The organism is Paenibacillus germinis (assembly GCF_013141785.1).
Lineage (GTDB): Bacteria > Bacillota > Bacilli > Paenibacillales > NBRC-103111 > Paenibacillus_E > Paenibacillus_E phytorum.
In genome coordinates this window covers 1-57,671 of sequence record NZ_WHOC01000121.1, presented here as the reverse complement: position 1 = coordinate 57,671, position 57,671 = coordinate 1, and the positions used below count along the sequence as shown (strand labels likewise).

Below are 57,671 nucleotides of genomic sequence, written 5' to 3'. Positions count from 1 at the left end.
TATGATCATGATCGAACTCATAGCTGTGCCCCCATACATACATCATGTACAGATATTGCTTTTTATTTAAGTTTACAAAAGTTTCCGCCACATTCATTAAGTCCGTATTATGATGGCAAGTAGGCTTCCATTCGAACAAATCGTCAGGCATCGCAAATTGCCCCGTACTCTGCGTAGTTCTTGCATACTCCACTCCCAGATAAGGCAGCATCTCTTTTATTTCCTTGTTGTAAGAACCATTAGGATATGACATGCCTCTTACTGGATAGCCAACCAAACGCTCCAATCTCTTCCTGTCTTCGAAGATTTCTTCTATGATTTGCTCCCTCGGGCACCTTGCAATCGTAGGATGCGTCAACGTATGTGCGGACACCTCATGTCCACGATACAGCGCAGCAACCTCCTCTTCCGCTATACGGCCATCTGTGCCAAGCATCCCCGAGTTCAGATGAAACGTTCCTTTCATGCCATACTTATTGAAAATTTCCACTAACTTGATGTCGGCGGTTTGACCATCATCATAACTCATTGTCAGAACTTTATGCTTTCCCTGAGGAAAAGCCATCATGATTTTAGGCATATCTGCAGCCCTTTCCCTTCATTAATTAATCTCTCCAATAGTTATTGATTTACTGGTCGCAACTGCAATACAACGAAACTCATATTGCCCTTCAAATATTTCCAACTTTGTAAGGTCATCTTGTTTATAATACCTGCAAGCGTAATAAAAATGATATAGAATTCCATTCCAATAGATGACATTAGACTTATGGGCATGGATTTCGTCAAGTTCCCCTTGTTCCCCGTACGGAATTAAAGGATGTCCCCACAGCTCCAAACCGTTAAATCGTCGGATACCGCCAGGTGTACGGGGTTCATCTCGTAACGTTCCCAATGGATCAAATCGCTCGAGAAGGCAAGTCCCGTCTCCGCTCCATCTTTAGGTGTAAAGACAGGCTGATCCAGCCTATGCCATTCCAGTAAGTTCTCATCCTCTGTCCATGCCAATCCCATCACGGCTCCGCCTGCTTCATAGCCCTTATCCGGATAGGAGTGATAGATCATCCAATAGCGATTATCTAACTTTTTGAGTCGTGGCAGGTCGTACAAGTCATTTGATTTCAGCAGCATCCAAGATCCCGCAGCACCCACATGATCCCATCCTTCATCCGTTTTCAATCGCGGGAGGATAATCGCCTTATGCTCCCATTCCATTAAATTGGAGCTTGTTGCTAGTGCTGTCTGATAGCCAATTCCGTCATATCCGACGTACATCATATAGAAACAATCCAGATGGGCAAAAACAAAGGGACAGTCGACGGCCTGCGAATCAAAATTGCCTTCCACTCCCGATCCTTGCAGCACCGGACGGCCGAGTTTATAGGGTGTATGAAGCTGTGAAAACTGCTCAGTTTCGACTTTCGACATCATGAACCACCTGACTTTCTTATTTTGTAAAAACACCTGCTCCCATTGTGGGAGCAAGTGTTCAGGACATCTTGTTATCACTTCAAATCATTGATAAGCTTCAGCAAGTAATTTGCCGCTTCTTCGGAAATTTTCTTGCCTTTCTGTGCATGCACTTCGTTGATGAAGGCGTCAAACTGTTCATGCCGGAGCTTAGTTTCAAGCGAGTTAACAATACCTTGGCTGCCATTGCCGGTAACCCAAGTTTCGATAAGCCGGATCAGGCTATCCGCTGTCACCTTGACGGTAACAGTGGTTGCCGCTGTTCCAGAATTGCCGGCAGCATCGGCAGCATTTGCCGAAACGACATTGTCTCCCACGTTCAACAGATAGGCTGGGCTGCTCAATAAAGGAGCCGAGCATGAGCTGTAGACAACGCCGGATACGGTATCCGTAGCCGTGCAGGTAACCATTACCATTTGATCGACGGTATACGTCCCCCCTCCGCTGATTTGAACGACCGGCGGGGTCTGATCGATTGCGAAGGATACCGTTTGCGACTGTTCCTTATTTCCCATCTGATCGGTCGATCGGAACGAAAGCGTGTGAACGCCATCTTCGTTGAAGACAAGCGCATTCTGATAGGTCAGCCAAGTGGTTCCTCCATCCAGACTGTATACAGTTTCCGTAACACTGGACTTGTCATCCGTAGCGATCAGATTTACATTGACATCGGTGACGTACCAACCGTTCTGCTTCGTCCCTTCCAATTCGACGACGGTAACCGGAGGTGTATCATCCGTTATGATCCACTGCACGGCTCTGAATTTTTTGGGATCTTTGGTTTCCCCAATGCCTGAGCCCCACTCGATATATCCTTTGCGACCGGTACCGTCGTTATCATTGACAAGCAGCGAGAAGCTGAAAGCGCCATTTGTTTCTGGTTTGATCGGCGCAAGCTCGGACCATGGAAGCGCGAGCTCATACACCGTAAGCTTCTGATCTTCATTTCTTGATACCTGCAAGGAACCATTCGTTACAAGCTCCCTAACGCTGGTATTCGGTGATAACCAACGATAGATTTGCGACCCCAAAGGCGTCTGGGAAAGGCCGAACTCATAGGAAGCTAGATTTTCACCAGGAATACCCGCCATGGCAGCAAATTGGAGACTGTCATTTTTCCAAATTTCAGCACCGCTTACAGTCGTGTAATGAACATTGTCTTTGATCGTCGCAGTCAGATTGAAATGATTCTGATCCCAGTTCACCCATACGCTGCCGTCCAAATCCGAAGCACCCGTATAATTTTGCATTTTTACCGTCCCTTGCGACAAAAGCGCAACTGGTGGCGATGCGACGATCGCAGGGTCTGCCACACCATCAATCTGTACCGTTCCAGGAAGGATCGGATTGAAATCCAGCTTCCCTCCATAAACGAAAGATTGTTTTCCGTCAATTTGGACGGTCACTTGCGCTTGATTGCTGACACCGTAATTAAAGCCGCTCAGCGGAATATCAAACGTCTTAGTCGTGTCCGGAGGAATCACAGAGGTCAAATCTTGTGTGCCTGACTGGGTACCGAACTGCCAATCCGCTTTCCTGACGGTTAGACCCAGCTGCTTGGAATAGTTCTGGATTTGTATGTGCAATGCTTCTGCTTTCGTAGCCACGTCGGTAATAACTGGAATGATGCGTGCACGATAAGATGGAAGCGTCTGAACCTCATGCTTAAGTCTTCCAATCAAGTTTCCGTTAACAGTCAAATCTCCTGTGACATAACGAATGCCTTCCTGGTCCAATCCTGGTAGGGCGAACGGCTGAGACGTATTCTGACCGGTTCCCGCGTTCAAAGAATATGTCGATCCTTCCACCGTGAAGGAAGCAGCGAGAGCCGATGCAGATGAATTCTTTGCTTTCACCGATAGCTCAACAGGCTCGCCAGTTACAGCCTCGTCACCAGTCACGGCGAACGTCGAATCAACCGTGATTCCGTTAATTTCGCTTTGGATGTAAATGGGCTCCGCAGTTAGTGTCATATACACCTTGCCATTAAGCGGCGTAAAGGTTTCCGTATTCCCCATGATATCCTTGATTTGAATAGGCGAATTAGTTTGAATCGCTGCCTGCACGGGGGTATTTGCCCAAACGGTTCTTAGCTTCTGGCCGTTTTTATCAAATCTGTAGCTGGTAATGCCCGTGCCGACGGCTTCCTGTTCAACGAATGTTGCGCCAAGCAATTCTCGTGTCATCGCCCCATAAGCCGCGTAAGCGGGTTTCGGCGTGAACTGGCCTTTGGGATCTTCCTGATGCCGGATGAGCCCGAAATTATCTTCGCCATAGTCGGCTTGCATGCCATCATTCATCAAATCATACCAGAATATTTTCTCGACACCGGCGCTCAGCGCTTGCACATAAGCACGCACCAAATAATCCGCTTGCGTTTTTTCGACTACGCCCGTGGCGCCAATATTGGTCTTCCAGCCGACTTCCGTAATCCAAAGCGGTTTGTCCTGACCTTGGTTATAAGTTCGGATCAAGCTTTTCGCAGCGAGGATATCTTGCAGCATGCCATCCGACGTTCGATTGTACGGATGGATGGAAACCGCGTCCATGTATTGAAGCCCGCCAAGCTTAAACACTTCCTCCATCCATTTTATATCTACATTCGATGCCATTCCGACAACCGAGACATCCGGTCTGGCGGCTTTCACCGTCTCATAAGTCTTCTTCAGCAGCTTAAAATAATAGTCCGGACGTGAGTCAGCGGGGCCGTTCCCTCGATCACCGAACCCTCCGTTAAACTCGTTGTAGACTTCCACCCATTCCATCTGGTTGCCGTATAAGTCCAGCAAAGCCTTGCCATAATTGGCAAAACCCTGACGGCCTTCGTCCGAATAGGGCGTACTGTCCTGATCGTAAAACGGATTGGTAAAGTCGAAGGTAATGAATGGCTTTAATCCGTCCTGCTGCGTTTTCCGCATAAAGGCATCGCGGCCTGGCGGCTTCTGGTATTTCCCTTTTTCGTATTCGACATCTACCCAAGTGATTTCGTCACGAAAATTTTTGGATCCGGCGCGTTTCAATAATGCACTCAACTCAGGCGTCCATCCAGTATTTGTTCTTGCTAGGTGAGTGGATACCCCGAATGGAGAGTTGTTCACCAAAGTGGGGTCATCCGAGGCTAAGCGGGCAAACGAAATTTCTGCACGCTTAATCGTTTGACCATCTTTCTCAGCAGCAAGCGAAAGCTTATAATAACCAAGCTGCTGAATAGGAATCGTCAAATCCAATTGCCCATCCTGCACCCCCTCACTGCCTGCCAATACTTGATGATCCAAGTGGTCATATACACTCCAACTTACAGTATCTCCCCTTGTTGCAAGAGGAAAGATTGCAGACTCGTTCGCCAGGAAGACATTTCCCATTCGGGACTGCTCGATGGATAAATCCGGGAAGGCGGATGTGGTCACGATATTGTCCAAGCGAATGTCTCCGCTCGTTTTGCCCGCGATCAAGCCGGTCTTTTCTAGAATAAATCCGATTCTCTGGGCGGGACCATGCCATACCCCATCGTTGGCCCCGTTATAATGTAGATAGCTCGTGCCGCTGTTGAATTTAAATATTTCTATTTTTTGCCAATTTCCAGTTGGCGTCACGGTGATTTTCTGCTGATGCACCTGCCCGGTCGAATCCGTCAACAGAACCAGGATGGCAGCAGCATCCGTTGTTTTCACCCAAAATCCAAGCTTCTTTATCTCCCGAGGAGAAAAATTTCTTCCTATCGAAACACTTTTGCCGGTACCGCTAAAATCCCCGCTCAACTTACCCGAAAAGCTTCCCTCCTTAAACACGGACGAATCCCGGACATATTCGCCTTTGGCTCCGGTTCCCAAGGTTAGTTTCCAAATGTCAAAGGCGTTCTCGAAATTGCCGATCGCGGAATCCCATTGAGGCTCTTGCTGTGGAACCGTCGCAGATACATCATCGATCCACACGTCCCCGCTTGTTTTCCCACCGCTTAAACCAGATTTCTCTAACAAAAGTCCGATTCCCTGGGCAGTTCCATGCCACACCCCATCGTTGGCCCCGCCGAAATGAAGATAGCTTGTGCCCCCGTTAAATTTGGCGATCTCGATCTTCTGCCAATTCGCATTTGACGCCACTGCGAGCTTCTGCTGATGCACCTGTCCGGTCGAATCTGTCACCCGAAGTACGATCGCAGCGGCGTCAACTGTTTTGACCCAAAATTCAAGTTTCTGTATATCCATAGGAATAAAATTTTTACTCACCGAGACATATTTGCCGCCGGTGCTAAAATCCCCGCGCAGCTTACCCGAATAGGTCCCCGACCTAAATACGGACGTATCCCGTACATATTCGCCTTTCGCTCCGGGAAACTCGGTTCCCAAGTAAAAATTCCAAAGTTCTTCATCGCTTTCAAATTCGCCAATCGTTGCATTTTGTAACGTGTCTGCCGCATAAACGGTCGTGTTGTCTAATGATCGTAGTCCAAACAAAGGTGAGGTAAACAATAACGAAATCAGCATAAGGCTTAACATCCATTTTTTCATCACCAAGTAAACTCACTCCCTCTCATTTTTTGAAAGCGTTTTCATTAATAAGCCAACACGGGCAGCCAAACTATGCTTACTCATCTCCATCCCCACGCCTACATGATTCTTGATCATACAGGCTTATCCTTGCGTTATAACGCAATCGCCACTCGCGAATCCTCACCTAGCTACAACCGATCGCTAATGTCCATAATCCCGACATGGAGCCGATCATGCTCATCCGAAAATGTGAAGATGACTTTACGGCTGTCCGGACTAAACGATGGATGCGGATGCCCAGGATGCATCCCACGGCATGGCAGCTCGCACAGCAGCTCGGACTGTTTCGTAGCTGTGTTGATGAGCACGATTTTGGAAATGCCCGGCTCCTGCGTATCCGCCGCTGCATACTTGCCGTCAGGACTGATGCCGACATGCCAGTACCTGTAATCGCCGTTAATGAACTCGTGACCTTCGCCCCGGCGATCCACGAAATAGACGCCTGTCGGTTTATCCGGACTATGCGGATATTTCACGAAATATAGCCCGCTGCCGTCGAACGCCCATATTTCGTGCCCAACATATTCGACTGGCTGTCCGCTCTCTGACCTCTTCTGCGCAAACAGGTTGCGCATGTCCCCGGTTCGCGCATTGACTGTCCAGAGCCGATCCGGAATTTGCTCTGTCGCGCCTTCGTGCGAAAAGAACAATTGATTCGGATCGACCGGATTAATCATGGCATGATTCGCCACCGGAAAAGGTTCCTCGAATTGGGGACGGGCAGCTTCTCGTACCTCTCCGCTTTCTGTATGAACAGTGCCGATCACCCAATCGGCTTCCTGAGATGCAGTATCCTCGGAGCGAACAAGCTGCTCTTTCCAGTAGACACCAAGTACCTTGCCATCATTCGTCACCGATAATGGCCCAAAGAACGTACAGCGCTCTTCCAACATGCAAATCGTACGCCGTTCCCCGCTCCACGCATCAATTGCGTATAACTCATTCTTGCGAAGTAAATATAAAATATCATCGCATGAGACAACCCCACTCCCCCAAGTCAGGCCTTCCTCCAACACTTGCACATTCCCCGTTTCCGTATCGAAACGCACGATGTTACCTTTCCAAGTCTCCCGGTCCATATCTGTGTGTACGATCACATGTCGGCTGTCCGATAACCAAGACATCGCCGTATAATAGTGATGTCCCGTATCGCCTGCTTCGGACCCAATCGCCAGGATCGGCAGCCCCGTGATTGTATCTGTAAACGATGAATGTTTGAGCATCGTTCTTACCTCCCATTTTGCGACGCTTGCTCACGTTCCCGATATTCGCCTGGCGTAACCCCCGTGCTTTTCTTGAAAATTCGCACGAAGCTGTTGACGTTGGTGTAGCCCACCGCTCCGGAAACATCGCGGATCAGCATCTCGGTACAAGCGAGCAGTTCCTTCGCTTTCCTCATACGAATATCCATCAAATAATCAATGAAATTTCTTTCCGTGTGCTCCTTGAATATGCGGCTCACATGCGACACGCTCAGTTTGAACTCGCTTGCCAAATAATTTAATGATAAATCGCTGTGCATATAGTGAGCATCGATAAAAGCGGTGATCCGCTCAACAACGTCGTTTCGCTCTCGATTGCTGCGTCTCTCCTCAATTTGCCCTGCATATCGAGCAAGCTGCTCAATGACGTAATCCGACAACTCATGGATGCTTTCGTATTGGCTCAGCAGATCGAATAGCCGATGTGAAGGCGCCTCTTCGAGCAGTGCCGGATCGATCTCGCCTACAACTTTGGCTGCCTTCATCATGAAATGTACAACCAGTTGCCGAATCATATCAGGCGCAGCGCCGCTGCCAGCCATCTCGCCAAACCAGCGTTCCGTCTGCTTCGCCATCTTCTCGCTATCTGTCAGCCGCAGCGAGTCAACAATCCCATCCGTCATGCCAAGCAGCCGCATAAACTCTCCGCTTGCCGGCTCACGAATATCTTCGCTGGAAATGATCGCATTGCCCCCGAGAATCATCTTGTACGACAGCGCCGACATTGCGTCATGGTAAGATTGCTGGAGCATGCCCAAATCTTGCGTCAATCGGCCCAGCCCAATCGAAATCGTCTGTTTGAACTGTTCTTCCACGTAGCTCTTGATCAACTCAGCCACCGCCAGCGTCCGCAGTAAATTAGCTTCCCCGTCCGCTTCGTCAAAGCTGATTATAATAACTACCATGCCATCCCTTGCTTCAATGGCAACCCCTCGATACTCACTGTTGATCATCTCCTCCGCCACATTGCAGAGCGCATAACTATATAGTTGCAGATCCTGTGGAGTCGCAATCACCGATTTACGATCAAACTCGACAGTCATTACCATATACTGCTGCACATGCAGGGGATATCCGATCGCTTCAAGGCTGGGAAGCAGCTCCGATGGATTTTGGCGTGCGCCGATTAGAGCATCCATCACAAGCCGCCATTTAATAACCGGCTGAGTTTCCCGCATTTGTCTATGCATGCGATTGCTGTCGGCCAAGATGTACGACAAGGATACTTCAATTCCGCTGAACTCATCCTCTGCCGAATACTCATCTTGTTTTTCGAAGCGGCCATACGCCTGCAACTGCTTTGTCACATTCGTCAGAACCCGATTCACCGGCCGAAACATCCAGCTGTTGAGCACCACCGACATACCTCCGGCTAGAAGCAATAAGACAATAGAAATGCCAAACAATGTATTTCGTACCTGTACCAGCGGCTTGCTAAGCTCAGCATCGGATACAACACTAATAATTTCCCAACCCGTATAGGGGCTTTTCATATAGAAGACAGTTCGGTTAATCCCATTAATTTTCGTACGGAACATGCCTTCTTCCCGCTTGTTCATTTCTTGTGACCAGAGGAGTTCGCCTGCCTTCGCGCCGATCAAAGATTTATCAGCATGACTGAGGATCGTTCCCTCCGCATCTGTCAGAAACAAGTAGCCGAATGAAGGATCTATTGCATTTTTAATTAAATTGTAAATGGATCGCTCATCCACATTGAAAGCTACGGCACCTTTGCGGTATCCATCCCCGTGTGTAAGCGGATAGGAGCGAATCAGCGTCATCACATTTTGCCGTATGTTACCTGCCTCATCAAGGGAAAGCTTACGTGTACCGACCCACTGATAAAAGCCTTTATAGCGTTCGAACGCATTAATCCACTGATAATCAATGCCCGGCTCCGCCGTCTGAAATGGATTGGTCTGCGACCAACGCTTTTTGGCGTAGGAGTACAGATCAATTGAAAAGATGGTATCATTGCTCAGCAGCATATCCCCAATTCGCGTATTGATATTAATTGTGTCCTGCTGATCGGCAGCATCATCCTCCATGAACATCCTCATATCACGGCTGCGTAGAAATTGCATCGCTTCAGCGTCGACCGCTTTCAGCACCAGCAGCAGCTTGCTGTTTACCTCGTGGAGCAGCGACATGTTCGTTTGCTCGACTTCTGCCTCAAGATGATTGGTCGTGATGAAATAGGACAGGCCTGCTGTCGAAACAATACATAGGCTCAAAAAAAGCAAAATAATCGACATCGTACGCTTCGAACGGCTTCTCTTTGGTCGCCAAAACATGCCTTTGCCCCCTCGAGTTCTTAATAAATCCACATCAAGTTATTTGAAATTCGCTTTATTTTTATCGTACCATTCTTGAGCAATTTGATCGGCCTTGTCGCCGCCAGCACTCTTGTACTCCTTACGAATCATATCAAGCGCCTGCTCTGGCGTGATATCGCCTTTGACGATCGCTCGCGTACGGATCTCGGCCAGCTTAGGAGCGATGCTCGCAAGCACATTGCTAATTTCCGGCGAGTTCGGCGAAAACGGAATATCTCGACGGAAAGGTACGCTAAGCGCCGTCTTCATCGCTTCAGCGTTCAACTTCGCCCAACGCTGCGAAAGCGGATCCTGTGCGGCTTTGATCATCAAATTCTCCAACTTGAACGTTTTGGCATCGTTTCTTAAGATGGCATACTCACCAGCGTAAGCAACTTCTTTCTTGACTTTGTCAGCATCCAGCACCTGAGGAACGCCATTCACCAATTTGAAATGCGTGTTCTCCGTACCGTTCAACAGCGTGTACCAGCCTTTATCCAGCATCCAGTCGAGATATTGGATCGCTGCCTTCGGATTTTTCATATTTTTATTGAACGCGACATAAATACTGGCTGGCGTTTCCTGATAAGCTCCAAATTTGCCATACTTCGTCGAGAAGGCAGCTAATGGCACCGGATTTGCATCTGGAAAATTCTTCATCAAATCCTTCATATACGTGTCAATGCCATTGCCTACGCTGCCGATCAGGATGCCTGTTTTGCCTTGCGCCCAGTCAGCCATCATCTTTTGACTATTTTTATCCGTCAAATATTCCTTATCGATGTACCCGTTCTCGTATAGCTTACGTTCAAAAGTAAGCGCACCCACATTGCGGTCAACGAGGTTCGCATTCATCATTTTACCCCCATCGAGGTACCATTGCGTGCTATGTGTCGCATAGAGGCCAGCGATCACGTTAGGCCAAACAAACATGGAAACAACAGGTGCGTTCGTGTTCCCGGATAAACCCTTTTCCTTGAATGCTTTCGTCACTGCAAAAAATTCTTCCTCTGTCGTCGGCGCCTTCATGCCAACCTTGTCCAGCCAATCCTGCCGGATCCACATGCCGCCGTTGGCTAGGCCGTTCAATGGCCGTTTTGTTGTGATCCCATATATTTTTCCGTCGAATGTCATCAGCGGCTTTAATTCTGGATTTTCGTTTATATAATTCTTAATGACTGTACTGTATTGATTAATATAATCATCTATCGGTTGAACGACGCCCTGTGAGACGAGCGTACCGATATAATTGCGGTCATAATCCCAGATCAGATCCGGTGCTTCGCCAGAGGCAATCAGCGTATTCAGCTTATCCTGCGCCTGGTTGCGGGGAACCGGCACATACTTGACCTGAACGCCCGATTGTTCCTGAATCCACTTAGTCCAGCGATTCTGTTCGTAAGAGCCTTCTTCTGCGGCGACCGCGCCTCGGTCGTACATAGAAACGCTAACGGCCTTCGGCAGCTTATCGTACTTGTCTTCCGTCTTACTTACTGCTGACGGAGCTGAACTGCCGCTCGCTCCTTGCTCTGTTTTACTGCAGCCAGTTAAGGCCGCTCCCAGCGTCATTGCCAAAATCGTTGAACCTAACACCCATCGTTTTGTTCTCTTCATACTCTTCATACGATGACCTCCCACATGGATTGATTATATCACAAGGCGTTTAGCGCCATTATGAACGGAGCCAATAACTGACGTTAAATAAGCTAGCCTTTGACGGAGCCCATTAAAACGCCTTTCACGAAATATTTTTGCAAAAACGGATAAATAATCAGAATCGGCAGCGAAGCCAGCATAGCGGCTCCCGCACGCACACCTTCCGGCGGCAACGTGTTGTTCGCGTTCGCAGAATCCCCGACCAGCAGTGCGGGATCGAGGTTGTCGATCATCTGGTAGAGCTTAACCATCAGAGACATTTGGGTTGAACTTTTAATAAAAATGAGCACGTTATAATACGCGTTCCACCAACCCACCGCGTAGAAGAGCGTCAATGCTGCGATAACCGGAAGTGCCAGCGGAAGGACGATGCGCACAAGCACGACCCAGTCCTTCGCCCCATCGATGGATGCCGACTCCTCAAGCTCACTCGGCAAACCTTCGAAGAAGGTCTTGAGGACGAAGAAATTGTACGTGCTGAGAAGACCAGACAGCCAAAGCGACCAGTATGTATTCATCAATCCCAAACTTTTGATGAGTAGAAACTGAGGGATAAGCCCTCCAGTGAACAGCATGGTAAAAATAATCATACCTAGAACAGGACCCCGTCCGCGCAAGTCCAGTTTCGATAGTGGATACGCCGCCATGATCGTAACCAGCATGTTCAGCGAGGTACCGACAACGGTCATCACGATTGTGTTTTTCATCGCGATGAACAGCTGCCCGTCATCGATCAAATTGCGATAGGCATCCCATGTAAACTGCCGCGGCCATATCGAAACGCTGCCGGCACGTATGGCCTCGCCTGAGCTGAGTGAAACCGCCAATACATTCAAAAACGGGAACAGCGTCGAGAACGTGCATAACCCCAAGATGAAATAAAGTAGTAAACGGGGCACACGCTCCTTCCAAATGGCCATCCGCAGCCCCTCCTTTCGGTGATTGAATTTGCTGCCTTCTGCACCCTTCGCTACCATAAAGCACGCTCTCCCATTGCCCGGATAATGCGATTTACTGATAATACGAGGATCAAGCCGACGAGGGATTGAACCAATCCAATCGCCGTCGTGTAGCTGTATTGCAGATTGACGAGCCCGAGCCTATATATGTACGTGCTCATCACGTCAGAAACACTTGTTACCATAGGATTGGTAAGCACCCAGACGTGCTCGAAGCCTACGTCGAACATGCGGCCCATTTGCAGAACAAGCATGAGCGCTATCGTACTTCGAATGCCAGGAAGCGTCACATGCCAGATCTGCCGAAACTTGCCGCCGCCGTCTATACGGGCTGCTTCATACAGATGGGGGTCAATACTAGACATTGCCGCCAAATAAAGAATGGTACTGAAGCCTGCATCGCGCCATATGCCGGAAAACACATAGACGAGGGGCCACCAGAAGGTGTTTCCCATAAAATAGATCGGCTCAAGCCCGAATGCCTTCAGGACATAATTGACAAACCCACTGCCTGGGGAAAGTAGCCCAATGACGATCGTGCCGAGAATAATCCACGATAAAAAATGAGGCAAATACAGGAGGTTCTGCACAACTCGCTTATACCATTCCACCCGGACCTCGTTCAGCATGATGGCGAGGACGATCGGCACAGGAAAACCAATGCACAGTCCATATAGATTTAATAGGAGCGTGTTGCGAACAATCTTGAACAGATCGCTGCTGTGGAGCAATCGATTGAAATGCTCCAGTCCCACCCATTTACTCCCCCAAATGCCGTCGCCGAGCCGAAAATCCTTGAAAGCAATGATTTCTCCATATAGCGGGAAATACTTAAATACAAGGAAGTAAGCAATGACTGGAAGCAACAGCATATAGAGAAACGGTCTGCGCCTCAGATCCTTCCATAACGATCTTCGTGAAGCCATCTGTTTGGCGCTTCCGGGACTTCTGGTATCCACAGCTGGTTGTACAAGCATACTTCGTTCACCTACCTTTCTGTTGTCAGCCTTGTTGTCACTCGGCTTGATCCCAACTTAACAAGCATCCTCGTAATTGGAAATCTTCTCTTCTTGCTGCCTTCCCCATCCTTTGCTCCGAGGACTATACCTTTTTTGCGCGGATATTCTTTTCATGATAAAAACCCGGGTGCAGAGCACCCGGGTTGGAAGTAAGACTTTATTTCGCATCGTGAAATATAATACCCAAACTGTATCTTGTACCTGTGGTAACTGTGTTTACACCATGTCGAAGAGTCGTTTTATAATAGCCGCGCGTTCCCAAAACCGGACGATGATTGGTTGGAAAAATCAGACCCTCTCCTTCTTTCAGCGTGATGACATGGCCTCTACTTTGCGCCCTCGGACGCTGCTCCACCAACAGTAACTCCCCGCCTGTGAAATCTTCTTCTCTTTGATTAAGAGCGAATACGACCTGAAAGGGAAAGAATACTTTCCCATACAAATCCTGATGCAGACAATTGTATCCCCCAGCTTCATATTTCAGGATCAATGGGGTTGGACGGTTCTGCCCCTCTTGATGGCATTGATCGAGGAATTCCGTTAATGTTACCGGATAAGAAGCATTGTGGCCCAATTGTTCTAGCCATCGATTAGCTGTTATGGCAAGTTCCGGATACAATCCTTCGCGCAGCTGTTGAAGCAAAAATGGCAAGGGAGCGTTGTAATATTTGTACTCCCCGACCCCGAAGCGATATCTGGCCATGTCTATGGTCGTTCGAAAGTTACCTTCTTCCTCATAAGTGCTTATGATTTCCTTACATTCCGTATTACTTAACAAGCCTGGTAATTTGGCATAACCGTGCTCGTCCAGCGACTGCTGGATGAAATTCCAATCCAGATCAGCTAATCCTTGTGACAGATTCTCAGGCATGCTGTAAGCCTCCCTCTTTGCGCGTATCGTCGCATTCAAGTTCTAATACCTTCTGCGAACAGTATAACCCCGAAAATAAGCTTTTGTACGCATTCTCGAATGTAACAGCAAGATAACGAAATGATTTAATGTCGTTTTATGTTACAACTACAAAAGGGTGGTGAGTTGTCATTTACATGGGTGCAAACAGCATTGAGAAAAACGAGAATCAATCTTCCTACACATTATTAGGGGCTGATCGACGTCCTTATCAAAGCGGAGCTCCGGGTACTTTGGGAGGTTATCGACGCCAAAAAATATATGGCCGCCTAGATTGTCCCTCTGCACTTCGGGCCATAGCTCAAGGCGGATATGTTAACTATCGCGTATTTTTCGAGAATGAAGAAATCGCTATAGCCGCTGGGTACAGACCTTGTGCAGTTTGTTTACCGGAACAATATGCAAGTTGGAAAGCGGAACAATCGAAGGAGAGTTAATGAATCTAGCTGCTTTCCTGCCTATAACTGAAATAATTTATAAATATTCCTTTACAGGAATATTCCTATTGTGGTATATTCAAATCACTAAGAACAAATACAATTTGGAGGATGATAATATGAATAACGCTAAAGAAACGAGCAACACACTCACATCCATTGCAGGTCAAGAGCTCCGTGTCACCCGTGTCTTTCATGCGCCGCGAGAACTGGTTTTCAAGGCTTGGACAGATCCGGAGCATTTGCCGAAATGGTGGGGACCCAAGGGCTTTACGAATACGGTTCAAGAAATCGATGTTAGACCAGGCGGGGTATGGCGTTACATTATGCACGGTCCGGACGGCGTCGATTATGATAATAAAATCACCTACCACAAGATCGTAAGCCCAGAGCAACTTGAATACTCCCATGGCGACGGCGATGAGGACGAACAATTTCATGTGACGGTCACGTTTGCCGAGCAAGCTAATTCGACGACAGAGCTCACCATGACGAGTCGATTCAAATCAGCTGCTTACCTTGAAAAAGTGGTCAAGGAATACGGGGCTATCGAAGGCGCTAAATCGACACTTGATCGTCTCGAGGAACAACTGGCCACTATGTAAGGAGCAAAATCACTATCAAATTATAAATTGAAGGGAGTAATAAATTCATGAAAAAAACGATAGTTATGTATTGGATTTTCACAGCTTTATTGGTAATCTTGATGGGCATTGGTGCTATCCCGGATATCCTCTATGCATCAGATGCGGTTGTCTTATTTGCTCATTTAGGCTATCCCTCTTACCTCCTGCCCTTTCTGGGCGTGGCCAAATTATTAGGTATTTTAGCGATACTGATTCCCGGCTTTCCGAGAATTAAGGAATGGGCTTATGCCGGGCTTACATTTGACCTTGTGGGTGCGATGTATTCAAGTATCGTGGTGGGCGATCCTGTCGGCGGCTTGGTGTTTTTCATCATCGGATTTGTTGTCATCGGAGGGTCCTATATGTGCTATCATAGGAAACAAAGAGCTGCATCATTAAGTCAGCCACCACGCTTAGCGGCATAAACAAACTCCCTTGCCTGGTATATGTTGAAGGAAGGAGTGCATGAACATGGGCTTGATCACAGCAACCTGGAGCGCACTAGCAGAGCCCAACCGATTGCACATCGTCGAACTCCTGCGGGGCGGTCCCCTCACCGTAGGGGAAATCGCCGAGCGCCTCAGCCTCCAGCAGCCACAAGTTTCCAAACATCTCCGCGTCCTAAGCGACGCGGGGTTTGTTGAAGTACAGCCCAGCGCCAATCGGCGCATTTATAAGCTCCGGGCTCAGCCCTTCATAGAAATGAACACCTGGCTGGAATCTTACCGCCGCATGTGGGAGGAGCGCTTCGATCGATTGGACGATTATTTGAACGAATTGCAGGGAAAGGGGAAGCAGTAGGAGTTCTCTCCCCGTTCCCGTATAAAAAGACAAAAACCGCGCAGCATCATGGCTTTGCAGTTCTTGTCTTTTTTATTTTCTATCGATAATATCTTGTGTGTAGAAGTCTACTCCCTTAAATCGAAAAATTTTTCATCAATGGCATGATAAAAGAAATTACTCCCATACCCAACTTAAAAAAGCTGCCTATGTTACCAAAGAAACCTCCACCCCCAGCATTACCTGTTGCAGGACCACCTTTACCAAGACCACCCAGTAATCCGTTAGAGCCTCCTCCAAAAAGTCCCCCAGAACCCCCGCCACCAAGAAGGCTAAGCATGTTTCCTATTCCGCCTCCGCCAAGTAAGCCTCCCAAACCTCCTAAATTGGATATTTGTGCTTTAGCTTTGTCTTTATTTCGGGGGAGCTTCCGATTTCCCTTGAAGCCTTGAAGAATGACTTGATTGCCTTGTAATTCGTTTAGCACTCCGTAATACAGAGAACCATCCTTGAGCACTACACATACCGGTGTCCCTAAGTTCTCTTTAACTTGCGAAGAGATAGAGGGCAATGATGCAGGAATGGCTTTTTGTCCGACTTTCACGCGTCCGTTCTTTTTTTCACGCTGATGTAAAGTTTTCATTCCCTGCTCACTCATCCTTTTATATGAAATAACTTCTTGTCATCTTATGTTGATTCTTCAAGTTTGGACTATACTCTCTTGAATCCCTATCACTCCATTTGTCGTTTAAATCTGTAATTGGTCGGTCATCGTCTCTATGATTGACACCGCCGTATGTATAAAGAAAAGGCATGTGAGTCGTGTGATTTTCCACTACGTTATATGTATACGTTCGGTACATAGTTCTTGCTTGGACGTGTGCCACTGGGAGGCAACTGCCGAGCAAAAGCGCAAACGTATCGTAATCACTTACGCAGAATAAATAGCCAGATTAAGGGTGACTTTTTTATATGATTGGAGCTTACTATCCCATCAAAATAATAACCAGACATAGCTGTACGGAAAGCCCAGATACATTGGTGTTACCATAGGATAGGGTGCATAAGAATAACCTAAAATAGGGCCAAATAATTGCGTTCCTTGATGTGGATTTTGATAATTTATTTTGAGACCAGTTATTCCAGGTGGCCACACCGTTCCAATATTCCCAACTGCCACAGGTCGCCCAAAAATCATTTCATTTGCAATGTTTTCCATTAGCATTCATTAGTTCACCCAACTTTTATTACAATCTTATGCTAGCGTATGCATTGTAGGGTGCTATTGCCATCTTCTTTTGGGTATCAAATACTTTGCGGCACTTGCGTTTTTATTTGCCATACCGTTTTTTGGGTTCCCGTTTTTCTTTTAATTAAGTAAGTAAATTCTATGTAACCAAGAAAGACGGCGGCCATTATTGGCTTCCGTCTTTCTTGTTGGATTAAGGTATATTAAATTACAAAAGCTGATGTGATGATTACCAAAAGAATAAAAAGAACCAGGACAAATGCGCTTGAACGCCCATAACCGTCACCATAACCTACTCCGCTCATGTTTACTCATTCCCTTCCGTGTGATTTTCCACTACGGTATATGTATACGTTCGGTACATATCGCTTGCTTGTATATATGACACGGAGCAACCGCATAAATGCAAAAATCGGAAGTGGACATCATCTCTCTTATTCTTTAACTGAACCAAGCATAATACCATGAATGAAATATTTCTGTAAAAATGGATATAAAATGAGAATCGGCATCATAGAAATGAAAATTTTTGCCGCATTCATCGTTTTAGCAGAAACATTTTGCAATTTTACCAGCTGCTCTACGGTCAGTTTACTTGGGTCAATCTTGACGATCAGCTGTTGAATAGGTCTGTAACGGGTAAAATCGATCTATTGCTTTCACAAATTAATCCGCACTTTATCTATAACACGCTAAATACGGTCATTTACTTAGCAAGAAAACAGCGACACCATGATATTACGGAGATGATGACAGCGTTTATTCATATTCTGCAAGATGCAGTACGAATCGGGAATAACGAAGTGTACTCTTCCGTCGAGAAAGAAGTCGGCATTATTCAGGACTATACAAAAATACAAAAATATCGATATCGTGATCAATTTGAATTGTACTTGGACATCGCTGATAACGTATCTGCCATTGATATGCCAAAAAATATCCTACAGCCTATTATTGAAAATGCCTTATTCCACGGTATACTCCCTAAAGAAACGAAGGGTATGATTACCTTATCTATCCACCTCGAGAATGATCGACTAGTAGTGATTATAAGCGATGATGGTGTAGGAATGACACCGGAAGCTATAGAGTCAATGGCTCGAAATGGCAACGCTTCCTATTCCCGTGAAGGACGCATAAGAAATATTGGGTTAACCAATGTAAAGAAGCGCTTAGAATTACTATTCGGAAGTGGATATTTTCTGACTATTGATAGTATCCCACAAGAAGGTACTTCGTTAACTATCCATACCCAACTCAAAATAGGTCTGGTACCATGCTAATTTAACGAACACAGTCAGGTTACAAATGTAGGATTACAGCAGTACATTATGTGCTTTATTTTAAAAATCTAATTGTTCGGTGACAATTAAGTTTTGAAGTGCAAGAAACCAGCAAACTCAAGGGCAAGGGTTTGCTGGTTTTTCTTTTAAAATCTATTTACAAATTAAGTTATGAAGTGGTGTTTTCCCTTATAAAACCTGAATTAGCTGCAATTGGGATAATTCCGAGAATTTGCAAGTATGGGAAGAAAGGAGCCTTAATAGGCAGTTCCTCACCAGGTTTGTCTTACCATTGTTTTCTGAATCTACCACTAAGAATTCACCGCCTGCATTGATCCATAGAACCACTGCCAACATGATACTAATGGCTAGATCATCCGGTTATCCATAGCTTTATTGATTTTTCATGACTTCTTTAAATGTCCGTATGATAAAATCCAAATCTTCATCAGTCGATGAAAGCGGAGGCGACAATGTGAGAACGTTGTTGTACCCAGGCACCGTATCGCCATTCCGACCGATGATCAATCCTTTGGCCTTGCACTCCGCAATAATCTTGCCGATGGCCGCAGGCGAAAGCGGCTCTTTCGTTTCTTTGTTTTCAACCACTTCGATCCCCATCAGGAAGCCGAAGCTACGTATGTCTCCTACGAGCCTATGCTCCAGAAGTTCAGCCATTTCCGCTTCTAATCGTTGTCCGAGTTGCCTGGAGCGCTCGACCAAGTTTTCTTTTTCCATAATTTCGAGGTTTTTGAGTGCCAAAGCACAGCAAGCAGGGCTTCCTCCGAACGTATTTACATGCCGAAGATGGCTGAATTCGCCTTGTTCTTTGAATACTTCATAAATATCTTTGCGAACGGCTGTCGCAGATAGCGGAAGGTATCCGCTTGTCAAGCCTTTAGCCATCGTCACGATATCCGGCTTCACGTTATAATTCATATGCCCGAATTTCATGCCTGAACGCCCGAATCCGCAAATGACTTCATCGATAATAAGCAGAACGTTATACTTCTTGCAAATTCTTTGCACCTCGTCAAGGTATATGGGTTCCGGTACGATGACTCCGCCGCCGGTAATTGCCGGCTCCATGATGACCGCGGCAATCGTATCCTTGCCTTCCCATATGATTCTCTCTTCGATCTCCCTCGCGCAGAGGAGATTGAAATCTTCAACCGACATTCCTTCTGGACGACGGTAGCTATCCGGCGGACGCACATGGAGGAATCCCCCGCCAAGCGGCTCATACATGAACTTGCGAGAAGCCTGCCCCGTTGCAGCGAGTGCCCCCATCGAGTTTCCATGATAAGCACGATAACGGGAAATAAATTTTTGCCTGCTTGGTGAACCGGTTTGCTGATGGTATTGTCTGGCGATCTTAAAAGCCGTTTCATTTGCATCCGAGCCGCTGTTGGAAAAAAAGATAACGTACTCGCCTTCGAGCCATTCGTTCAGCTTTTCTGCCAATTGAATCGCTGGAAGATGACTTTGCGAAAGCGGGTAATAAGCCATCGTTTTTAACTGCTCATAGGCAGCTTCCGCCAATTCCTGTCTTCCGTAACCGACATTCACACACCAGAGACCGGACATCGCGTCCAGATAGCGATTGCCATTCATATCCTCAATCCAGGAACCGTTTCCTTGCGTGACGACCATCGGCGCTTGATTCGGATTGTATGGCGACATCGCATGCCATAAATACTGACGATCTTTTGCTGAAATTTCCGCACTATTTAAGTTATCAAATAAAGACATGTCCCCTCAACCCTTTCGCATTAATAACGAGCCGTCAACATTTTCTTCCGTGTGTAGAACTCAACGCCGTCGCGCCCGTTAGCATGCAAATCTCCGTAGAAAGACTTCTTGTATCCGGAGAATGGGAAGAAGGCCATCGGCGCTGGTACCCCAATATTCACGCCTAACATCCCCGCATCGATGTCCTCGCGGAACTCGCGAACCGCCTTGGCGCTGTCCGTGTAGATGCAAGCCCCATTCGCAAATTCGGAAGCGTTGGCGATCTCAATCGCTTCCGTCAAATCATTGGCTCGAACGATCGAAAGAACAGGAGCGAAGATTTCATCTTTCCAAATTTGCATATTGACTTTGACATGATCGAAAATGGTCGGTCCAACAAAGTAACCTTCGCCGTTTACCGCTGCGTCTTTACTTCCGTCTCGCACGAGTTCTGCACCTTCCGACTCGCCGATTCCAATATATTTGAGTGTTCTTTGTTTATTATCCTCACGAATGACAGGACCCAGGAAAATACCTTTTTCCTTGCCGTTGCCTATTGTAATCTGATCTGCCGCTTGCTTCAGTCGTTCAACTAGCTTGTCGGCGATATCGCCAACCGCAACGACTACCGCGCAAGCCATGCAGCGTTCACCCGCTGAGCCAAAAGCACCGTTAATGATTTGGATCACCGTATTGTCTAGCTCTGCATCCGGCATAACGATGGAATGATTTTTCGCTCCCGCTAGCGCCTGAACCCTCTTGTTGTTCGCACTAGCGGTTTTGTATACGTATTCGGCAACAGGCTGAGAACCAACAAATGAAATTGCTTTTATATCTTCATTTTCTAGCAGACCATTAACGACATCTCGCGCGCCATGTACGATGTTTAAGACGCCGTCAGGCAAGCCCGCTTCTTGGAACAGTTCAGCCAGTCGGTTCGCGAGCAAAGGAGTACGTTCGGATGGCTTCAACACGAACGTATTTCCGCATGCGATAGCAAGCGGGAACATCCAACATGGAACCATCATAGGGAAATTAAACGGTGTGATTCCCCCTACAACACCGATCGGATATCGATACATCCCCGATTCAAGCCCAGTAGCAATATCTGGAAGCTGCGACCCCATCATCAGCGTCGGAATGCCTGCAGCAAATTCAACGCATTCAATACCTCGTTGTACTTCCCCATAGGCTTCTTGATAACTTTTACCATTCTCCAAGGTTACGATCTTTGCCAACTCTTCCCAGTGCTCCACGAGAAGCTGTTGATAACGGAACAAGAGATGAGCTCTTTTTGGCACGGCGGTTTTCTTCCAGCTAGCAAACGCTTTGTTTGCCACCTCAGCCGCTTTGTCCACATCTTCCTTGGAAGAGAAAGGAACATAGGCAATAATTTCGCCTGTCGCCGGGTTGGGCACTTCTTCATAATGAGAACCGCTGAATTCAACCCATTTACCACCGATAAAATTTTTCAAATATTTCACTTCCGTCTTAACTTGTGCCATAAGGCACCTCCCCGTTAGATCAAAGTCTGCCATTTTAATAAAATGCAGCAATCGTCTTATTTATATCTTTGAAATACAATTTCGCCATCAAGAACGGTAAGATCCACTTTCACATCTTTAATTCGTTCCTGCTGAACATTGAGGATCGGCTCACTCAGGATAACCAGATCCGCCAACTTGCCCGTTTCAATACTGCCTTTGATGTTCTCCTCAAAGCTTGCATAGGCCCCGTTCCATGTGTATAGTTTGATCGCTTCGAGCACCGAAATGCGTTGGTTTTCGCCGACAAGTGTACCGGATGCCGTCTGTCTATTAACCGCCACATGAATCCCAAGCATAGGATTGTAATGGGTGACTGGGCAATCCGAGCCCGCTGCCGCAATGATCCCGTTATCAATGAAATCACGGGCCGAATACATTTGGTTAACGCGGTCACCGTAATTTTTGATGTACCCCTCGCCAAACTCGTAAGGGAACGGCGGATTTGGAACTGGAATGACACTAAGATTCTTCATGCGAGCAAGCAAATCTGGCGGTGTAATCCCGGAATGCTCGATGCGATGACGATGATCGTCGCGCGGATGCTTCTTGAGCGCTTCCTCGATACAGTTCAGCACCATTTCGACGGCACGATCGCCTTGTGCGTGAGCCGTAAGCTGGAACCCCTGCTCATGCGCTGCACCAAGCACCTCGTTAAGCCTCTCTTGCGTAAAATACAGAATGCCGTGATCGTTAGGATTGCTCGTATACCCTTCTCTAGTCGCAATTGTTGGTCCGCTGCTGCTGCCGTCGGTAAAAACTTTGGCCGGACCTACGCGAAAGCGCTCGTCCCCAGTTCCTGTAATGACGCCAGACGCTACCATTTTTTCCACGAAGCCTTCCGAATTGTTGAGCGCACCCACCATTGCGTAGATACGAACCTGCACAGCACCTAATTTAACGGCCTTTTGCATCACGCGGAAATCGTCCGGACCGTTAAAACCCGCATCATGAATACTTGTAATCCCTGCCTCGATAAAATCGTCAGAAGCCAGCCTGATTCCTGTCAGCAGTTCTTGCTCCGTATAGGAAGCAATCATGTCCACCGCCGACTTCGCCGTTTCGACGAGCACACCGTTTGGGACCCCATTCTCGTCGCGACCGATACGTCCACTGTCTGGATCAGGCGTATTTTCATCAATACCGGCCAGTTCCAGCGCTTTGCTGTTCACGATCGATATATGGTGACAAGTTCTCGTAATCATGATCGGTTGATCTTTGGAAATTTCGTCAAGTTCCCATCTTGTCGGATAACGCTGCTCAGCAATTTTCGTATCGTTAAAGCCAAATGCACGTATCCATTGTCCTTTAGGTGTTCGTTCTGCCAACTGCTTCAGCTCGTTCAAAACATCCCCAATTGACTGAATATGAGGCTGCTTACAGCTTACAGCGAGCTTGGCAGTGCCCCAAGAAAGAATATGCAGATGCGCATCAATGATCCCGGGGAGCAAGCTCTTCCCCATCAGATCAATCTGCTTAGTTTCTTCCCCAATCCAAATATTCATTTCATCATTTGATCCAACAGCGACAATCCGATTCCCTTTGACTGCAACAGCTTCTACGATTCGATTGGATCGATCTACCGTGATGACTTGCCCATTATGAAATACCAGATCTGCCCACATAAAATCACCCCTAAAAAATTCCTTCAACTAGTTGTTTGGAAGTTTTGCTATTTCATTATTTCCCAGTGAAGTTGCAGCAGATTTGCCCGTCACTAAACTTACGATTATCGTTACGATGATGTTCAGTAGCAAAGCAATTACACCAATATTCAAGTCCTGAATCCATTGCGGAAGCGAAGGGAATAACTGTGGCATCGTAATATTCGTTGCAGTTACATAAGCCACACTAACTACGCCGACGATCATTCCCGCACCCGCACCATACTTGTTCACAAAATTATTTTTCATTAAGCTGAAATATAAGGCAGGAGCCAGCTGCGTTACAAAGCTATACGCCATTAGAAGCAATGTCACAATTGTAGATCCGCCATTGAAGGTAAAATAGATCGAAATCAATGCGAAGACAGGAACCAAATATTTAGCCAGCGACATAACCTGCTTATCCGTTGCCGTCGGTACAACCGTCTTGTAAACATTTTTTGCAATCAACGTACTTGCTGCCATCAGTAGCATAGAGCCTGGAACTAAAGCTGCAAGCAGCCCGGCCGCGCCGATCAATCCGACAAACCAAGGATCAAATGTCATCGTAGCAATCTTAAGTAAGGCAAGATCAGCCGCTGGACCTTTTAACCCCTGTACTTGTCCAATCGCTGTATAGCCAACGAAGAAAACGAAGAGCAATACCAGACTATATATCGGACTAATGACCGTATTTTTCCGAAGCGCTTTGGCACTTCGAGCTGAGGCTACACCGCCGAAGGCATGCGGCCACATATGGAAACCAAACACAGTCATGAGAACTGTAGAAATCAACCATGACATGCTGAGCCCCTTTTCAGGAATAGCCAAAAATCCTGGTTTAGCGGCATCTACTGCTTTAAACATTTCCCCTAATCCGCCATAGTAATGGTAAGGAATATAGAGTCCGATGAATACAACAATGCCCAGAATTAAGAAATCTTTAATAACCGCTGTCCATGCCGATCCATGAATACCTGAAATCATCACATATACGGTAACCGCAATCGCTCCGATCCAAATCGCTGCACCTGAAGATATTGTTCCATATGAAGCCTCTGAAACGATAATGCCAAGCCCCTTGAGCTGAAGGACAAAGTAAGGAATGATCGAAATAACCCCGACTATAGCTACAAGAACACCCATAAATGAACTTTTATATTTGCTTTCATAAAAATCAGACGACGAAACGAGATTTTTCTCTTTCGCGTATTTCCAGATCATCGGAAGAACGAAATAACCGAGCACATACGCCAATGACATATACATGATGACGTACATGGCCGGTCCGCCTTTTCCGTAAGCCCAAGAGCTTGCCCCAAGGAAAGTAAACGTGGTATAGATTTCACCAGCCATCAGCAAGAAAACAAACAGAGAACCAAAGCCTCGACCGCCAACGGCCCATTGCTCCATACTCATCTTCTTGCCTTTCGTTGAACGAATCCCTAAATAAATCGATAGAAGCAAAAACGCGAAAATGATAAAAAGTGCACTGTTCATTACTCTTCGCCTCCCTCAGTAGCATTAGCTGGATCAAGCTTGTAAATCAGAACTAAGCAAGCTGAAGAAAGAACAGCCCACAACACTACCCAAAACAAAATAAAAGGCATTCCAAGAATGAACGGCTGCACTTTATTGACAAGCGGTAATAAAACCAACATACCAACAAACGGCAACAGCGCTAAGAAATGAATGAGTTTCACGTTGAATCCCCCCAAAAAATCGTTTATATAGTAAGCGCTTTCTTGTCCTGATCTTAATATGGTTCTGTTTTGAATGCAATTTCCTTTAGTGGACCCTTAATGGGCAAGGAAGCTGATAACGGAAACGATTCAGTCTTGTATCGGACACATTTTTTGCATATACTTTCAGTGTGTAAGCCAAAAATAATCTATTTACAACTGACAGGCTTTGCCCTTACGCAGAGTAACCGTTGCAATGGAGGGGTGGGATGAATGAGCATGAAAGTATTGATCGTAGGACCAGAAGACTTAGTTAACATAACCAAAGAGACCGCAAAAAAATATGTAGAGCTTGAATTAATCCCGGTCATCTACGATTCCCCCTCTCAAGTTGTTACCCTCATTGAGCAGCATCATCATCTTTGTGATATTCTTTTGCTTACAGGCTCAGCCCCGTATCTCATTGCCAAAAATAATTGGATCAAACGCAAGACAGAATTCAATAAGCCGATTCTATATATCGCGCTTACAGAAGCATCGATTTATCGCGTCCTATTCAAAATTACGAATGATATGCATATGCAAGCCAAGCCATTTTCGGCCTTTAGTAGTGACTATACGGAATCAGAATTTAGAAAATGTTTGGATGAACTGGGAATTTCTAATATACATATGTTTATAAAAGATAGCACAATCGGCGTAAATACGGACGAGCTCACCTCCTTTCATTACCAATTGTGGAAAGAAAATAAAGTGCAAGCCGTAATTACAGCTTACTACGCCGTATATCAGCAACTCTTGAAACTAGGTGTACCCGTTTACCGGCTGGACCTGTCCAAATCATCGATCGAAAATACGCTGCAGCGGGTTCTACTCGAAGGAAAAAGAATGCATCAGGCTAAAAATCAAATCGCTGTAAGCTACCTTGGCTTCCATGATCCGAATCATGCCGACTATCGAACGGCCGAATTCGAGCAAATGATCGAGTCTTACGGGGAAGAAGTACTGGCTGTCATTGATTGGACGGAAGAAGGCTATTTACGCTTCGTGACAACCCGCGAGGAAATTGAGAAAAACACGAAACAATTCAAAGAAATGGCAATTTTGCAAGATATCGAACATGCTTTTAAAATCGTCACTTATTTAGGAATCGGCTTCGGCCATACGCCCAAGGAAGCGGAATTAAAAGCACACGATGCCATGATGAAGGCTAAGTCGACCCGAGAAGCTAGCTGCTATATCGTGGAAATTGATGGAAAAGTTTATGGACCGATCGGGATGTCAACGAACTTGAACTATTCATCTCGAAGCGGTAATGCTGAGCTCTTGCTTATTGCGAAGAAGGCGGGCATCAGCATTGGCACGCTCAATAAACTAATCTCCTTTTGCGAACAATCGGGAACGACGAAATTGACGACCGTTGACCTTTCAATCGGTTTTGGCATCACACTGCGAAGTGCCCGTCGAATTCTTAGCAACCTGGAGCGGCATAATTTTGCCAAGATCATTGGTGAAGAACAGCCTATTAACAAGGGGCGGCCTCGTCAAATTTATAAATTAACGCTGCAGCTTTAAGAGCGTGTTCGGTGACAATTAAGTTTTGAAGTGCAAGAAACCAGCAAACGCAAGGGTTTGCTGGTTTTTCTTTTAAAATCTATTTACAAATTAAGTTTTGAAGTACTTCTTACAAACCATTGCTCTCAGCTCTCGCTGTAAGGGTCTACCTTATTACGAAATGCAATAACAAAATAATTCAGTTGAACTGCAAAATATTCGTCACCGGCAAATAATCAACGCCACTCTTGCTTAGATTTGAAGGTACCATAAGTTGTTTACCATCAGGACTCCATAGGATATCTCCGTCGAAACGCTCGCATTCGAATATCGATGAAGTGCTTCCGCTTTTCAGATCGAGAACATACACTTGATTTTCGCCGCCCGCCATAGTGGTTCCATATGCAAGTTTTGAACCGTCTGGCGACCAGGACATCTGTTCAATATGGGTGGCTTTAGCCACTACGTTACCTAACTGCTTCCCCTCCGAGTCGATCAGGGTCATCTCGTACTCGGAAGATTCCGAAGAACTCTTTTTGATCAAGGCAATCTTTTGCCCGTCCGGTGACGGTCGAAATCGCAAGACGTCCTTGCTAACCGTAGTAACCTGTGGCTTATGCAAATCACGAAGGGCGATATAATTTAGATTATGTATACCGTTTGGATAATCGCTTTCTTGAAAATACAAGCGATTATCGGCTTTAACGGTATTTTCGGTATATTTCGAATTGTCCTTATTCATTATTCGGCTTAGCTCTGGCATAGGGGTAACGGCGCCATTCAAATCAACCATCACGACTCCCCCATCTCCGATACCGCCTTTATACAGAACGTGTTCATTATCCAGCCAAAGCCCTTCTCCCGATACTGCTTCAAAGGAAACGGGCTTAACATGCGAGGATTCGATATTCTCAATCGTGTGCCTGGCTTCTATATTTTCGCCGGTTTGGGTGCGATTTACGACATAAATGTGCTTTTGATTGGGCGACAACAGGCGAGTCTCTTGAGAATTCCATGATTTTTCGTCTTTCGTTTCGCCCGACAGCAAATCACGTACGCCCTCGCTTTCTCTGTTTTTGATAGATTTGATATATACGATCTCCCGGTTGGAAATCCATTTTACGCCCTTAATGCCTTCAAGCCGATCCATTTTATTAACCGACATTATTATTTGCGGGTTCAAACTTGATGCATTCATCACCGACAACGCCTGACCTGACTCTTCCACTATTGTTCGTTTTTCTCCACCAGTGCTGCATGCTGAAAGGGCTATTGCCAGAACGGGGCACACGATCCAACGTTTTTTCATCGCTGTTCACCTCTACTTCAGTTGGTATAGGGCACTGCATTACCTTTATAGACGTTTCATTGAACATATTTGTTCCGATATCTTCTGAGTTTGATGGTTTTTGTAAAACAAATTCAACAGTCATTAATAATGTCCACTTGCATTAAACTGCCGTCCCTCGGTTGAGAAAAGGCAGCCGATCTCTTGCCGGCTGCCTTCATGCTTTATTGATTGAACTATAGCTCCTCGTTAGCGGAATAACATATACGAAATTCTGATATTTTTGTACAACAGTCTTAATGTTTGATTTTCCTTGGAGTTTTTTTAAATGTCAATATAAGTAAACTCGAGCATTTTTGAGCCTATACCCTGTCCCTGTAACTCAGATTTAAAAAAGATTTCTTCAATTAATTCCTTACCTCTCCACTGTGCCTCGATTGCATGAAACGACGGTTAATCGCAGCAGAAACCGACATCCGCCCTCAAATAAAGGGCGCGATGTCGGCTTTAAACTTAACGGCCAAACTCCTTATCGATTATTTTATTGTGAGCCGGCGCCACTTCCGGTGCTACCGAGTTGATGCACGTTACCAAAATATGCTGCCCGCCTAGAGATCCGACGGCTCTCGATTCAAATCCGAAAGTACCGCCGGCATGCCCCCAGTATGATTGCCCGTCCGCTGTTTTTATTTCATAAATCCCTAGTCCGACTTTACCTATAGGTGAATCTACTGTCGTGAGCAGTTGGAGAAGATCGGCTCAAGTCAGGAAAACTACCCGTACGGGCTTACGAAACGCGAGATGGAGATTCTGGAGCAACTGTCGAGCGGACTGCGCTACAAATCGATCGCCGCCAAGTTATTTTTATCGGAGGGAACGATCCGCAATTACTGCTCGATTCTCTACTCGAAGCTCGACGTCAACAACCGCGAAGAAGCCATAGAAATGGCGCGAACGAAGAATATCGTGTAGGCGCTGGAGAATTTTCCGATGGTACTCACGATATAGATCATTAAGGTTAAGATTGAAGAACTGAACTGGCGTTTGGATTGAGCCAAATTCGCACCGCTAATTAGGTAACCCTGCTGTTTTTGGCAGCGAAGCGGGTATATTCAGCAGCTCCGGCACGGTAACGAAGGTATAGCCCTGTGAGCGCAGTTCCGGTATCATTTGATTAAGCGCTTGTATTGTATTATCCAGATTCCCGTTCTTGCCGCCGGCCGAATGCTGCAAAATGATCCCTCCAGGATAGACCTCTTTACGAATAACCTTCATAATTTCCGTAACCGACAAGCCCGACCAATCCATGGAGTCAACGGACCAATTCACGATCGAGATGCCCATATTGTGAATAGTTAGTACTTTGTCCTTATCTAAGGCGCCATATGGCGGTCGAAAGATGGACGGACGATAACCCACAATGGCATTTAATTGGTTCTGCGTATCGTTGATCTGCTTTATGACCTCTTTCATAGTGATCTTGCCAAAATCCGGATGGGACCATGAATGGTTGCCGATCGCATGGCCTTCCTTACTAATCCTCTTTACCACTTCTGGATAAGACTTTACCCGGTTGCCAATCATGAAAAATGTCGCTTTGATCTCGTTTTTTTTCAATATGTCTAGAATCTTTGGCGTCGTTTTATTATCTGGACCGTCATCGAAGGTTAGAGCCAACTGTTTTTGCTCAGAGGATCCGTTATAAAACACTGCTTTCTGTGGATGCTCCGCAAAATATTTCTTCAAGCCGTCAACGATGGCATGGGCCGCACGGTCTTGACCTTCTTTTCCGAGGATGACAGCTTCTTCTTTGGGGTTCGTCATATAGCCGACTTCTATTAAAATTGCCGGCATGTTACTGAGAGAAAGTACCATTAACTTATCATTTTGCACACCACGGTCCCTGAAGCCCATTGCTTTTACAACATTACTTTGAATGATCTGAGCCAGTTGAATACTTTTGTCATAGCGGTAAAACGTTAAAGTCCCGCCAGCAGACTTATCTTCATACGTGTTCCCATGGATTGATATAAAGGCATCTGCTTTCATATTGTTGGCCATATTGGCCCGGTCTTCCAATGGGATAAATGTATCATCGGTTCGGGTCAAATGCGGGTCAAATATGTCCTCTTGTTTGAGCAGATCGTATACTTTCAAAGAGAGGGCGAGTGTGATTTTTTTTTCATAACTCCCGCTAGCACCTTTAGCACCCGGATCTTTACCTCCGTGACCTGGATCGATGACAATGGAATAAACTCTCTTTGATTTCGTTTCTTTTAATGCTAAACCCGGTGGATTCAGCGATTGCGTTTCTTTAAGTTCTATGCTTGGTGGACTAATCGATGGGGTTGAAGAAGTCGGGTGCTGATTTTGATTGTCAAAGGCGGCAACCAGTAAGGATCCGCCCAGCAATAGTAAACCGAAAAGAAATACAACAAATCTAACACGCCGAATTTTAAGTCTTCTCCTCTTTGGGTGCATGTTGTCCTCCTATTGGTGTTTTTGTAGTACTACTTAATTATAAAGAACTGATGTTTCTATCAATTCTCCAACTTGTAAACAAATTGTATCTATTAAACTAGCAGGCAAAAAAAACGGCCATCACGATTGCAACCGTGATGGCCGTTTGTAAGTTACCTTTTATTTGAACTCAATGATGAATTGAAATCTACTCATCGCACTGTTCTTGGACTGGGCATCGAACGATTTCCAGCCACTCAAATAAATCTTTTTGCCGTCCGGACTCCAGTCGATTTGGTCCGAACTCATTGACCGATTTCGTCCAACTTGTAAACGATTTGTGTAAATGACACACTAAATTCTTTATGAACCTTACTGGAGACTGTTTTCTTTTTTATTTACCTCATCTATCCGTTCACGGCGAAAGAAAGCCTATAAACCAATCATCCTTGAAAAAAAACCTCCTTATCCCTATTCCGGACAGGAGGTATTGCAACAAAAAGATAATCATTTGAATTCAATGACCAGACTTTGGGACTTCGGCGCTGTATACTCCTTTAAATTTCCCTGCTGGTTTAGCTTTGAACTGATGATCAGCAATTTACTGTTATCCGGGCTCCAAACCATTTGATAGGGTATGATTCCCTTATAGATTTGTTTCATATTCAACACATTGTTGCCATATATACTGGCGGCATAAACAGAATCGCCGCCCTGCGTATATACAATAAGTTTGCGGTCACTCGAAAGGCGAAATCGTCCGATATCATTCAGCAAAACCGAAAGTGCATCATTGCGCTGATCGTACGCATACAATGCCCCGTCGGTCCCTACAAAAGCGATTTGATCTTGATGAATCCATTCTATCCAGTCTTCACTGCTTATGGAATGACGGTATTGGCTGATGAATTCTTTCCCCCTCAATTCACCCAATTCCAGCACCGAGTCTTGACCCGATCGCTTGACAATGGCCGCGTCTTCACCATCATCCGAAATATAGATCGAAGAAGTGAATTCGTTCTGTTGCACAAGCGGAAGAGAGTACCGTCTCGCGTTTCCTTCTGTCGTATCGTAGACGCTTAGCTGAGTGGCCTTTTCCACTTCGTTGTCAATTGTATAAAAGAGGAAGCGGCCGTTGCTCGACCACGACATCCGCACATTTAAGATTTGCTTGCTTTTCGTGGTTTCAATAAGTGTATTTCCGCTGTCACCAAGAGAATGCAAGTTCAGTTGCATTACATTGCCGGACACACTTATATAAGCTACATTTCGCCGATCCGGCGACAAGACGAGGCTGTTCTGGGGATAGGTGAATACGCCTACCTCGGACAATTTCTGTCTGGCGGTATACGGCTCATTCACTCGATCCAAACGGGACCGGGACGGATACTCGGGCGTAAACGCGAGCAGTGCATTGGCGTCGATCCATCCAATCGGATATATGCCTTCCCCTTGTCCATCCAGTACGGAATAGATCGTTCGCACCGTAAAAGGCGAAGCTTCTTCGCCGGACGGCTGCTGCTCCGCATCATTCAAAATAATGGTTTCCGTCCGTGGCGCTCCCAGGCAGCCCGTCAGCAAAAAGCAGAGAGTCGCAAGTAATGCATACAGGCAGGTTCGTCTTTTCATCGTCATCCCCTCTTAAGCTTTCGCGAGCGGAAAGTCCATATCCACATTCGTATGCCCGTTATCGCTTGATATCCAGATGCGGCCCCGGTGCTCGTCCACAATTCCTTTGCATATACTGAGACCGAGTCCGACACTTGCCGATTCCGTGTAGGCATGTCCTGCCCTATAATATGGTTCAAAGATTTTTTCCAAATTGTCTGCGCTTATCGTCTCCCCTTGATTAGATACGATCATTCGGACCCGATCGTCCTCCACGCTGGCAATCACGATAATTTCGGTATGCGCGTACGAATATTTGATCGCATTATCCAACAGGTTGATAAATAACTGCCGCAGTCGATCCGACTTGCCGCGAACGAAAAGCCCTTTTTCCGCTTCGCAGCGAATGGTCTTCTTGTACCGTTGCGCTTTGATTGCCATCGTATCGCAAACGTCTAGCAAAATTTGCGCCGCGTCCACTGTTATATCCGTATGATGCGCTTCCATCGGCTTCGACTTTTCGAGCAGTTCCAAAACCATGGCATGCAGCCGCTTGCTTTCATCTACGATATGGTTCACCCCTTTTTGGAAAAGGGCTGGATCGTTGACTCCGTTCTTACGAATGATTTCCGCATATCCCATAATTGTGGTTAGCGGCGTTTTAAGTTCGTGGGTGACTTGATCGAAAAATCGTTTCCGATGATGAATCAATTCTTCGAGCCTGTCCCGATCTTTCTCGATGATCGCAAACTGTTCCCGAAGCTTCTTGATCATACTGCTGAAGTTGGCCGCCAGTTGACCGACTTCATCCTTTTGCTTAACCGCGATGCGAACGTGAAAATTCCCATTCATTACCTCCGTGGTAGCTTTCGTCAGCTTGCTTAGAGGAACGGTGATATGCCGCGAGAGGAGGTAGGAGAACAGGAACGCAGCGGCAAATACGGCCAGCGCAATCGAAAATATCGTACGCTGCATATAGCCGCTTTGCTCGTAGAGGGGAGTAAAGTCCTTGGCAAAGCGTACAATACCCACTTTCGTGCCACGGATCACGACTGGATAAGCAAACAAAACGGAAGCTTCCCGCTTGGCCCGTGTAAGGGTATACGCGGTCTTGCCTTGCCGCGCCAGCCGCAAATCTTCTCCGCTCGTCGTAAAGACTGCTTGATCGGAAGCAGCATAGAGCAACTCGCCCGTGAGCGAATACATCGCAACCCTGCTGGAAGCAGCATGCTGCAGCTCCGTTGCCGTCTCTTCGGCTATTTGCCCAAAATAAATCTCATCGCTCGTAAAGTGATGCGTCAGAAAAGATTGCTGGATAAAGCTGTTGCTGTTGTTTTTCAAATCCTGTAGCTGATTGTTCACGGTGTTTCGATTGCCGGATTCGATATTTACGGTCACCCATTGTTGAAGGATCAGGAAAAACACGCCAAAAATAATGAAAAAACCGATCATAAACTTGGTTCGAATTGTCCGTATCATATCACAAATCCGTCTGACTATTGAATTTGTAGCCGATGCTGAAAACCGTTGTGATCAAATCGCTAATATCCAGCTTTTTGCGCAACCGCTGAATATGCGTATCGACCGTTCTCGTATCCCCGGAGTAAAAGTAACCCCATACATCATCTAGAAGTTCTGATCGGGTATAAATTTTCCCTCTGTGCGTATACAGCTTGAGGAGAAGGTCGTATTCTTTGGGCGTCAATTCAATTTCCTTACCGTCCTTCCTGACCAATCTCTCACTGGTGACGATTTCGATATCCTTAAACCGCAAGACTGGCCCTCCGGCTTCCACAGCCTCCTCTTTACTCCGGTCGGCTTGATCGACTCGCCGAAGAATCGTGCGGATTCGGGCATTGACCTCTCTCATATCAAACGGCTTCGTGATGTAATCGTCCGCCCCGAACTCCAGCCCCAAAATTTTGTCGGTAATGTCCGATTTCGCGGTGATCATCAGAATGGGAATATTATAGGAAGCCGTCACTTTCTTGCAAATGTCCAACCCGCTCTGATCGGGAAGCATCCAATCGAGTATAAGCAAATCGGGATTGAACTCCGCAAGCACCTTCAATCCATCCCTACCCGTATGAGCTTTCTTCGTCTGGTGTCCTTCCTCGATTAAACCGTATTCCAATATATCCGCAATGGCGACTTCATCTTCAATAATGAGTATCCTGGTTTTTTTCATAAGGATTCCTTCTTAAAGATATATTGTATTCATCATATTATAACTTAGTATCGCACTCGCCGACCATCTTCAAGAGGATCGCTGCTCTCCACAATGATATTCACTTCCTTGTCCCAAAATTCAGCGTCGATAGCTGTTCGCTGATCGTCTGCACCGGAGACGGTGACGGATCTTTTGGTTGCATAATACACATTTCCGAGCGGTCCGGATCTGCTCTCCAGCGTAAATACATAGGCGCCATTCCTGTCTCGTCGCACCGCTTTGCTCGAAATAATAAGTGCCTCGTCGCCGACTGTCTTGGATAATTCCACCTGCACGCGATCGCCTTTGCGCAGAGATTCGTCATGAAGACTCACAAGCAGGCGATTCGACTCACGTACTGTGAGAGATTCGCCCGAAGAGGGCGAACTTGTTTGGGAGCCGTCAGTCGGCATGTCGCGTACATTCGGTGCGTTACCTGCTTCGATTTTCATAATCTGGCCTTGAACAATACGGCTGTTTTTACCAAGGGTCCGAATATTGAGAGGATCACCCTCGGCAAGCGCGGCTGCCAGATCAGCCGGCACCTGGATATCGAATCGAAGTCCTTTATCCGTGTAAAAAAGACGAATATCCGACGCTGTAGATGGAAGACCCTCGATGGCATTCACGGCTGTCACAATGCCGTCAAAAGGAGCCAAGAGCTCTCTTTTGGCCGACATCTGGGTTTGCAGCATTCGAATCCGTTTCTCCTGCGCGGCAATATCGAGTTTAACACTTTCCAATGCATGTTGGGCCGTGGCGATTGCAGCGGGATCTTCACCGCGAGCAGCTTGGATATATTCGTCTTCCAGTCGGTCCATGGGAAGCTTCATTTTTTTCAGTGCGTCTTGATCCGCCTCGATTTGCTGTTCCGCTTCGCTGTTGTCGTACTGAACCAAAATCTGCCCTTTACGGACTGCGTCTCCTTCTTTCACCAGCACTTTCATCGTTTTTAACCCCCCGGGGTTCGATAGATCGACTTCTATCGCGGACCTAAGGGTGGCAGTACCTTGAAAGGCGAGATCGAGCGTGCCGGAGACAGGTTGTTCCGTTATCACTTTCGGCAGCGTCAATGCGACCAAGGTGTTGCTGAACAGCGTCAAAGCGATGAGAAGAACGAAAAGCAAGCTAGCGATCAGAGCGATATTGCGCTTGCGTTTTTCCTGTTTCCCATTGTTTATCAGAGCTTCCATCACATTCACTCCTACCTTCAACTACCCTTTGATTCCGGAATGCTCGATGCCTTCGATCAAATACGTTTCGGCGTACAAAAATAGCAATACCATCGGGGCCATATACAGAACGGAAGCAGCGAAGATCACGCCTCGCTCTCTTTGTTGAATTTGCGATAAATAAAGCGACAGCGGATACTGGAACTCCTCCTTCAGGAAGATGAGGGGCTGCTCGACCATATTCCAGTAATCCACGAACAACAGAACGATCAATGCAGCCAATCCCGGCTTGATTAAAGGAAGGATGATACGGGCAAAAATGATGGCGTGTCCCGCACCATCCATTTTGCCTGCTTCCGTATAGGCATTCGGAAGATTAGCCATAAACTGGCGCACCATAAAAACGCCGAATGCGCCGAAAATACCCGGCAGGATAATCGCAAAGGGCGTATTCATCAGCCCCAGTTTGTCGATCATGATGTAATTAGGAACGAGCGTAACCTGAAACGGCATGAGCATCGTCATCAAATAGATCATGAACAACGTATCGCGCCCCCGGAAACGAAGCCTGGCATAGGCGTAAGCAGCCAGCGTGGCAACCAGAACCTGCCCTGCGACGATCGGGACGACAAGTCCCACCGAGTTCCAGAACATCTGAAGAAATTTCGGCGTTGTGATAAGTAGTTTCACATATTGATCCAAAGTGATCCAGTCCGGAATCAACTTCAAGTTGACGAACGCATCTTTGGCCGAAGCATCGGTCATCTTGCCCACCAAATCGTAATTAAAGCCCATCTCCCTTTCGGTCATCAGCGAGTTCGTTATCGTCAATATGATCGGCACCATCATGACCATCGCGACAATACCGACGAGAAGAGAAAAGACCAGTGTGGGGAACTTCCGTATCTCTAGCATGGGCTCCTCTCCTCCCGGTTACTCCATATTTTTCTGAAATCTTCGTTCGAACGACAACAGGACAGATACTAACATCACCATACAGCCGACCATGAGCACAGCGGCAGCCGTTAATTTCTGGATATCGAGCGAGAAAAACATGTTGTTCATATAATGCTGCATCATATAGATGCGGTCATACGGATATGGACCCGCAAGCAAGTAAGTTTCCCGGAACACCTTGAACGAATTGACGATCGAAATCAGGATGACGAAGATCATCGTAGGCGTTAAGTAAACAAGCGTAATGCCGGTAAACCGGCGAACGCCGCTCGCACCTTCGATGAACGCCGTTTCGTAATAGCTGCGCGGGATCGTCTGAAGTCCCGCGAGGAAGAGAATCATGTTGTATCCGACATTTTTCCATATATAGATCATGGCCACGATGATCATCGATCCATCCGAATTCAGCCAATCGATGCGCGGCAGATGGATATGGTGCAGCGAAGCGTTCAAGACGCCGTTCCAATCGATGAAAATTTGTGAGATCATCACGATCGATGCGACGGGGACCACAAGAGGCAAGACAATAGCCGTCTGCATCGCGTTCCGCAGCCAAATTCGCTGATTGAGCAAGAGCGCCAGGTTCAGTGACAGCACGATCAAAAGCGGAACGCTGACCCCAGTGAAGAGCAGCGTATTGCCGGCCGCTTTGCGAAAGGAACTGCTGAACAGCAGTTCCTTATAGTTGCTCACCCCGACGAACGTTCCGTCGGACACCCGATCGGTGAACGAATAGTAGATGCTCATGGCAAACGGAATCGCAAAGAACAGGGAAAACCCCAACAAACTGGGCGCCAGAAAAGGGATTGCCGTGATCTCGTCTTTGAGCAGCCAGGACAAGAAACGACGTTTATTCATTGAGGTAGGTCGTTGCTTTGTTCTGGAAGATTTTCGCCACGGCTTGGGCGGATTTCTGCCCGCTGAAAAAGGCCGGTGATTCTTTAAACAAACTCACCCCTATATCAATCTGTGCGATTGGTTTGTTGGCTTGCAAAAGAATCGATTCCAATTCCTGCAGATTCTCTTTCGTCACCCGAATCGTGCCATTGTTCGTAACCGTAGGTACCTCGCCCGCCTTCAGCAACTTTTTTGTTTTCACTTCATAAACAGTTCTGGAGATCGGAAACGTCCCATTGTACCCTTGACCTTCATAAGTAAGATCCTTTGGTCCCCAACTCGAAGCAGCGCTCGCTTCTCCCGACATCAGAAATTTGAGAAAGTCCCACGCTTCCGGTTGTAAGGAAGATTTCGAGTTGATGGCGATATTTGTAAGCGGCGAGAAGTATCCTCCGGATTGCTGGCCTTCTGCCTTTGGTTTTTCATAAAACTTGGGTTTATTTCCCCCATTCTCTTTCATATTCGCTGTATATAGAAAATAATGATAAGGGGTCAGTAGCTCTGTTTCTGTAAAATAAGCTTTGCTCTCACTTAAATTGGAGACATACGAAACAACCTTTTCGGCTTCCATCGTCTTGATCTGCTCCAGCATTTGAATGAAGAAATCGGAATCGAAATGGGCCTTGCGGTTTACACGATCCATAAGCAGAGGGTAGCTGGTACTAACCATATCGAACAACAAAACTTGTGGCGCTTTTGTAACAAGCGCGTACTGGTTGCCCCCTAACCTGGATAGCGCCTTTCCTGTGTCGATGAATTGATTCCAGGTCCAGGTTTTGTCGTCGAATTTCACGCCCGACTTCTCCAATGCCTCCTGATCTCCCATCCATGCGGACAAGGAGAATGATAACGGCACGGTATACAAACCGCCGTCGCTTTCTTTCAAGTTGTCCAATATGTTCTGGAAATATTGCTCTTTATGGAATGCAGGGTCGCCGCTCATCATCCGGCCCACATCCGCAAGCAAACCTTTACCGACATATTTGCTTGAGGGCAAGTTGTCCATCACGATCATGTCGGGACCTTTGCCGTTCAGAAAATCCGCAATCAAGGTTGATTGAAATTTCTCCTGCTTAACTCCGGAAACATCCTCACTCCCATTGTTAATGGTGTATCTCAAATCGATCTTGGTATTCGGGTGCTTTTTCTCGTACGCTTTCTTCGCATCCTGAATGTAGGGATCGTTTTTAAACGTGGTAAAAACAATGGTGCTCTGTTTGTTAGGATCCGGTGCAGGCATTGCGGTCGATTGTTCCGGCTTTGCAGGAGCATTCGTTTGCGTTCCTTGTAAGTTCTGTGCTCCGGTTCCGCTGCTCGCCCCCTCACTGTTGTTGCCGCTGCATCCGGCCATCACAACGATAAGTAGGCAGCTTATCAGGATAATCGTCATTCTTCTCATTTTCCCCATCGTGATTTTTTCCTCCCTTGGTATATCTGATTTGTACTCTTTCGAGTATAGAGGGTACATGTCAATACGAGCCGTCTAACTTGTAAACAAAATGTCTCAGCTAGCAGAACTTTTGAGCGATTGCATAAGAGCCAAAATATCCGGAATTAAAACATAAAAGGTGTATCACTTCTTGTTTTCTTTATGATTGCAATGCCTGAGAGTTATCCAGTGCCGACTGGTTCGTATGTTCCTTGGACGTATTGAATTCTCAAACGGAGCCATAATTGCTTATCACTTTCATTTTCGCAAGTTTCTGGCGGGCACGGAACAACCGTGATTTCACGGCTACCTCGGTGACACCGAGCACGTCGGCCATTTCTTTCATCGAAAGTTGATGATGAGCGAACAGGATGATGGCTTCCCGATATTTCGCCGGCAGCTTGAAGACCATGGCCCACATGTCATTCAAGGCCCATTTTTCCAGCGCTTCCTGTTCGACCGATCTCTCCCCGCCCCGCTCCTCCAGCCAGTCGAACAGCGTGACCTTCCGTAAGAAAGTTGAACGCTGAAAATCGATAGTCGTGTTGCGTGTGATGGTGAACAGCCAGGTCTTAAAGGAGGCCCCCCTCCGTAACGAATCGAGATGGAGGTACACCTTGATGAACACTTCTTGGGTGATGTCGTCCGCAATGTCCCTTTTGCGGGTTATGCTGAAGACGTAATTCCAAACTTCCTTGCCGTAGGCGTTCATCAAATCCTCCAGCAGCGTTTTCGGCTCTTCGGTCTCGACCCTGTATTTCAAGCAATCAAAATTCGTCTTGGAGTTCAAAATCTTGCACCTCGATCTTCTTCCATCGTCTTTATCTGCTCCAGCATGTGAACGAAGAAATCAAAATCGTAATGGGCTTTGCGGTTTACACGATCCACGAGCAGAGGGTAGCGTGTCTGTCCTGAACATATCGGACAACTAAATTTTTTGGATCGTATATTTCATCCCTTGATATGTCTCTTTCGAGTATAGAGGACACATGTCAATAAGCGCCGTCTAACTTGTAAACAAAATGTCTCAATATCTTTTCAATGTTGCCCGGATTTACATATGTCCAGGGAGGGGATCTTGAAACCAAAGTGGACGGGCATCTTGTCAGTTTCTCCTTTGACAACGAGCAAAGCAAATTCAGCGCAATCATTGCCGGAAATGAGCTCCACAAGCTGGTCATTTCCATTAAGGCGGAGGGCAGCATTAACAAATCCTCGCATCAGCTCGATCTTCTCCGATTCGAAGAACGTGGATCTTATTGAAAAAGAGGTTGAGAAGCGGATTGGGCAGGTCAGCCTGAACACCGTCAGCGTCTTGCAGAAGAAGTATAAAAAAGCTGTCATCGGCTTAGGTGAGTATTTGAACAACAATCACTACAGGCTTTGGCAAAGCATGCAAGACGACTGGAACGACGGCGACCACCTGTTCTCGAGCGTGGATATTGAAATGCATGCCCAGGTTGCAATTCGCCGAATCGGAGATATTAATAGAAGCGAGTGATGCGCGCCATGCTTCATGCTTTTGTACAACTGCTGCCGTCTTGGAAAGTGTTTCTGTGCACGGTGCTTGCTTTTGTCATCCCCTACTCCGTCAATAAGATCAATGAAATCCTGCACAAATACGGCGATCCGCCGTGGAAAAAATAAGCGAAACCGGCAAGAATCTTAAAAGATGCTAAGCTCGTTTCGTGCCCTCGCCATGAAAACGGCTGCCTTTCCAAATATCGGATGCTAGTGGGCGTACGGCTCCATAGATACAATAGAAATAAGCAAACACCAAGACCCAGCGGCCTTCCGTTTTCTTGGTGTTTTTGCTTAGCGTAGAAGAAAGGAGGAGAAAGCATCGACTTGCAGGTCAAGAAAGTGAATGTCAATGAGAACGGCTCGCAGGAATTGCCCATTGGACACAATAACGACTAGGAGGAATGTTATGAAAGCCAAAGTTTTTCTGCTCGCGCTTGTCCTGTTTATTCTGATGGGGTCCGTCAATGCGATGGCGGCGCCGAAGTACAATACGTTTGAGCGGCCTGCAAGAGGAAGCGCTTACACACTGACACAATGGGGCACTGACGGCTGGAGTGCGCCGTGGGATCTCGGGATGAGCACAAGAACGTGGATAGACGGCTACAACTTCAATCACTCAGGGGGCCAGTCGCTTCGCGTCTTTTATCCCGCTGGGCAAATCGATCCTCAAAACTCCGGTGCGCAAGCTCCTTTTGCCCTGACGCCGGGGCAGGAATATTACTTATCGTACTGGGTTCGATTCAGCAGCGATTTCAGTTGGGGGACGACCGATCATGCAGGCAAATTAGGGCTGGGCCTCGCCGGCGGCGGCTATTGCTCAGGCGGTGATGTATGCACGGGCTATAACGGCTTCAGCTCCCGGATGATCTGGCGCGCAGGCGGCCAAGCCGCGATCTACTATTATCACATGGGCAGCGCCGACAACCCCGGCAATTACGGCTCTTATGCCGTGTTGAAAAACAACGGAAACGACATTTATTATCCGAGAGGTACCTGGATCAATATCGTGCAGCGTCTGAAGGTGAATACAGTAACTGCCGGAAATGCGAATCCTGACGGCGAAATTCAAATTTGGTACAACGGCGTCTCCGCCGCCAACATTACCGGCTTACGCTTCGTTCGCAACAGCGATTTGGTCGACACAGCCTACTTCTCTTCCTTCTTCGGCGGCAACACTTCCTCCTTCGCGCCACAGAACGACTCCTACATCTGGTATGACGATCTTAAAGTGTCCACCAACAAGAGTGACATCTGCGAATTGAGCCCCGGCGGCTGCTTCACCAGCACCTTCCAGGCGGAGAGCTATAATGCTATGAGCGGCGTCATGACCGAGCCGACACTGGATACCGGCGGCGGGCAAAACGTCGGCGGCATCGACAACCAGGACTGGATCGCCTTCACCAATGTCAACATTCCATCCTCCGGTCGATATTTAGTCGAGTATCGGATCGCGACACCGAATAATGGCGGCAAGCTTTCGCTCGATTTGAATGGCGGCGCCACGGTCTTGGGAGAAATCAACATTCCGAATACCGGCAGCTTCTCCACTTATCGAACCGTCTCTCATGAGGTGCAGATTTCCGCAGGCACCTATCAGTTCGGCCTTTACGCACCCATTGGCGGGTTCGATATTAACTGGTGGAAAATAACGAAGATCTACTAGCGGCTGTCGCTAGGCGGCATGTCGCAACGCACGAGAATCACGGGAAGTGTTGCGTCGCCGACATATGTCGGCGGCGCTCAAAGTATGCGGTCGATGGGCCGGCTCTTAGGAGCCGGCTTTAGGTGGTTGAGTACCGATGGTGTGCGTTTCCTTCCAAACCTTCCTCTTCTTTCTCTCCGTCGCCGTCGCTTCGTCTTCGCGTTTCGTCCTAAACCATCGCCCTACCGTCGCCTTCGTTCTTCCACTTTCGCACTCCTCCCTTGGATCTACCCATCGCCTCCTTCTCTCTCTTCGCCTTCCCCTCACTCTTCAACCTCTCAAAGCGATTCAATAAATCGTCGAGCTCTTTTGACTTCCTCAACACGATTGTAGATTCCAAACCATACGCCAATACCGCAAGGGTCATTTCCTCTCGTATTGCTTCTATAGCCTTTCGGATCTCTGAATCATTGTTTTCCATATACATGTTCCCCCTGCTTATGAATTAAAAAATAACAACTATTTCCACCGCTCATCATCAGCTAGGATTCCTGAAGAGCGAATGGTTTTCCACCATTGGCGGAAAGCTTTCTACCCATCGCCTCCTTCTCTCTCTTCGCACTCCTCCCCTTGTATAGAGCAAGCGGATTTCTTCCCCCGCCTGCAACCAAAAAGAAGGTACAGCGCCCCGGCTGCGAGGCTTGCTGTACCTTCTTGCTTACGCTTACTGCTTTTGCCGCAGCAAGCGGTTAATCACCACAACCGCTTCGGCGCGCGTCGCCGTCTTGCCTGGGGCAAAGCGTTCCCCCTCATAGCCCTGCATGAGGCCTTTCTCTTGCACTACGGCTGCGCTTGCAAGCGCCCACGCCGGAATGTCGGCGTTGTCCGCGAAACTCGGCTGCGCCCCATCCTTCGCCGAAGCGCCCAGCGCGCCGGCCAGCATCACGGCCAGCTGCGCTCTCGTCAGCTCTGTGTCCGGGCGGAAGCTGCCGTCTTCGTAGCCGCTCACCAGCTTGAGCTGGGCGGCAAGTGCAATCGCCGGCTGCGCCCACGGGCCGATGCCGGCCTGATCCGTGTAGGCCGTCGGCTGCGCCGGCGACACACCCGGATGCAGCGCATTCATCAGCATCACGATGAACTCCGCACGGGAGACCGTCTGGTTCGGCTTAAAGCTGCCGTCCTCGTAACCGTGTACGATGCCGGCTTTCACCGCTGCCTGAATATCCGCCGCTGCCCAGTAATTGGTAATGTCGGACAACACTGGCTGCTCTGCCTTCGCTTCTACGTTCAGCACAGCAAATTTCGTCAAATGGTTGGACGTAACCTCAATGGTATCGCCATGAACCGTGCCGCCCATTTCCACCCAGACTTTTTTTGCTTCATCGTAATAGTGAACGGAAGGCATTTGCCCCTTCTTCACTTTGGAAGGGTCGAACGTAAACACCAGCTTGATCGGAACAGTAAACTGCCCGGCTTGATCTTTCGTAATTTCAAAAATCGGGCTTACCGCCTCAGCCCCGCCTTGTAGCAGCCTCTCCACGACTGCAGGGTTGGACAGTTTTTCAACGACATACTTCGTCGCTTGCGCCATAGCGCCGGCAGGAATCTGTACAACGATTTCCTTCGTCAATGTGAGCTGACCGCTTTCGCCCGCTGTCACCTGCTTCTCTGTATGACCCGCGTTAGTCTGTTGGGCAGACGGCGAGGTCGTACCTGGATCCGTCGTGCCAGGATCCGTTGAACCGCCAGGGGTGGTCGGATTTGTCGGCCCAATTGGCCCTACCGGATCAGTTGGATCAGTTGGATCAGTTGGATCTGTTCCCTTGCTCACGCTCACCATCACAAAGCCGTTATCCGTCGTAAACGACACTTCCGTGCCATTGAGCAGCACTTTCGTCACCGCCGGCGCATAAGCAACTGCTGTCAAGCTGTCGACGTCCGTCAGTCCTGCCGTCAAATTGAGCTCCCCGGCGTTCAGGCTCGACGTTACCGCAACACCGTCAGATGCGTATTGTTTGCCGTCGACGAAGTAGTACTGCAGCACGCCGGCAGCTTCCGCCCCGCTGTTATAATAGAACAGCTGCTTGCGGCCATCCTTCAGCTTCACTTCCACGTGGGAAGCGTCGGTTTTGCGCACGCTCTCGATCTGGCTTGTGCCGCTGTACGGCTCCAGCAAGCTGACGAACTGCGCGCTCTGGCCGTAGACGCGATTCACCACAGTCGGCGTAAACACGCTGGTGTCGTTGCCCGGCCCTGGCGCTTCGCCGACGATCATGGTGGAAGCAGCCTCCGGCGAGCTCGTCAAGCTGAACAGCTTGAGCCCGTTGCCGCTTGCCGTCTTCCAGGCGCCTTCCCAACTGCCGGTCAAGCTGACCGACTTGCCATTGCGGAAGGACGGATACGCATCCTTCGTACTTAACGGCTCGGAGAGCGGCTCCATCGCCGTTTTCGGCGTAAAATCGCCCATCCCGTGCAAAATCCAATCATAATTATGCTTGATTGCCGAATCGAGTAAGAACAGATCGATGACATAATCCTTCGTCACCGCAACTGTCCGCTCGTAGCGATCGAGCCCCTCGTACGCTTTTTTCGCAGAGTTGGTCATTATACCAAGCGGCCCCGCTTGCAGGAACAGCTTCGTCGGCTCATATACTTCCACATTGTTCACCATCGGTATGGCCTGCGTGTCGCCGTCCACCGCTACGGTGTTGTGGGAGAACGTCTTTTTATAATACGTAGTGTACATTGAATTGCTGTAAGGCGGAATGCCGAGATCCGGCGCCAGCCGCTCGCCTTTACCGAAAATCTCCAGATGCAGCAAGTCCGGGTGCCCGTGATAGCCGCCATGCAGACCGTAATCAATAAGCGTATACAATTGGTCATCGCCTGTACCGGCTCTAAGAACCGAATGACCGAGACCTGTGAAATTATTGCTCACCGAGGTCAGCGTACCGCCCGCAGGAATGACCGATTTGCCGTAGAAAACCGCCTGTTCCCCGGCAATGCCCGAACTTGTATTGCCAGGGACGACGAAACCACCGCGTACCCGTCCCTTATCGTTATACAGCTTGTTGAGCAGCGCCCCATACGTCGGGTCGTTATACTCTGCATAGACGCCTTCGTAATCCATCGGCACAACTCGCCCCGGCGCCGCCAAGCTGGTCGGATACTTGCCGGAATCATTGCTGTTGATGATGCCGAGATCCGGGAACGCGTACTGCAAGGTCACATCGAACGTCTTTTTAAAATTCGGATTTGTAAACAAATCATAGCCCATATTCTTCAACGCCTGCGCGTGGAAAAGGAGTGCCGACTGCGCATAGAAGTGGTAGCCGATGGCCCCTTCGTACCAGAACCCGTCGGACAATACGCTGTTTGCCATCTGGAAGTTGAACCCGCTTCGGCCCGAGACAGAGAAGTCCATCAGAGTCCGGTCTTCCAAAGCGGCGCCAATCGCGCCAATGGCGGCATTATGCCAAGTTTGCCAATTGGATTTACCGACATCGTATCCTTGCAGAGTCTTTGCGGAAGGAGCGAATAAATTCTGCTCGACATTGTACTTCTCCGCTGCGCTGAACAGACCGCTCGGCTCCAGCAAATCGTATGCCTGCACAAGCTCGATCATCTGCACCGCTTCGTCCAGCGATTGATAGTACAGCCTGCCGTTCAGCGCCTGCAAGGAATAACTTGGGTACAGCTCCGCATAGTGAACGAGCATGTCTTTCGCTTTTACGGCATAGCGCGTATCTCCGCTCAGCGCATACGTAATGGCGAGATTGCGAATCGCCTCGATGTTGACCGTATGGGCGGTAAACCGCCACGCAGCATCTACCGCATCGCCCTTCACCCACGTATTGTCCTTCGGGCACAGATGCTCGAACGGCTTGTCGTAGTCAAATACAAGCGGTGTATCTCCGCACACGTAGAGCGTGCTTTCGCCTGCCGGCTTCGACGGGTAGTACACCGTTTTGTCCAGCCAGCTGTCCGCCTTCATTTTAAGCGCAGCCAGATAATCCTGCGCCCAGTCTAAGCTTGCGATCTTCGCCTTAGCTTCATCCAACTGTGTCTTCGACGCCATGATATACGGATGCTGCTTAGCGGCCACCCTTGGCGCGCCAACTTTCAGCCCTAACTCCATCGTCACGGCTTTGCCGCCCTGCAGCGGTGTGACCGTATAACTCGCTTTCAGCGTATCCCCGACCTGCGCCGTCGCCGGTACCTGCACTTCAACATCGACGTCCGTCTCCGCACCTTTCGCGACAACCGGCGTCGTGGAAGCAACGTTCACAGTATAGCCTGCACCAAACGCCGTTTTAGGCGAGATGCCGTACGCCGTCGAGACCTCGCTGATATTTTTCAGCGAGAATGTATAGTGCACCGTGCTGCCCGGCAATGCGCTTTTATCGATTTGCTTGATGGAAGGCTCCACCGCATTTTTGGCCAGTGCAAAGTTGTCAAAGATTAGCTCATCCGTCGGATCCGGTACCGGGTCGGAATCATACCAGTGCGGATGGATAATGATCTGGTGGAAGTTGTCGAGGTTTGCCAGCCCCGTGGAATTCAGCATTTTATTGAACGGAATCTCAATTTTCTTCCAGCCGACCCAATCTACGTAGAAGGAGGACATGAAGTAATCGAAGCCGGGATCCGGAATATTGCACTCTAGGATAAAATAAATCTTTTTCCCCGACGCCTTGCCCGAATACAGCCAGAATTCGATCTGATCGTTCTGCTTCCATGGCGCCGTAATGCCCGTAATATTAATTGCCGTCGTAGGATCTGTCCAACGCCCCGCCTTTGAACCAAGCACAGCCGGAACGGTCACCGGCGTCGTATTCGTCCAACCCGCGAATGTTTCCGTATCGCCAATCGGCGTAGAACTGCTGCCGGACAGATCGATCGTATACGCATGGCTGACCTCTTCGCTGACCTTCCCGCCCTCCTCAGCCTTCGTCACAATCGTCTGCGAATGATCGACGAGAAGAGGCGTCGCGTACAGCTTATACGCGCTGTCGACACCCGCAATTTTGTAGTACACCGCTGCGCCTACCGTTTGGCTGGCCAGCGCTACCGTTTTCGCTTCCGCATAGGTGCCCGCCGGCGGGGAAGCGGTTACATTTTCCACGTAATCCCGATAGACAAACATGTACTGATACGTCGTTTCCTCGCTATCTACGTTGTTCAGCGACGACTTTGTCACCAAGGTGGTAGCCGATGTCAACGTGAGCGGCCCAGTATACAGCTGGAACGTGCTGTCTACGCCTACTCGCTTATAGTACAGCTTCGCAAGCACGGACGGCTTCGTCAGCGAAGACAAACTGACCGTTACTTTGTTGACATATTCGCCTGACGGCTTGTCGACCGTCACCGGATGCACCTCCGCATTGTTCGTCAGCCGCAGATCATCCAAATAAATCTGCAAGCCAAGATCAAGTGTCGTGCCCGCAACGCCCGCTTGGTCAAACCGGATATAATCGAGCGACCCCCATGTTTTTACCGAGGAACTGCTCTTCTGGTTTTGCACGACGCTAAGCGGCACTTCAATCTCTTTCCAACCCGTCCAGTCGAGCGGCAAGCGGTAATAGTAGTATTGGGAATCGCCTTTCATAAAAAAGCGAATCTGGATCGGCTTATCTGCCTGATCACCGGTTCTGGCCTTCACGGAATACGCCCACACTTTGAGTGTGGAGTAGCCGTTCAAATCGACGTTCGGCGCGAGCTTCGGGTAGATGAGCGCCGAACCTGCAATATCCGTCGTGCCATCATTGAAAGTGAGTAGCCACTTCTTCGAGCCTGTGCCTTCCTTCACATAATCGCCATACGTGTTTGCCACGACGGCCACGCCTGCCGTTCCGACCGTATCGCCGGTCGAATTCGTCGCCGAATCCATATTGTTCAGTTGCAGTGAAATCGGAAAAGACTGCACGGCCGCCTGAGCAATCGGCTGAGGGAAGAGCGCTAGAAGCAAGCTGACGAGCAGCAGCGAGACGAGAATGCCGGACAATTTGGTCTTCCATCGGTGAAACGTCATCACGATTCTTCCTTTCTAGAGGTAAGATAGAAGCCCCGCTATTCCAACGGGGCTTTGAGATAGATGAAATTACCTATTTTTTCACAGCGGCTTGCGCACGATCGTACGCTTTTTTGTAAATGTTCACGATTTCCTCATAGCCCAGCTTCTTCTGCTCATCGATAAATTTATCCCACTCGCTGAAGCTGCGTGTGCCCATGATGAATTTCGAGAAATTCTCATCGCGGTTATTGTTCAGGGCATCGCCTTTCGTGCTAAGCACTTGTTGCTCATCCAGCGTGAACGCCAGCGAGACGTTCTTGTTGCCGTCATATTTCGGCGCTTCTTTGTACGCGCTTTGCAACTCTGGCGAGGACACCGAGATGTGCGCGTTGAAGTCAAACCACGCGTATGTTCCGTCTGTGGACAGCCCCGTTTTCTTTCTCATATCGGCGATGTCGGTGTATTTGTCGATAAAGGCGTTGCCCTTAGCCGTTTCGCCTTCTTTACCCCAGGAAACAAGCTTCTTGCCTTCTTCCGAATAGAAGAAATCCATGAATTTCATGACATCTTTAATTTTCTTCGACTTCGAGGAAACCATGAAGCCTTCTTCGGTGAACGATGTATAAGCATTCTTCCTTACACCCGGCAGTCCTGCAGGCGGCGCCATGAAGTTCATCGTGAACTGCGGATTGTCTTTGCGCAGCGCACTGTTGTAGAAGTCGATGCGGCCGATGTAATCCAGCGTAATGAAAGCGCGGTTCGTGGACACGATATCTTGCCACATTTTCGTATCAAGGGTCAGGAAGTCTTTCGGAATCAGATTGTCTTTGTAGAACTTGTTAAGATAAGTCAGCATTGTTTTGTATTCGTCTTGAATCGGCGCATATTTCCATTGGTTCGACGCTTTATCGAAGTACACGCTCGCTTTGCGCTTCTCCACCTCAGCCGGCACGTTGAAACTTGCGCCAAAGTCGAACAAGTAGCGCAGGCCGTTGCGGAATGTGAGTGGGTAGCTGTCCGGATATTGGGCTTTCAGCTTCTTAAGCACGTCGTACAGCTCATCCCATGTATTCGGCGTTTGCAGGCCGAGCTTCTTGAAGACGTCTTCCCGGTACATCCATGTACGGCGGTTGGATTCGCCTAACCCTTCGTTCGGGAACACATACATTTTACCATCGGAGGAAAGCACGTTTTGCGCTTCTGTCGGGTATTTCGCCATCCACGCCTTCAAGTTCGGCATGTCGTTAACGTAGTCCAGAATATTAACAAGCGCGCCCTGTTGACCGAATTTATCGGCAATCGCTTTCGTCTGCGTCCACATCAAGTCCGGCATATCGCCGGAAGCGACCGTCATGCTAAGCGCATCTTCCAGCAAGTTGCCTGGAGGCAGCTGAACGTCGAGCTTCACGCCGGTTTTCTCTTTAATGTACGACCACACTTTCCAGTTCGCATCGTACGGCCAGCTGGGATTGCTGTAATCGAGGAATTTGAACGTCATTTCTTTCGGTGCGGATGATGCTGAAGCTGATGCTGTTGGCGCCCCGGAGGACTTGACATCGCTTGTTTCTTTGGAACACGCGCTTACGATCAGGCTCATGCTCACCATGGCTGCTAACATCACGGCTGACTTTTTCTTCATACTTGCCCCACTCTCCCTAATTGTCTTAAATTCGCTTGCTTCTTGCCCTTTTCCTTGCTTCCCCAACTTTATGTTAACCTTTGATCGACCCGATTAACGCACCCTTGGCAAAATACTTTTGCAGGAACGGATAGACCAGCAGGATGGGAACGGTGGTAATAATGATGGCTGCATATTTAATCGCTTCATCGATAATCAGCGTATCGCCGCCGATGTTGCCGGCACCCGTGCCTTGTCCTTGCAGCACCATGTTGCGTACGATGACCTGAAGCGGGAATAAGTCGGCATCCCGTAAATACAGGAGCGCGGAGAAGAAGTTGTTCCAGATCGCAACGCCGTAGAACAACCCAATCGTAGCGAGAATCGCCTTAGACAGCGGAAGCACCAGCCGGAAGAAAATGCCGATGTCCGTCAGCCCATCCATTTTGCCTGACTCCTCCACTTCCTGCGGTATGCCCGAGAAGAAGGTGCGCATAACAATCAGGTTCCACGAGGACACCGCCGTCGGCAGAATCATGGCCCAGATCGTATCAATGAGATGGTAGCTGCGCACAACGAGGAACGTCGGAATCATGCCCCCGCTGAAGAACAGCGTAATGATAATCATGATCATAAAGCCTTTCTGGAACAGCAAATGCTTCTTGGAAAGCGCATAAGCGCCAGCCCCCGTCACCACCAGGGAAAGGATTGTGCCAAGCACGGTATACAGAATCGTGTTCACATAGGCGCGTCCGATTTCCGGTTTCTCGAACACCGACGCATACGTGGCTAGATTAAACTCCTTGGGCCACAGCCACACCTGTCCTTTCAAAACCGGAACGACACCGCTGAACGACACCGCTATCATATAAATGAACGGATAAAGTGCGGAAAGTACCACACCGAGCAAAGTCATATACAGAACAACGTCAAAAAGTCCAAATTTAGGTTTCAAAGCAAAGCCTCCTCCCTGTCTACCACAAGCTCGTCTCGCTCGTCTTTCGGCTAATCCAGTTTGCCGTTAAAATAAAGATCAAATTAATCACGCTCGTAAACAAGTCGATTGTCGTGCCGTAGCTGAAATTCATAGACTGAATCCCGGTACGGTACACGTAAGTCGAGAGCACGTCGGCGGTTGCGTAGATGGACGGATTCTGCATCAGCAGCACCTTCTCGAAACCAATATCCAGCACATGTCCAATGTTCAAAATAAAGAGAATAATGATCGCCGGCATAATGCCCGGCAGCGTAATGTGCAGCAACTGGTGCTTGCGGCTGGCCCCGTCGACGCGTGCGGCTTCATAGAGCTGCGGGTCGATGGCACTCAGCGCCGCCAAATAAATGATCGTTTCCCAACCGACATGCTGCCAAATTTCCGAAAGAATGTAGATCGCACGGAAATAGTGTTCATTTTGCATAAAATTTATGGCATCGTGTCCGAACAGCTTGATCACCTTGTTGATGACCCCGTTCGTCGGAGAGAGGAAAAGGAACATCATGCTCACGACCACGACGTTCGAGATAAAATGCGGCAAATAAGAAATCGTTTGCACGAACCGCTTGAGCACCGCCTGACGAACTTCATTTAAGAGAAGCGCCAGTATGATCGGTGCTGGGAAACCGAAAACCACTTTGTACAGCCCGAGCAGCACGGTGTTTTTTAACAATTTGAGAAAATCAGGACTATGAAAGAACAACGAGTAGTATTTGAAACCTACCCAATCGCTCGCCCACACACCTTTGAATGTGTTGTAGTCCTTAAATGAAATTAAAATCCCGAACATTGGCACGTATTTAAACATCACGTAATAAATAAGCGCCGGCAAAAACAAGATTAATAGATACTTGCTGTTATTCCATCTTGTTTGGAATCGCGTCATGCCTTGGCCTCCAGTCTAGGTGATCTAGCTATGTCCAAACTGTATCGGAGACAGGCCGCCCTCACAATTAGGCATACTTTGGATCATTCACTTTTTTCCGTATGTCCTAAGAATGGATAAGTTTTTAAAACTCTGCGTATTGAATCGCTTAGGCTTGTCCGTGCTATACTTAATAAAAGAAGAACAAGCACCTCGGAAGGAATGACAGCGATGAAGTGGATTACACGAATTTGGACAAGAAACCAGAATCAGGTCTCTCTCTTTTACACCTTGCTCATCAGCTTCATTTCCATTATTGTGCTCCTTCTCTCCATTCACGCGTGGTCGTACTCCTTTTTCCGCAATCGCATTAAAGATGAAATTATCTTAAACAGCGCGATGAATCTGAATACGACCGTGGCGAATTACGAGAAACATATCCGGCTTATTCGCAGCTACATGGTCGGCTACCTCTTCGGAACCGATACGGAGATCCTCAAGAACGGCAACCCGCTGTCGCATTATGAAACCGTTGTCAAAGCACAGTACGAACTGCAGCACGCCCTGAACAATTCCCTTCTTTATCTGGACAATATTATCTACTACTATAAAGACAGCGGTTTTATCATTGAAAAAGACGGCACCCGGGACGCCGCCACCATGTTCGGCAAGTTCTACGTACAGCCAGCCTATAACACCGATTTCTGGAACAAGGAACTGGAAGGCACGGACAGCTTCAAAATTTACCCTTCCGCACCGTTCACTTCCGAAACGGCCTTTGAACGCAAGTCGCTCGGCACGCTCATGCCGATTCTCGTGAAAGGATCCTTTGAACACAATTTTGCCTTTATCGTGCTGATGAAGAGCCGTGCGCTTTATGATGCGTTCTACCAGCCGCAGGTGGAAAGCCATTTGATGATCCTCGACGGCAGCCAGCTTATCTTTGCCTCGGAGAGCGGGATTGAGCTGCCGCCGAGTTTGATGACGAAGAATGGGGACGGTTACGAGCGAATCGGGGGCGCCTATTACTTCTATAAAACGAGTGCCGAAACCGGACTTACGTACATCGAATCCGTGTCCGACAAAGGACTTGCTGACCAGCTTCGCCATCTCAATGCAATCATGGCCGTGCTGCTTTTCTTATCCCTGCTCATTTCGCTGGCGGTGTCCACCTTCATTGCAAAACGTTTCCACAATCCGCTCGCCAGCCTGCTGCTCTCCATCGAGAATTACAGAGTCGGTCTGCCGCTGCTGGGCAAGAGCCGGATCAGGGAATTCAATCTGCTTCATAACGATTTGCACTCCAAGAACACGATGCTACAGCAATTTGCCTACATGACCAGGCTTAAAAACATTCACGGTAAAGGCGCGCAGCTTCTGAACTCAGCCGATGTGAACAGGCCGTTTAAGCTGATTCTGTTTCAAATCGATTTCAAAGCGCAGCCCCTCGCCGAATTTGCCAACGTGCCTCATCGCGCGTTCAATACGTATCGCGAGCTGATCGACGTTCACTTTGCCAAATTGTACAGCGAGTCGCTAACGTTCCAAATGGAGAAGGATCAAATTCTATCGATTCTCTTTATTGAAAAAGAAGACGAAGACCGGCACGCCGCCGATTTCGACGCCCTGCTGCGCATCCTGGAAACCGACAGCGTCTTCTGCAATTTCACGATCGCGCCTAGCCCGATCCACGCGCACTCCTCCGATTTCGCCGAGGCGTACCAGGATGCGCTGGAGCTCATCCGGCAGCGCAAGCTTGGCGAAGACGTACAAGTCATTACCGAGTGGCAGCCGCAGCCTGCGCTCATGATTCCGGCGCCGTCCGAGGAGAGCGAGCTTATCGCCAATCTTCATGCCGGATCGGATTCGGTCACCATCCCGCTCGTGGACAAACTGCTCGACCAGCTTGCGAAAGCGGATGCGGCGGCGTGGCAGTTTCAGGATTTTGCCCAGGACGTCGTCAATAAAACGATTAAAATGATGTACGCTCAGAACATCTCCATTCAGGCGTTCTCGGATAAAGGCTCGCCTTACGATCATCTCAAGGCTTGCTACACATTGGAGCAATACAAAGCGTTCTTCCACTGGTTCCTGGCGCGTTCCGGAGAAGCCATTCAGGACAAAAAATCCGAAACCGACGTCATGACCAAGTTCGTCATGGAATACGTCGAGTCGAATTTTGGCGAAGATTTGTCGCTTGATGCCATTTCGGCGAAGCTCGGCATCACCGGGCCGTATCTTTCCTCGTATTTCAAGGAAAAAACAGGAACGAATTTCTCCGACTATATTTTTACCGTGCGGATGAATAAAGCCATGGACATGCTGCGCGACACCGACCTGAAAATCCAGGAGATCGCCTCGCTCATCGGCTACTTTACCGCCGCTTCATTCAATCGCGTGTTCAAGAAGCACACGGGCATCACGCCGAGCGAGTTCCGGCGGCTGCATAGCCGGCATTGAGGGCGGGGGACTCCTTAATCCATGCCAGTTCTGAGGAGCATGCTATGAACCACAAAAAGTCCTTCCTTCCATATACGAAGGTAAGGACTTTTCGAAGTTCAGGCGCTTGCCATCGAGCGACCGTACGCCAACTGCAGTTACTCCAGCGCCTTGGCGTACTTCGCGTAGCTTTTCCAAGTCCGGTAGCCCAGCTTGCCATAAAAATCGACAAACGGCGTCGTGTCGATCACGATGCGGCGCACGCCCCGCTCTCGCAAATAATGAATCGCGGCCTGCACGATGGAGATGCCGTATTTCAGACCCCGGCAGCTTTCGTCGATGCCGAGCGGCCCGATGCCGCCCAGTTCCTCGTCAAACAGGGGCGTCCAGTAGATATTCTGCGCGAGCAGCGGCGAGGCGCTGTCATTCATGCGGCAGAAGCCGACGATCGCGCCATCGCGCTCCAGAACGACGAGCTCGCGGCCAGTGCCCCCGCGCTCCCAGTAGTCGCGGTGCTGGTACGCCCACGCGCCGGGAAAGCAGCGCGCCATGAACGCGTGCAGCGCGTCCCGATCCGCGGGTTCGGCCACGCGGAACGTAGCGCCGGGCGCGGCTGGCAGCGAAACCGCGTCCTCGGCAGCGTACGCGAGCAGCAGGTCGTGCACGGTGTCCTGATAAGCGTAGCCCTGCCGCTCAAACCAAGCCCTCGCCTCCCCGAGCTCCTCGGGAACGCCCGGAAAGATCCGGCTGTGCAAGTCATTGCCCAGCTGAATGCGCGTCGCGCCGACCTCCCGCAGCGCAGCTTCGGCGCGCAGCAGCAGCGCGCGCCCGACGCCCCGCCCTCGGTGCGCGCTGTCTACCAGCAGGGCCTGGAGCCAGCCCAGGCCTTGCGGTATGCCGGCACGAACGGCGTCTGCGCGCGCTATCTTCGCGATCACGAAGCCGATGACACGGTTCGTCCCAGGCTCCAGCGCCACCCAAGACCCTTCGCGCAGCCAGTTGCGGTCTTGGGCAATATTCTGCCTGAGCAGCCTAAGCCTCATCGGAAAGGCTTCCCCAAGCTCCCGGTTCCAAAGCGTACTGATCTCTCCCAAATGCACTTCGTTCATGCGTTCAACGTTCATGATGCTCCTCCTCCAAGATCAGTTGCGGCATGTTGGATACCTTTGTTTTACTATAGAGCATCCTGAAGCGGAGACGTATAAGCAAATCTTTCGAAAGTTGGCGAATAATAAGAAACGGTGTGGAGAACCATCTGCACAGCAAGGAAGAGCTAGAAATTTCCTGACTGTCGCGGTGAAATTAAACAAGATTTGGTATTAATTTAAAGAGAAGCCAATGGTTCTCTTTCTGATTTCACTTAATTCCTTACGATAAATAATAGAAACCGTCACTTTTAAAATTGTAGATTAATTATATGGAGGTATAGCACTGGGGAATCATCGTAGGTAATGCTTAACATCATACAACTGCTCGAGCTGATCCTGAATACATCTCATGCTGACTTGCTTACGTACATCGTAATAGTCTGATCTGATCCGTAGTACAGATTACCTTCGTTGGTGTTTTTTGCAATAACTGCAAAAAGCTATTTAAATACGTTCTGAACATCTTGTACTACCACAAACTTGTTCTCCTTAATAAACTGCTACAACTATTTTTAGACCACAATCCCATGTTTTCTTTCGACTATTCCTAAAAATTTTATTGCCCTGCGCCTCGCACCGCGCCAGCAATCCTTCCAGCGCAGGCAGCCGGGCATCGACACTGTCCAATCTCTCGTGCAGCTCTGCACTTGAATACGGCACCCGAATTGAACGTATCCGAGCGCTTCGTCGCGCCGGCACGCAACGCTCGCGTCTAAACCAAGCCAGGATGAGGTGATACGGAACGTTTTGGCCTCCACGCCGAGATTGGGCACTCAGACCTGATAAACGGCCGCTTCTCCAGATTGCACTTCCGCCGGGCCTTCCGTCCAGACGGTCCCCGATCCCAGTTAGAGGATATTGCTCTCTAATATCGACGACAGTATCTGACCAGCTTAATACCAATAGATAGAGACACTCTTCTTTGGAAAGAGTATAGTGTACTCTACCTGTCTTCCATCCGAATTACCTTATAAGGTAACCCTCTGAGGAGCTTTGTTGTCACTTGCTTGAATGAAAGGCTTATAATCCTCCTTTCCATATCCATGACCTCTACCGTCCTTTAGTCTATTCATCTGCGTTTTGTATATGGCAGTACCTCTACTCATCAATCATCCCCCTAAAATAAAATACCCGTTCACCCAATGGAGTGAACGCAGCTGTTAATTAAGGACATATGTCCTTTACATCTTGGTACAATTCAATCTCCCGTAAAATATCATTTTCTATATATTGGTATCGATTACTCTCGTAAAAAGAAAATAGTTGAGGATTACTGGCAATACAGTCTAAGCGTATCACCTTCTTATTCCTAAAGCTTATACCCGAATCACACCAATTCAAAAGAGCAGATCCCAGCCCCGAATTTTTTACTTCCCCACAGCTGATAATCCCAAGCACTAGGTTGGCGTTTCAGTATGACGACTCCTACGATTTCATTGTAATGCTCGCTTACAAACACTTCTTCTTTTTGGATTGAACCTACAGTATTGTGAGAATCATGTCCTTTCAATAGCTCGTCCCACTGAAAACCTTTACTTTGCAGCCATTTGGCTGTATCTAGTAGAAGGGACATTATTTCATCTGCTTCTTCTTTCTTTGCAACACTAACAGTGTAATTACCTTCTATATTTGGGTTTATTATAGTAAAGCCGGTTTTCATAATTGGAAGGCACTCCTTAGTGCAATATTATGTCAGCAGACGAGTCGAAATGATTATGGTCTCTTATAGACTCCTATACAACTAATGAGCTCAAGCACGAAAGAATGCTTGAGCTCCATTAGAGCAGGTAAATGTGGCTTATTTTAAGAATTTCTTGTGAGCAGCCAGCTTTTAAGACATATTCATGGATCGGACAACGTTTAACGTTGGCAAACTAAATTACACATTGCAAACCCCGTCGGTGCAGCTATTATCACCTTTTGATTCGCCCTTTAACTCCAGTTCTTGAAATTTCTTTTCTTCATCCCAGATCGAGTTCAGAGCATTTAAAAAATCTTCCTCAGACTGAGCACCTGAAATTAAGAATTTGTTATTAAACACGAAGGTAGGCGCACTTGAAATATTCAACTTTCTAGCCTCGGCGATGTCTGCTTTGACCGAATCTTTATACGCATCAGATTCAAGCATTTCCGCTAAGTCCTGTTCATTAAGCCCCGCCTCACTGCCCAAGGAAACAAGTACATTGTGGTCGGCGATATTCATGCGTTGCGAAAGGTAAGCGCGAATAAGACGTTCTGTTAGCTCAGCTCCCTTGCCCACTTTGGCTGCAAAATGAACCAAACGATGACCATCAAACGTATTTGCAATAATAACTTGATCATAATTGACATCGAGTCCAGCTTCTTTTTTAATCATATTAGCTACTTGTGCTTGCTTGGCCTTCAATTGCTCGACAGTCATTCCCTTTTCCTGGGCAAGTTGCTGGGTACTAATCGTTCTGTTTTCTGCATTAGGATCAAGTTGGAAGCTTCGATATACAACTTCTACTTTATCCCCCATCGTAAACTTGCCAAGAGCATTCTCAAGTTTTCTTTTACCAATCACACAAAAGGGACATCCAAAATCCGACCAAACTTCTATTCTCATCGTCAATTCCCCCAATCAACAAAACTTTAATATAGACAATGTATAACTTGCGCGAAAGGTTAAGAATATCCATATTGCTACCTTTTTTCATCACATAGACTCGGCAAGTGATCTCCGATTTTTCCGAAATGAATACGTAACCCGCCTTGCC

48 protein-coding genes and 2 pseudogenes (1 of these 50 running past the window's edge) are annotated in these 57,671 nt (G+C 48.0%); 11 read left to right on the top strand and 39 right to left on the bottom strand.

Annotated features, from left to right (window positions below; translation table 11 throughout):
* The 9 genes from GC102_RS22855 to GC102_RS22815 form a co-directional block, all read right to left on the bottom strand.
* Positions 1 to 580, bottom strand: partial view of a polysaccharide deacetylase family protein gene (locus GC102_RS22855; RefSeq protein WP_171691541.1) — the 5' portion only. Its footprint begins 224 nt before the window's first position; 580 of the gene's 804 nt are visible here — the first part of the coding sequence; its start codon is at positions 578 to 580; its stop codon lies beyond the left edge, outside the window.
* A gap of 233 nt (positions 581 to 813) precedes the next feature.
* Positions 814 to 1,428, bottom strand: a complete 615-nt coding sequence (locus tag GC102_RS22850; RefSeq protein WP_246321072.1) for a glycoside hydrolase family protein — start codon at positions 1,426 to 1,428, stop codon at positions 814 to 816.
* 77 nt (positions 1,429 to 1,505) lie between these two features.
* Positions 1,506 to 5,978: an OmpL47-type beta-barrel domain-containing protein gene (locus GC102_RS22845; RefSeq protein WP_246321075.1), complete on the bottom strand. Its 4,473-nt coding sequence runs from the start codon at positions 5,976 to 5,978 to the stop codon at positions 1,506 to 1,508.
* Between the two features lie 170 nt (positions 5,979 to 6,148).
* Positions 6,149 to 7,243 carry a TolB family protein gene (locus GC102_RS22840; RefSeq protein ID WP_171691539.1) on the bottom strand — a complete coding sequence of 365 codons (1,095 nt, stop codon included), beginning with the start codon at positions 7,241 to 7,243 and terminating at the stop codon, positions 6,149 to 6,151.
* A 5-nt stretch (positions 7,244 to 7,248) separates the two neighbouring features.
* Entirely contained in the window at positions 7,249 to 9,576 is a 2,328-nt protein-coding gene (locus GC102_RS22835) for a helix-turn-helix domain-containing protein (protein WP_171691538.1), read from the bottom strand.
* A 39-nt stretch (positions 9,577 to 9,615) separates the two neighbouring features.
* Positions 9,616 to 11,220: an extracellular solute-binding protein gene (locus tag GC102_RS22830; RefSeq protein WP_171691537.1), complete on the bottom strand. Its 1,605-nt coding sequence runs from the start codon at positions 11,218 to 11,220 to the stop codon at positions 9,616 to 9,618.
* A gap of 83 nt (positions 11,221 to 11,303) precedes the next feature.
* The gene (locus tag GC102_RS22825) at positions 11,304 to 12,230 is read right to left on the bottom strand and encodes a carbohydrate ABC transporter permease (protein WP_246321071.1); all 927 of its coding nucleotides are present in this window, start codon (positions 12,228 to 12,230) and stop codon (positions 11,304 to 11,306) included.
* Entirely contained in the window at positions 12,224 to 13,189 is a 966-nt protein-coding gene (locus tag GC102_RS22820; RefSeq protein ID WP_246321070.1) for an ABC transporter permease, read from the bottom strand. Before GC102_RS22820 ends, GC102_RS22825 begins: the two co-directional genes overlap by 7 nt.
* A gap of 199 nt (positions 13,190 to 13,388) precedes the next feature.
* Positions 13,389 to 14,102: a 2OG-Fe(II) oxygenase gene (locus tag GC102_RS22815; protein ID WP_171691536.1), complete on the bottom strand. Its 714-nt coding sequence runs from the start codon at positions 14,100 to 14,102 to the stop codon at positions 13,389 to 13,391.
* A 176-nt stretch (positions 14,103 to 14,278) separates the two neighbouring features.
* Between GC102_RS22815 and GC102_RS22810 the strand changes: the two genes are divergently transcribed.
* The 4 genes from GC102_RS22810 (at position 14,279) to GC102_RS22795 (ending at position 16,005) form a co-directional block, all read left to right on the top strand.
* On the top strand, positions 14,279 to 14,578 hold the full coding sequence (locus GC102_RS22810) for an Ada metal-binding domain-containing protein (protein WP_171691535.1): 300 nt from the start codon (positions 14,279 to 14,281) through the stop codon (positions 14,576 to 14,578).
* Positions 14,579 to 14,697: 119 nt separating this feature from the next.
* Positions 14,698 to 15,183, top strand: a complete 486-nt coding sequence (locus GC102_RS22805; protein ID WP_171691534.1) for an SRPBCC family protein — start codon at positions 14,698 to 14,700, stop codon at positions 15,181 to 15,183.
* A 47-nt stretch (positions 15,184 to 15,230) separates the two neighbouring features.
* Positions 15,231 to 15,629 (top strand): DoxX family protein, encoded by a 399-nt coding sequence (locus tag GC102_RS22800; RefSeq protein WP_171691533.1) that lies wholly within the window; start codon positions 15,231 to 15,233, stop codon positions 15,627 to 15,629.
* Positions 15,630 to 15,675: 46 nt separating this feature from the next.
* Positions 15,676 to 16,005, top strand: a complete 330-nt coding sequence (locus tag GC102_RS22795) for an ArsR/SmtB family transcription factor (protein WP_171691532.1) — start codon at positions 15,676 to 15,678, stop codon at positions 16,003 to 16,005.
* Between the two features lie 115 nt (positions 16,006 to 16,120).
* Here GC102_RS22795 and GC102_RS40130 read toward each other — a convergent pair whose 3' ends face one another.
* From GC102_RS40130 to GC102_RS22780, 3 genes are all read right to left on the bottom strand, one after another.
* Positions 16,121 to 16,642: a hypothetical protein gene (locus GC102_RS40130; protein ID WP_171691531.1), complete on the bottom strand. Its 522-nt coding sequence runs from the start codon at positions 16,640 to 16,642 to the stop codon at positions 16,121 to 16,123.
* Positions 16,643 to 16,978: 336 nt separating this feature from the next.
* Positions 16,979 to 17,209, bottom strand: a complete 231-nt coding sequence (locus GC102_RS22785) for a hypothetical protein (protein WP_171691530.1) — start codon at positions 17,207 to 17,209, stop codon at positions 16,979 to 16,981.
* Positions 17,210 to 17,436: 227 nt separating this feature from the next.
* The gene (locus GC102_RS22780; RefSeq protein WP_171691529.1) at positions 17,437 to 17,538 is read right to left on the bottom strand and encodes a YjcZ family sporulation protein; all 102 of its coding nucleotides are present in this window, start codon (positions 17,536 to 17,538) and stop codon (positions 17,437 to 17,439) included.
* Positions 17,539 to 17,793: 255 nt separating this feature from the next.
* Between GC102_RS22780 and GC102_RS22775 the strand changes: the two genes are divergently transcribed.
* On the top strand, positions 17,794 to 18,516 hold the full coding sequence (locus GC102_RS22775) for a sensor histidine kinase (RefSeq protein ID WP_171691528.1): 723 nt from the start codon (positions 17,794 to 17,796) through the stop codon (positions 18,514 to 18,516).
* Positions 18,517 to 18,909: 393 nt separating this feature from the next.
* Here GC102_RS22775 and GC102_RS22770 read toward each other — a convergent pair whose 3' ends face one another.
* Genes GC102_RS22770 through GC102_RS22750 form a run of 5 tightly spaced genes read right to left on the bottom strand, consistent with a single transcriptional unit; the run spans position 18,910 to position 25,137 of the window.
* Positions 18,910 to 20,268: an aspartate aminotransferase family protein gene (locus GC102_RS22770; RefSeq protein WP_171691527.1), complete on the bottom strand. Its 1,359-nt coding sequence runs from the start codon at positions 20,266 to 20,268 to the stop codon at positions 18,910 to 18,912.
* Positions 20,269 to 20,288: 20 nt separating this feature from the next.
* Complete coding sequence (locus GC102_RS22765; protein WP_171691526.1) at positions 20,289 to 21,752, bottom strand: CoA-acylating methylmalonate-semialdehyde dehydrogenase; 1,464 nt, start codon at positions 21,750 to 21,752, stop codon at positions 20,289 to 20,291.
* Positions 21,753 to 21,808: 56 nt separating this feature from the next.
* Positions 21,809 to 23,416 (bottom strand): amidohydrolase, encoded by a 1,608-nt coding sequence (locus GC102_RS22760; RefSeq protein WP_171691525.1) that lies wholly within the window; start codon positions 23,414 to 23,416, stop codon positions 21,809 to 21,811.
* Between the two features lie 27 nt (positions 23,417 to 23,443).
* Positions 23,444 to 24,934: a sodium:solute symporter family protein gene (locus GC102_RS22755; RefSeq protein ID WP_171691524.1), complete on the bottom strand. Its 1,491-nt coding sequence runs from the start codon at positions 24,932 to 24,934 to the stop codon at positions 23,444 to 23,446.
* Positions 24,934 to 25,137 (bottom strand): DUF3311 domain-containing protein, encoded by a 204-nt coding sequence (locus GC102_RS22750; protein WP_171691523.1) that lies wholly within the window; start codon positions 25,135 to 25,137, stop codon positions 24,934 to 24,936. Before GC102_RS22750 ends, GC102_RS22755 begins: the two co-directional genes overlap by 1 nt.
* Positions 25,138 to 25,389: 252 nt before the next feature.
* Here GC102_RS22750 and GC102_RS22745 point away from each other — a divergent pair, with 252 nt between their 5' ends.
* Positions 25,390 to 26,691: a hypothetical protein gene (locus GC102_RS22745; RefSeq protein ID WP_171691522.1), complete on the top strand. Its 1,302-nt coding sequence runs from the start codon at positions 25,390 to 25,392 to the stop codon at positions 26,689 to 26,691.
* Positions 26,692 to 26,869: 178 nt separating this feature from the next.
* On the opposite strand, the gene GC102_RS22740 is transcribed toward GC102_RS22745, so the two are convergent.
* Positions 26,870 to 27,979: a TolB family protein gene (locus GC102_RS22740; RefSeq protein ID WP_171691521.1), complete on the bottom strand. Its 1,110-nt coding sequence runs from the start codon at positions 27,977 to 27,979 to the stop codon at positions 26,870 to 26,872.
* A gap of 492 nt (positions 27,980 to 28,471) precedes the next feature.
* A pseudogene (locus GC102_RS22735) lies at positions 28,472 to 28,705 on the bottom strand (serine hydrolase domain-containing protein); the annotation flags it as partial.
* Here GC102_RS22735 and GC102_RS22730 point away from each other — a divergent pair.
* Positions 28,694 to 28,930 (top strand): annotated as a pseudogene (locus GC102_RS22730) (response regulator transcription factor); the annotation flags it as partial. The pseudogenes GC102_RS22735 and GC102_RS22730 sit on opposite strands and share 12 nt — an antisense overlap.
* A gap of 96 nt (positions 28,931 to 29,026) precedes the next feature.
* On the opposite strand, the gene GC102_RS22725 reads toward GC102_RS22730, so the two are convergent.
* The 10 genes from GC102_RS22725 to GC102_RS22685 form a co-directional block, all read right to left on the bottom strand.
* A complete protein-coding gene (locus GC102_RS22725) occupies positions 29,027 to 30,439 on the bottom strand; it encodes an N-acetylmuramoyl-L-alanine amidase (RefSeq protein ID WP_171691520.1) in 1,413 nt (470 codons plus the stop codon).
* 159 nt (positions 30,440 to 30,598) lie between these two features.
* Positions 30,599 to 30,727 (bottom strand): hypothetical protein, encoded by a 129-nt coding sequence (locus tag GC102_RS40125; protein ID WP_281367695.1) that lies wholly within the window; start codon positions 30,725 to 30,727, stop codon positions 30,599 to 30,601.
* 198 nt (positions 30,728 to 30,925) lie between these two features.
* A complete protein-coding gene (locus tag GC102_RS22720; RefSeq protein ID WP_171691519.1) occupies positions 30,926 to 32,047 on the bottom strand; it encodes a hypothetical protein in 1,122 nt (373 codons plus the stop codon).
* A gap of 12 nt (positions 32,048 to 32,059) precedes the next feature.
* Positions 32,060 to 33,505, bottom strand: a complete 1,446-nt coding sequence (locus GC102_RS22715; protein WP_171691518.1) for a HAMP domain-containing sensor histidine kinase — start codon at positions 33,503 to 33,505, stop codon at positions 32,060 to 32,062.
* A gap of 1 nt (position 33,506) precedes the next feature.
* On the bottom strand, positions 33,507 to 34,214 hold the full coding sequence (locus GC102_RS22710) for a response regulator transcription factor (RefSeq protein WP_171691517.1): 708 nt from the start codon (positions 34,212 to 34,214) through the stop codon (positions 33,507 to 33,509).
* A gap of 44 nt (positions 34,215 to 34,258) precedes the next feature.
* Positions 34,259 to 35,428: an efflux RND transporter periplasmic adaptor subunit gene (locus GC102_RS22705; protein WP_171691516.1), complete on the bottom strand. Its 1,170-nt coding sequence runs from the start codon at positions 35,426 to 35,428 to the stop codon at positions 34,259 to 34,261.
* 21 nt (positions 35,429 to 35,449) lie between these two features.
* Positions 35,450 to 36,322, bottom strand: a complete 873-nt coding sequence (locus GC102_RS22700; RefSeq protein WP_171691515.1) for a carbohydrate ABC transporter permease — start codon at positions 36,320 to 36,322, stop codon at positions 35,450 to 35,452.
* Between the two features lie 18 nt (positions 36,323 to 36,340).
* Positions 36,341 to 37,222: a carbohydrate ABC transporter permease gene (locus GC102_RS22695; RefSeq protein ID WP_171691514.1), complete on the bottom strand. Its 882-nt coding sequence runs from the start codon at positions 37,220 to 37,222 to the stop codon at positions 36,341 to 36,343.
* Complete coding sequence (locus GC102_RS22690; RefSeq protein WP_171691513.1) at positions 37,215 to 38,669, bottom strand: ABC transporter substrate-binding protein; 1,455 nt, start codon at positions 38,667 to 38,669, stop codon at positions 37,215 to 37,217. Before GC102_RS22690 ends, GC102_RS22695 begins: the two co-directional genes overlap by 8 nt.
* 250 nt (positions 38,670 to 38,919) lie before the next feature.
* Entirely contained in the window at positions 38,920 to 39,480 is a 561-nt protein-coding gene (locus tag GC102_RS22685) for an RNA polymerase sigma factor (RefSeq protein WP_246321069.1), read from the bottom strand.
* A 288-nt stretch (positions 39,481 to 39,768) separates the two neighbouring features.
* Here GC102_RS22685 and GC102_RS22680 point away from each other — a divergent pair, with 288 nt between their 5' ends.
* The 3 genes from GC102_RS22680 (at position 39,769) to GC102_RS39135 (ending at position 41,877) form a co-directional block, all read left to right on the top strand.
* On the top strand, positions 39,769 to 40,191 hold the full coding sequence (locus tag GC102_RS22680; RefSeq protein ID WP_171691512.1) for a Ger(x)C family spore germination C-terminal domain-containing protein: 423 nt from the start codon (positions 39,769 to 39,771) through the stop codon (positions 40,189 to 40,191).
* On the top strand, positions 40,191 to 40,337 hold the full coding sequence (locus GC102_RS22675) for a hypothetical protein (protein WP_171691502.1): 147 nt from the start codon (positions 40,191 to 40,193) through the stop codon (positions 40,335 to 40,337). Before GC102_RS22680 ends, GC102_RS22675 begins: the two co-directional genes overlap by 1 nt.
* A gap of 283 nt (positions 40,338 to 40,620) precedes the next feature.
* Positions 40,621 to 41,877, top strand: a complete 1,257-nt coding sequence (locus tag GC102_RS39135; RefSeq protein WP_216628133.1) for a carbohydrate-binding protein — start codon at positions 40,621 to 40,623, stop codon at positions 41,875 to 41,877.
* Positions 41,878 to 42,085: 208 nt separating this feature from the next.
* Here GC102_RS39135 and GC102_RS22660 read toward each other — a convergent pair whose 3' ends face one another.
* The 5 genes from GC102_RS22660 to GC102_RS22640 form a co-directional block, all read right to left on the bottom strand.
* The gene (locus tag GC102_RS22660) at positions 42,086 to 42,337 is read right to left on the bottom strand and encodes an aspartyl-phosphate phosphatase Spo0E family protein (RefSeq protein ID WP_171691511.1); all 252 of its coding nucleotides are present in this window, start codon (positions 42,335 to 42,337) and stop codon (positions 42,086 to 42,088) included.
* Between the two features lie 243 nt (positions 42,338 to 42,580).
* Complete coding sequence (locus GC102_RS40120) at positions 42,581 to 47,887, bottom strand: S-layer homology domain-containing protein (RefSeq protein ID WP_171691510.1); 5,307 nt, start codon at positions 47,885 to 47,887, stop codon at positions 42,581 to 42,583.
* A gap of 73 nt (positions 47,888 to 47,960) precedes the next feature.
* Positions 47,961 to 49,508 (bottom strand): extracellular solute-binding protein, encoded by a 1,548-nt coding sequence (locus GC102_RS22650; RefSeq protein WP_171691509.1) that lies wholly within the window; start codon positions 49,506 to 49,508, stop codon positions 47,961 to 47,963.
* A 73-nt stretch (positions 49,509 to 49,581) separates the two neighbouring features.
* Positions 49,582 to 50,442 (bottom strand): carbohydrate ABC transporter permease, encoded by an 861-nt coding sequence (locus GC102_RS22645; protein ID WP_246321068.1) that lies wholly within the window; start codon positions 50,440 to 50,442, stop codon positions 49,582 to 49,584.
* 19 nt (positions 50,443 to 50,461) lie between these two features.
* Positions 50,462 to 51,367, bottom strand: a complete 906-nt coding sequence (locus GC102_RS22640) for an ABC transporter permease (RefSeq protein ID WP_171691508.1) — start codon at positions 51,365 to 51,367, stop codon at positions 50,462 to 50,464.
* A 210-nt stretch (positions 51,368 to 51,577) separates the two neighbouring features.
* Here GC102_RS22640 and GC102_RS22635 point away from each other — a divergent pair, with 210 nt between their 5' ends.
* A complete protein-coding gene (locus GC102_RS22635) occupies positions 51,578 to 53,806 on the top strand; it encodes a helix-turn-helix transcriptional regulator (RefSeq protein WP_171691507.1) in 2,229 nt (742 codons plus the stop codon).
* Positions 53,807 to 53,943: 137 nt separating this feature from the next.
* Here the strand turns inward: GC102_RS22635 and GC102_RS22630 are convergent, their stop codons facing one another.
* The 5 genes from GC102_RS22630 to GC102_RS39130 form a co-directional block, all read right to left on the bottom strand.
* Positions 53,944 to 54,909, bottom strand: coding sequence for a GNAT family N-acetyltransferase (locus GC102_RS22630; RefSeq protein ID WP_171691506.1), 966 nt, complete (start codon positions 54,907 to 54,909; stop codon positions 53,944 to 53,946).
* Between the two features lie 992 nt (positions 54,910 to 55,901).
* Positions 55,902 to 56,039, bottom strand: a complete 138-nt coding sequence (locus GC102_RS22625) for a hypothetical protein (RefSeq protein ID WP_171691505.1) — start codon at positions 56,037 to 56,039, stop codon at positions 55,902 to 55,904.
* Positions 56,040 to 56,260: 221 nt separating this feature from the next.
* Positions 56,261 to 56,593, bottom strand: coding sequence for a hypothetical protein (locus GC102_RS22620; protein ID WP_171691504.1), 333 nt, complete (start codon positions 56,591 to 56,593; stop codon positions 56,261 to 56,263).
* 219 nt (positions 56,594 to 56,812) lie between these two features.
* Positions 56,813 to 57,520, bottom strand: coding sequence for a DsbA family oxidoreductase (locus tag GC102_RS22615; RefSeq protein ID WP_171691503.1), 708 nt, complete (start codon positions 57,518 to 57,520; stop codon positions 56,813 to 56,815).
* Positions 57,468 to 57,671 (bottom strand): hypothetical protein (locus GC102_RS39130; protein ID WP_216628132.1); only part of this gene is annotated, 204 nt, incomplete at its 5' end. The genes GC102_RS39130 and GC102_RS22615, both read right to left, overlap by 53 nt.

Excerpts from the sequence above, each read along its gene's own strand:
- GC102_RS22755 (WP_171691524.1), bottom strand. The coding sequence starts at position 24,934 with ATGAACAGTGCACTTTTTATCATTTTCGCGTTTTTGCTTCTATCGATT.
- GC102_RS22840 (WP_171691539.1), bottom strand. The coding sequence starts at position 7,243 with ATGCTCAAACATTCATCGTTTACAGATACAATCACGGGGCTGCCGATC.
- GC102_RS22800 (WP_171691533.1), top strand. The coding sequence starts at position 15,231 with ATGAAAAAAACGATAGTTATGTATTGGATTTTCACAGCTTTATTGGTA.
- GC102_RS22715 (WP_171691518.1), bottom strand. The coding sequence starts at position 33,505 with ATGATACGGACAATTCGAACCAAGTTTATGATCGGTTTTTTCATTATT.
- GC102_RS22810 (WP_171691535.1), top strand. The coding sequence starts at position 14,279 with ATGGGTGCAAACAGCATTGAGAAAAACGAGAATCAATCTTCCTACACA.
- GC102_RS22720 (WP_171691519.1), bottom strand. The coding sequence starts at position 32,047 with ATGAAAAGACGAACCTGCCTGTATGCATTACTTGCGACTCTCTGCTTT.
- GC102_RS22845 (WP_246321075.1), bottom strand. The coding sequence starts at position 5,978 with ATGAAAAAATGGATGTTAAGCCTTATGCTGATTTCGTTATTGTTTACC.
- GC102_RS22825 (WP_246321071.1), bottom strand. The coding sequence starts at position 12,230 with ATGGTAGCGAAGGGTGCAGAAGGCAGCAAATTCAATCACCGAAAGGAG.
- GC102_RS22700 (WP_171691515.1), bottom strand. The coding sequence starts at position 36,322 with ATGCTAGAGATACGGAAGTTCCCCACACTGGTCTTTTCTCTTCTCGTC.
- GC102_RS40130 (WP_171691531.1), bottom strand. The coding sequence starts at position 16,642 with ATGAGTGAGCAGGGAATGAAAACTTTACATCAGCGTGAAAAAAAGAAC.
- GC102_RS22695 (WP_171691514.1), bottom strand. The coding sequence starts at position 37,222 with ATGAATAAACGTCGTTTCTTGTCCTGGCTGCTCAAAGACGAGATCACG.
- GC102_RS22830 (WP_171691537.1), bottom strand. The coding sequence starts at position 11,220 with ATGAAGAGTATGAAGAGAACAAAACGATGGGTGTTAGGTTCAACGATT.
- GC102_RS22740 (WP_171691521.1), bottom strand. The coding sequence starts at position 27,979 with ATGAAAAAACGTTGGATCGTGTGCCCCGTTCTGGCAATAGCCCTTTCA.
- GC102_RS22620 (WP_171691504.1), bottom strand. The coding sequence starts at position 56,593 with ATGAAAACCGGCTTTACTATAATAAACCCAAATATAGAAGGTAATTAC.
- GC102_RS22745 (WP_171691522.1), top strand. The coding sequence starts at position 25,390 with ATGAGCATGAAAGTATTGATCGTAGGACCAGAAGACTTAGTTAACATA.
- GC102_RS22795 (WP_171691532.1), top strand. The coding sequence starts at position 15,676 with ATGGGCTTGATCACAGCAACCTGGAGCGCACTAGCAGAGCCCAACCGA.
- GC102_RS22630 (WP_171691506.1), bottom strand. The coding sequence starts at position 54,909 with ATGAACGTTGAACGCATGAACGAAGTGCATTTGGGAGAGATCAGTACG.
- GC102_RS22820 (WP_246321070.1), bottom strand. The coding sequence starts at position 13,189 with ATGCTTGTACAACCAGCTGTGGATACCAGAAGTCCCGGAAGCGCCAAA.
- GC102_RS22780 (WP_171691529.1), bottom strand. The coding sequence starts at position 17,538 with ATGAGCGGAGTAGGTTATGGTGACGGTTATGGGCGTTCAAGCGCATTT.
- GC102_RS22815 (WP_171691536.1), bottom strand. The coding sequence starts at position 14,102 with ATGCCTGAGAATCTGTCACAAGGATTAGCTGATCTGGATTGGAATTTC.
- GC102_RS22635 (WP_171691507.1), top strand. The coding sequence starts at position 51,578 with ATGAAGTGGATTACACGAATTTGGACAAGAAACCAGAATCAGGTCTCT.
- GC102_RS22675 (WP_171691502.1), top strand. The coding sequence starts at position 40,191 with ATGCGCGCCATGCTTCATGCTTTTGTACAACTGCTGCCGTCTTGGAAA.
- GC102_RS22660 (WP_171691511.1), bottom strand. The coding sequence starts at position 42,337 with ATGGAAAACAATGATTCAGAGATCCGAAAGGCTATAGAAGCAATACGA.
- GC102_RS22615 (WP_171691503.1), bottom strand. The coding sequence starts at position 57,520 with ATGAGAATAGAAGTTTGGTCGGATTTTGGATGTCCCTTTTGTGTGATT.
- GC102_RS22650 (WP_171691509.1), bottom strand. The coding sequence starts at position 49,508 with ATGAAGAAAAAGTCAGCCGTGATGTTAGCAGCCATGGTGAGCATGAGC.
- GC102_RS22725 (WP_171691520.1), bottom strand. The coding sequence starts at position 30,439 with ATGCACCCAAAGAGGAGAAGACTTAAAATTCGGCGTGTTAGATTTGTT.
- GC102_RS22625 (WP_171691505.1), bottom strand. The coding sequence starts at position 56,039 with ATGAGTAGAGGTACTGCCATATACAAAACGCAGATGAATAGACTAAAG.
- GC102_RS22640 (WP_171691508.1), bottom strand. The coding sequence starts at position 51,367 with ATGACGCGATTCCAAACAAGATGGAATAACAGCAAGTATCTATTAATC.
- GC102_RS22850 (WP_246321072.1), bottom strand. The coding sequence starts at position 1,428 with ATGTCGAAAGTCGAAACTGAGCAGTTTTCACAGCTTCATACACCCTAT.
- GC102_RS22765 (WP_171691526.1), bottom strand. The coding sequence starts at position 21,752 with ATGGCACAAGTTAAGACGGAAGTGAAATATTTGAAAAATTTTATCGGT.
- GC102_RS40120 (WP_171691510.1), bottom strand. The coding sequence starts at position 47,887 with ATGACGTTTCACCGATGGAAGACCAAATTGTCCGGCATTCTCGTCTCG.
- GC102_RS22690 (WP_171691513.1), bottom strand. The coding sequence starts at position 38,669 with ATGGGGAAAATGAGAAGAATGACGATTATCCTGATAAGCTGCCTACTT.
- GC102_RS22760 (WP_171691525.1), bottom strand. The coding sequence starts at position 23,416 with ATGTGGGCAGATCTGGTATTTCATAATGGGCAAGTCATCACGGTAGAT.
- GC102_RS40125 (WP_281367695.1), bottom strand. The coding sequence starts at position 30,727 with ATGAGTTCGGACCAAATCGACTGGAGTCCGGACGGCAAAAAGATTTAT.
- GC102_RS39135 (WP_216628133.1), top strand. The coding sequence starts at position 40,621 with ATGAAAGCCAAAGTTTTTCTGCTCGCGCTTGTCCTGTTTATTCTGATG.
- GC102_RS22835 (WP_171691538.1), bottom strand. The coding sequence starts at position 9,576 with ATGTTTTGGCGACCAAAGAGAAGCCGTTCGAAGCGTACGATGTCGATT.
- GC102_RS22785 (WP_171691530.1), bottom strand. The coding sequence starts at position 17,209 with ATGCTAATGGAAAACATTGCAAATGAAATGATTTTTGGGCGACCTGTG.
- GC102_RS22770 (WP_171691527.1), bottom strand. The coding sequence starts at position 20,268 with ATGTCTTTATTTGATAACTTAAATAGTGCGGAAATTTCAGCAAAAGAT.
- GC102_RS22705 (WP_171691516.1), bottom strand. The coding sequence starts at position 35,428 with ATGGAAGCTCTGATAAACAATGGGAAACAGGAAAAACGCAAGCGCAAT.
- GC102_RS22710 (WP_171691517.1), bottom strand. The coding sequence starts at position 34,214 with ATGAAAAAAACCAGGATACTCATTATTGAAGATGAAGTCGCCATTGCG.
- GC102_RS22805 (WP_171691534.1), top strand. The coding sequence starts at position 14,698 with ATGAATAACGCTAAAGAAACGAGCAACACACTCACATCCATTGCAGGT.